Source organism: Streptomyces sp. NPDC019890, from assembly GCF_044903445.1.
GTDB lineage: Bacteria > Actinomycetota > Actinomycetes > Streptomycetales > Streptomycetaceae > Streptomyces.
In genome coordinates this window covers 1-56,719 of sequence record NZ_JBJDQK010000003.1, presented here as the reverse complement: position 1 = coordinate 56,719, position 56,719 = coordinate 1, and the positions used below count along the sequence as shown (strand labels likewise).

Below are 56,719 nucleotides of genomic sequence, written 5' to 3'. Positions count from 1 at the left end.
CGGCTGTCACGGAAGGCGCGCAGGGCGTCGGACGACGGTGGGCGCGGGAGTGCCGGGCGCGGGACGGCGGCCGCCGGTGTCGGCTGAGGACCGCGAACGTGGGGCCGGCGAGGCCCCGGGCCGTGAAGGCGGGCTGCGGAGGGTCGCGCGGGTCGTACTGCTCGATCCGCAGGACCGCATTTTGCTGATGCACGGGTACGAGCCCGAGGACCCGGCCGACCGCTGGTGGTTCACGCCGGGCGGGGGCCTGGAGGGCGACGAGACCCGGGAAGAGGCCGCGCTGCGCGAGCTGGCCGAGGAGACCGGGATCACCGAGGTGGAACTGGGCCCGGTGCTGTGGCGGCGGATCTGCTCGTTTCCGTTCGACGGACGGCGCTGGGACCAGGACGAGTGGTACTTCCTGGCACGTACCGCACAGACGGCCACCGCCCCGAACGGGCTGACGGAGCTGGAGCAGCGCAGTGTCTCGGGGCTGAGGTGGTGGACCTCCGCCGAACTGTCGGCGGCCCGTGAGACGGTGTATCCGACCAGGCTCGCCGAGTTGCTGCGCACGCTGCTCGACGAGGGTCCCCCGCGTACGCCGGTGGTCCTGGCCCCAGAAGTCGTCTAGGGGACATGAGGCTGGCGCACAATAGGGGGACGCACGGCTGAAGGGGAACATGCCATGAGCGCCGAGGACCTCGAGAAGTACGAGACCGAGATGGAGCTGAAGCTCTACCGGGAGTACCGAGATGTCGTCGGGCTGTTCAAATATGTGATCGAGACCGAGCGTCGCTTCTACCTCACCAATGACTACGAGATGCAGGTGCACTCGGTGCAGGGTGAGGTCTTTTTCGAGGTCTCGATGGCGGACGCATGGGTCTGGGACATGTATCGACCGGCCAGGTTCGTCAAGCAGGTGCGGGTACTGACGTTCAAGGACGTGAACATCGAGGAGCTCAACAAGAGCGATCTCGAACTTCCGAGCAGCTGAGCCTCGGGTGACTGAGTTATCCACAATGCATGGGTTGTCCACCAAGATCCACTAGTGGAGAGCTGAAGCGTCACAGTCGGTGCCGGAGGTGGTGCCGATATGAACGCGACGGGGGCACTGGGGCGGTACGGCGAGGATCTGGCGGCGCGGCTGCTGACCGAGGCCGGCATGACGGTGCTGGCGCGGAACTGGCGCTGCGGGCGGGCCGGTGAGATCGACATCGTCGCCCGGGACGGCGACATGGTGGTCGTCTGCGAGGTCAAGACCCGGAGGGCGGGTCCGTTCGAGCATCCGATGGCCGCGATCACGCCGACGAAGGCGGAGCGGCTGAGACGGCTCGCCGAGTGCTGGCTGGAGAAGTCCGGGGGACCGCCGCCGGGCGGGGTGCGCATTGATCTGGTGGGGATTGTGCTGCCCAGACGCGGTGCGCCGCGGCTCGAGCATGCGCGGGGGGTGGCCTGATGGGGTTCGCGCGTACGTGTTCTGTGGCGCTGGTGGGCGTCGAGGGCGTAGTGGTCGAGGTCCAGGCGGACCTCGAGCCGGGCATTGCCGCGTTCGCTCTGGTGGGGCTGCCGGACAAGAGCCTGGTGGAGAGCCGCGACCGGGTCAGGGCGGCGGTCGTCAACTCCGGCGGCGAGTGGCCGCAGAAGAAGCTGACCGTGGGACTCAGCCCGGCGTCGGTGCCCAAAGGGGGAAGTGGATTCGATCTCGCCGTGGCCACGGCGGTGCTCGGCGCGGCGGAGCGCATCGACCCGAAGGACATCGCCGATCTGGTGCTCATCGGGGAGCTAGGGCTCGACGGCCGGGTGCGGCCGGTGCGCGGGGTGCTGCCGGCCGTTCTCGCGGCGGCCGAGGCGGGGTACCGGCAGGTCGTCGTCCCCGAGCAGACCGCGGGGGAGGCGGCGCTGGTCCCGGGGATCTCGGTCCTTGGCGTGCGGAGCCTTCGGCAGCTCATCGCCGTGCTGACCAACGAACCCGTGCCGGCGGAGGAACCGGTCCCCGAGGGCAGCCCGGACCCCATGCTGGCCGGGCTGCTGGTGCCCGGCGCCGGGGTGGGCACGGGGCTGGCAGGGGAGAGTGCGGACGGGCCCGACCTGGCGGATGTCGCCGGACAGACCGCGGCACGTACAGCGCTGGAGGTCGCCGCGGCGGGCGGCCACCACCTTCTGCTGCACGGGCCGCCGGGCGCGGGCAAGACGATGCTGGCGGAGCGGCTGCCCGGGGTGCTGCCGCCGCTGACCAGACGGGAGTCCCTGGAGGTCACCGCCACCGCCGTGCACTCGGTGGCGGGGATCCTGCCCCCGGGCCAGCCCCTGGTGCGCACGCCGCCGTACTGCGCCCCGCACCACTCGGCGACGATGCAGTCGCTCGTCGGCGGAGGGAACGGGCTGCCCAGGCCGGGAGCCGTGTCCCTGGCCCACCGGGGTGTGCTCTTTCTCGACGAGACTCCCGAGTTCTCGGGCAAGGCACTGGACGCCTTGCGGCAGCCGCTGGAGTCGGGGCATGTGGTGGTGGCGCGGAGCGCGGGAGTGGTGCGGCTGCCCGCCCGCTTTCTCATGGTCCTGGCGGCCAACCCCTGCCCCTGTGGGCGGCACACCCTGCACGGGGCCGGGTGCGAGTGCCCGCCGTCGCTGATCCGGCGCTATCAGGCCCGGTTGTCCGGGCCGCTGCTGGACCGGGTCGATCTGCGGGTCGAGGTCGAGCCCGTCACCCGCAGCGACCTGCTGGGCCGGGGCGGCCGGGGCGAGCCGACAGCGGTCGTCGCGGCACGGGTGCGGGAGGCCAGAGAGCGTGCCGCGGCACGGCTGCGGGGCACCCCATGGACCGTCAACAGCGAGGTGCCGGGCCATGAGCTGCGTACGCGCTGGCTGGTCGCCCCCGGGGCGATGGCCGCGGCCGAGCGGGACATGGAGCGCGGACTGCTCACAGCCCGCGGCATCGACCGGGTGCTGCGGGTGGCGTGGACGATCGCGGACCTCGCCGGGCGGGACCGGCCGCAGTCGCACGATGTCGACCTGGCCCTTGAGCTGCGTACGGGCATCTCACGCGGCGCGCCCATGCCGGTCGGCGCGGGAGGGCCCTGATGGAGGGGGAGCGGGCGTGTGTGGGGGAGCCGGAGCGGATGGCGCGGGCCGCATTGACGCGGGTGATCGAGCCGGGTGACGAGCACGGCGGTCGATGGCTGCGCCAGTTCGGGGCGAGGGAGCTGATGGCCCGGTTCACCTCGCCGGAGTACGCGAACCACAAGAACGCGGGGCTCGCGGGGATCACCCCACGGCGGCTCGCGGGCTATCGGATACGGGCGGCGGCGGCCGTACCGCACCGCGACCTGGCCGCGGTCGCAGCCGTCGGCGGCCGCTTCATCTGCCCCGGCGACCAGGAGTGGCCCACCCAGCTCGACGACCTCGGTGACGCCAGACCCATCGGGCTGTGGCTGCGGGGCCGGGCGGACCTGCGTAAATGGGCGCTGCGCTCGGTCGCCGTCGTCGGAGCCAGAGCCTGCACTCCGTACGGGGCACATATGGCGGCCGGCCTCGCTTCCGGGCTCGCGGAACGCGGCTGGGTGGTGGTGTCCGGGGCGGCGTTCGGAGTCGACGGCTCGGCGCACCGCGGCGCGCTGGCCGCGGGCGGCGCCACAGTCGCTGTCCTCGCCTGCGGGGTCGACGTCGTCTATCCGCGCGGCCATGCCGAGTTGATCGGGCGCATCGCGGAACAGGGTCTGGTCATCGGGGAGTTGGCGCCGGGTGACCACCCCACGCCCAGCAGATTCATTCTGCGGAACCGGGTGATCGCCGCGCTGACCAGGGGCACCGTCGTCGTCGAGGCCGAGTACCGCAGTGGTTCGCTGGTCACGGCGCGCAGCGCACAGCAGCTGGGACGCTTCACAATGGGCGTCCCGGGGCCGGTCACCAGCGGGCTCTCGGCCGGGGTGCACGAACTCCTGCGCGGGGAGGGTGTGCTGGTCACCGACGCCGCCGAAGTGGCCGAGCTGGTCGGCAACATCGGCGACCTCGCGCCGGACCGGCGGGGCCCGGTGCTCCCCAGGGATCTGCTGGATCCCGTCAGCTCACGGGTTCTTGAGGCGCTCCCGGCCCGTGGCGCCGCCGACGGCCACCAGGTCGCCCGCGGCGCCGGGACGACGACCGACGAGGCGCTCGGCAGGCTGTACGAACTGCACTCGCTGGGGTTCGTCGAACGGCACGGAGACGGCTGGCAGTTGACGCACAGCCCGAGCCGCGGTTCGAACGCGCGGCGAGGCGGTCCTTGACCTGGAGCATTCGGGTGAAAAGGTGTTGCCGATGACCTTTGCAGCCCTCTCGGCGACGCCTCTGGGGCCGGCGCGCGCGGCGCCGGCCCCGGTTCGAAGGTGTGGGCGAGGGCCGATACCCGCAGAGGTGCGTTCCCTCGTCCTTCGCCCACCGCAACACCACAGTCACGCTACGCTCACCAGGTTCCCGGCCCAGACGCTCGTCCCTCTCCCCCCTCACAGCAGAACGGCTCAAGGCAACGCATGCCCCAGCACACCTCCGGGTCTGACCGCGCGGCAGTGCCCCCCGCTGCCCGTGGCACCGTGCGGCCCCCCGCTCCCTCGTCGCTGGACGAGTTGTGGCGGTCGTACAAGGCCACGGGTGACGAGCGGCTGCGAGAGCAGTTGATCCTTCACTATTCGCCGCTGGTGAAGTACGTCGCCGGCCGGGTGAGCGTGGGTCTTCCGTCCAATGTTGAACAAGCGGACTTCGTCTCCTCCGGGGTCTTCGGACTCATTGACGCCATCGAGAAGTTCGACATCGACCGGTCGATCAAGTTCGAGACGTACGCGATCACCCGGATCCGCGGCGCGATGATCGACGAACTCCGTGCGCTGGACTGGATCCCACGCTCCGTGCGGCAGAAGGCCAGGGCCGTGGAGCGCGCCTATGCCACGCTGGAGGCGCAGTTGCGGCGTACGCCCTCGGAGTGCGAGGTCGCCCAGGAGATGGGGATCGCGGTCGACGAACTGCACGCGGTTTTCAGCCAGTTGTCGCTGGCGAACGTCGTGGCCCTGGAGGAGCTGCTCCATGTCGGCGGCGAGGGCGGCGACCGGCTCAGCCTGATGGACACGCTCGAGGACACCGCCGCCGACAACCCCGTCGAGGTGGCCGAGGACCGGGAGCTGCGCCGGCTGCTCGCGCGCGCCATCAACACCCTGCCGGAGCGCGAGAAGACCGTCGTCACCCTCTACTACTACGAGGGCCTGACCCTCGCCGAGATCGGCAATGTCCTCGGCGTCACGGAGAGCAGGGTCAGCCAGATCCACACAAAGTCGGTGCTCCAGCTGCGGGCGAAGCTGGCAGACGTCGGGCGCTGACGCCGAATCGTGCCTGCCTCAACCACCTCATCCGTACAGTGGAGGCGTGCCAAGGATTCGAGCGGCCTCCGTGGCCGAGCACCGGACGATGCAGCGCGGCGCCCTGCTGGACGCCGCGCGTTCCCTGCTGTCCGAGGGCGGCACGGAGGCGCTGACCTTCCCCGCCCTCGCCGAGCGCACGGGCCTGGCCAGGTCCTCCGTATACGAGTACTTCCGCTCGCGCGCCGCGGTCGTCGAAGAGCTCTGCGCGGTCGACTTCCCCGTCTGGGCGGCGGAGGTCGAGGCCGCGATGCAGGTGGCGGACACGGCCGAGGGCAAGGTCGAGGCGTACGTACGCAAGCAGCTGGAGCTCGTCCGGGACCGGCGCCACCGGGCCGTCGTCGCGATCTCCGCGAGTGAGCTGGACGCCGGGGCGCGGGAGAAGATCCGTGCCGCGCACGGCGGGCTGATCGCGATGATCGTGGAGGCCCTGGGCGACCTGGGACAGGACCACCCCCGGCTGGCGGCGATGCTGCTCCAGGGCGTGGTGGACGCGGCGGTGCGACGCATCGAACTCGGCGCGGCCGAGGATCCGTCGGCGATCGCGGACACGGCCGTGGCCATGGCTCTCCGAGGCGTCCGCGCCTGACCCCGCGGTCCGCCGCGCCCCTTCGGTGCCGCGCCCCGCGCCGCCCCTGCCGTTCCCTTCGATCCGGCGTACGCCGCGGCGGATGCGCGCCTCGCTGCCCCGGTGCGGCCGCGTTCCGAGCGCGACGGAGTTCACGGTGGGCCACTGCCGTCGGGAGCAGGAGCAGTGCCGCGAACAGCACTCCTCCCGCGCTCGCGAGAGCCGGGGCGAGGGCCGGAGCGCGGACCGGCTCCAGCGGCGGGACGCCGAAGACCGGCAGCAGACGGGACGGCGCGCGGTGCAGCAGCCAGGGCGGTAGCAAGGAGAGCGGGTCCAGATACTCCGGCCCGCGCAGCAGGCCCCAGTGCAGGCACCCCGACGCACAGTGCGAAGGACCGGGCTCGACGGTTGCCACCACCTGGCCCGCTCTCACATCCGCGCCCACGGGGAGCAGCGGGCGGACGGGTCCGTATGTCGTGCGCAGCGGCGGGTCACCCGTACCGGTGAGGGTCAGGGTGAGCACTCCGCGGCCCGCGACCTGGCCCGCGAAGGAGACCCTGCCCGGCGCGGGTGCCCGCACCGCCGTGCCCGGCGGCGCGGCAAGATCCACTCCGCGGTGGCCGGGACCGTAGGCCGAATCGGGCGGCTCCCAGCCTCGTACGACGACCGGGCGCGGTGGCCCCACGGGCCAGCTCCGGTCGGCTGAGTCGTCGGCCCGGGCGGGCGCGGTACTCGCCCAGAGCAGGGACAGCAGCAGGGTCGGCAGCAGGGACAGGAGCAGCGGCAGATTCAGGGACAGAACCAAGGACGGCGACACAGAGCGAAGGCGGCGGCACATGTACAGACCGTCCCGCACGACCCCGTTCCCGAGTGGATCATGGTTCCGATCTGTGGAGTACCGACCAGTTGTGGACAGCGCCGTCACCCGACACCGCGCCGGTCCCGTACACTTCTTCTGGCGATCCGGGTCACCGGGTCGACTTCGCACGCCCCGCCACCACATCCTCTTCAGGTCGGTGGCCGCGCTCCTCGGTCCCTTGTGGCACGGCGCGTCGGGGCGTCAGGACATAACCGAGAATCCAAGGAGATACGGCCATGGCCGTCGTCACGATGCGGGAGCTGCTGGAAAGCGGCGTCCACTTCGGTCACCAGACCCGTCGTTGGAACCCGAAGATGAAGCGATTCATCTTCACGGAGCGCAACGGCATCTACATCATCGACCTGCTCCAGTCGCTGTCGTACATCGACCGCGCCTACGAGTTCGTCAAGGAGACCGTCGCCCACGGCGGCTCCATCATGTTCGTCGGCACCAAGAAGCAGGCCCAGGAGGCCATCGCCGAGCAGGCGACGCGCGTTGGTATGCCGTACGTCAACCAGCGTTGGCTGGGCGGCATGCTCACCAACTTCTCCACCGTCTACAAGCGCCTTCAGCGTCTGAAGGAGCTCGAGCAGATCGACTTCGAGGATGTGGCCGCGTCCGGCCTCACCAAGAAGGAGCTCCTGGTCCTCTCCCGCGAGAAGGCCAAGCTGGAGAAGACCCTCGGTGGTATCCGCGAGATGCAGAAGGTGCCGAGCGCCGTCTGGATCGTCGACACCAAGAAGGAGCACATCGCCGTCGGTGAGGCGCGCAAGCTCCACATCCCGGTCGTCGCGATCCTGGACACCAACTGCGACCCCGACGAGGTCGACTACAAGATCCCGGGCAACGACGACGCGATCCGCTCCGTCACCCTGCTCACCCGCGTGATCGCCGACGCCGTCGCCGAGGGCCTCATCGCCCGTTCCGGCGTCGCCACCGGTGACTCCAAGCCGGGCGAGAAGGCCGCCGGCGAGCCGCTCGCCGAGTGGGAGCGCGACCTCCTCGAGGGCGAGAAGAAGGCCGACGACGCCGAGGCTCCGGCCGCCGCCGAGGCCGAGAAGCCGGCCGAGGCCGCTGCTGAGGCTCCGGCCGCCGAGGCCCCGGCTGCTGAGGCTCCGGCTGCCGAGGCCCCGGCCGCGGACGCCGAGCAGGCCTGACCTCACAGGTTCGGTAGTTGACGGCGGGGGACGGTGCCACAAGCGCCGGCCCCCGCCGCTCACCCGTAGATCTTCGACTTTCGACTTTCGAGAGAGATTCAAAGGACATGGCGAACTACACCGCCGCTGACGTCAAGAAGCTCCGCGAGCTCACCGGCGCCGGCATGATGGACTGCAAGAAGGCGCTCGACGAGGCCGAGGGCAGCGTCGACAAGGCCGTCGAGGCTCTGCGCATCAAGGGCCAGAAGGGCGTCGCCAAGCGCGAGGGCCGCTCCGCCGAGAACGGCGCCGTCGTTTCCCTGATCGCCGACGACAACACCTCCGGTGTCATCGTCGAGCTGAAGTGCGAGACGGACTTCGTCGCCAAGGGTGAGAAGTTCCAGGCCGTCGCGGGTGCGCTCGCCGCGCACGTCGCCGCGACCTCTCCGGCCGACATCGACGCGCTGCTCGCCTCCGAGATCGAGGCCGGCAAGACCGTCCAGGCGTACGTCGACGAGGCCAACGCCAACCTCGGCGAGAAGATCGTCCTGGACCGCTTCGCGCAGTTCTCCGGTGCCTATGTCACGGCGTACATGCACCGCACCATGCCTGACCTCCCGCCGCAGATCGGTGTCCTTGTCGAGCTCGACAAGGAGAACGCCGAGATCGCCAAGGGTGTCGCGCAGCACATCGCCGCCTTCGCGCCGAAGTACCTCTCCCGCGAGGACGTCCCGGCCGAGGTCGTCGAGACCGAGCGTCGCGTCGCCGAGGAGACCACGCGCGCCGAGGGCAAGCCCGAGGCCGCCCTCCCGAAGATCGTCGAGGGGCGTGTCAACGGCTTCTTCAAGGAGGCCACTCTCCTTGGCCAGCCGTACGCGCTCGACAACAAGAAGTCCGTCCAGCAGATCCTGGACGAGGCCGGTGTCAGCCTGAAGCGCTTCGCGCGCATCAAGGTCGGCATCTGAGCCGGTACGCGATCGACGCCGGAGCCCGCTAGGGTTCCTTACGCAGTCGCCGGTCGCGCTCGCACCGGACGACCGCAGATCTGACGAGGAGGCCATTGCCGACAGGGACAACAAACACCCCACGGCAATGGCCTTCTTCGTATGTGCACGAGGAGATCCCCATGAACAAGGGCGCGGACGCCAATCAGGCTGCCGACGACAAGAGCGACCACGACGCCAACAACGCCGGCCGCTTCATGCTGAAGCTGTCCGGTGAGGCCTTCGCCGGCGGCGGCGGACTCGGCGTCGACCCCGACGTCGTACACGCCATCGCGCGCGAGATCGCCGCGGTGGTCCGCGACGGCGCTCAGATCGCGGTCGTCATCGGCGGTGGCAACTTCTTCCGCGGGGCCGAGCTCCAGCAGCGCGGGATGGACCGGGCCCGCTCGGACTACATGGGCATGCTCGGTACGGTGATGAACTGCCTCGCCCTCCAGGACTTCCTGGAGAAGGAAGGCATCGACTCCCGCGTCCAGACCGCCATCACGATGGGGCAGGTCGCGGAGCCGTACATCCCGCTGCGTGCGGTACGGCACCTGGAGAAGGGCCGGGTCGTCATCTTCGGCGCCGGTATGGGGATGCCGTACTTCTCCACCGACACCACCGCGGCGCAGCGCGCCCTGGAGATCGACGCCCAGGCCCTGCTGATGGGCAAGAACGGCGTCGACGGGGTCTACGACTCCGACCCGAAGACCAACCCCGACGCGGTGAAGTTCGACGCGCTGGAGTACGGCGAGGTGCTCTCCCGCAACCTCAAGGTCGCCGACGCCACCGCCATCACGCTCTGCCGCGACAACGCTCTTCCGATCCTCGTCTTCGAACTGCTCACCGAGGGCAATATCGCTCGGGCCGTCAAGGGTGAGAAGATCGGCACGCTCGTGAGCGACCAGGGCACCAGGGCCTGACCCGGGGGACGTCCCTCGAGGGATGGACAAAGTCCTGCCGGTCGGACACCGTGCAGGGAAGACGCGACGCAGGTTCCGCCGGCCCAGTCGAACGCCGGGCCTACTCAAGACACGCAGGAGCAAGTGGTGATCGAAGAGACCCTCCTCGAGGCCGAGGAGAAGATGGAGAAGGCCGTCCTGGTCGCCAAGGATGACTTCGCCGCGATCCGCACCGGACGTGCGCACCCGGCGATGTTCAACAAGATCGTGGCGGACTACTACGGTGCGCTGACCCCGATCAACCAGCTGGCCTCGTTCTCGGTGCCCGAGGCGCGGATGGCCGTGGTGACCCCGTTCGACAAGAGCGCGCTGCGCAACATCGAGCAGGCGATCCGAGACTCCGACCTCGGCGTCAACCCGAGCAACGACGGCAATATCATCCGGGTGGTCTTCCCGGAGCTGACCCAGGACCGCCGCAAGGAGTTCATCAAGGTCGCCAAGACCAAGGCCGAGGACTCCAAGATCTCGATCCGCTCCGTGCGCCGCAAGGCCAAGGAGACGATCGACAAGTTCATCAAGGACGGCGAGGTCGGCGAGGACGAGGGCCGCCGCGCCGAGAAGGAGCTCGACGACACCACCGCGAAGTACGTCTCGCAGGTGGACGAGCTGCTCAAGCACAAGGAAGCCGAGCTGCTCGAGGTCTGATGAACGACTCTTCCTGGGGGGCCCCGCCGAGAGCCGGTTACTGGGGGCCGCCCGACCAGGGGCCTGCCCCGGCGGGTCCTGCATACGATGAGCATGACGCACAGCAGACTCGGCCCATGCCCATCGTGCCGGACTTTCCCGACGCAGGTAGAGACGCCGAAGACCGTAACGACCGCGACCAGAGCAGCGATCGCGACCGGGGGGCTGCTCGGCTGAGTGGCCCCCTGTTCCGCGACGAGATTCCGCAGGAGCCCATGCCCACCCCGCCGCCGGCGTCCGAGCCGCCGCAGAAGAAGCGGGCCGGCCGTGATCTGCGCGCGGCCATAGGGGTCGGCGTCGGACTCGGCGTGGTGATCGTGGCGTCCCTCTTCGTCGTCAAGGCCGTGTTCATCGGCGTGATAGCGGTCGCCGTCGTGGTCGGCCTGTGGGAACTCACCTCGCGGCTCGAGGAGCGCAAGCAGATCAAGGCCCCGCTGGTGCCGCTCGCGGTGGGCGGCGCGGCGATGGTGGTGGCCGGGTATGTGCGCGGTGCGGAGGGCGCCTGGGTCGCGATGGCGCTCACGGCGCTCGCGGTGCTGGTCTGGCGGATGACGGAACCCCCTGAGGGCTATCTCAAGGACGTCACGGCGGGCGTCTTCGCCGCGTTCTACGTTCCCTTCCTGGCGACGTTCGTCGCGATGATGCTCACTGCGGACGACGGGCCGCAGCGGGTGCTCACCTTCCTGGTGCTGACGGTGGTCAGCGACACGGGCGCGTACGCCGTCGGCTGGCGCTTCGGGAAGCACAAGCTCGCTCCGCGCATCAGTCCGGGGAAGACCAGGGAGGGTCTGCTCGGCGCCGTGGCGTTCGCGATGGTGGCGGGCGCGCTGTGCATGCAGTTCGTCATCGACGACGGCACCTGGTGGCAGGGCCTGCTGCTCGGCCTCGCGGTCGCGGTCAGCGCCACGCTGGGCGACCTGGGCGAGTCGATGATCAAGCGGGACCTGGGCATCAAGGACATGGGCACGCTGCTGCCGGGGCATGGCGGCATCATGGACCGGCTGGACTCGCTGCTGCCCACGGCTCCGGTCGTATGGCTGCTGATGGTGATCTTCGTAGGCAGTGGCTGACCTGTGCGTTTATGCGTCAGGGGCTGGTTGTCCACAGGGCGGCCGGCCCCTCTTCGTATCTCTGCGACACTGGTAGGACCATGCCCAAGCCCGGAGAACTCACTTTCGTCGCGCCCCGCGGAGCCAAGAAGCCGCCGCGGCACCTCGCCGACCTCACGCCCGCCGAGCGCAAGGACGCCGTCGCCGCGATCGGCGAGAAGCCGTTCCGCGCCAAGCAGCTCTCGCAGCACTACTTCGCGCGGTACGCCCACGACCCGGCCCAGTGGACCGACATCCCCGCGACCGCGCGCGAGAAGCTCGCCACTGAGCTGCTGCCCGATCTGATGTCCGTCGTACGGCACATCTCGTGCGACGACGACACCACCCGCAAGACCCTGTGGCGCCTGCACGACGGCACCCTCGTCGAGTCGGTGCTGATGCGCTACCCGGACCGGGTGACCATGTGCATCTCGTCGCAGGCCGGCTGCGGGATGAACTGTCCCTTCTGTGCCACCGGGCAGGCCGGGCTCGACCGCAATCTGTCGACCGCCGAGATCGTGCACCAGATCGTCGACGGCATGCGCGCCCTGCGCGACGGCGAGGTGCCGGGAGGCCCCGCGCGGCTGTCCAACATCGTCTTCATGGGCATGGGCGAGCCGCTCGCCAACTACAAGCGGGTCGTCGGCTCCATCCGCCGGCTCACCGACCCCGAGCCTGACGGCCTCGGGCTCTCGCAGCGCGGGATCACCGTCTCCACCGTCGGCCTGGTGCCCGCGATGCTGCGCTTCGCCGACGAAGGCTTCAAGTGCCGTCTCGCCGTCTCGCTGCACGCGCCGGACGACGAGCTGCGCGACACCCTGGTCCCGGTCAACACGCGCTGGAAGGTGCGGGAGGTGCTGGACGCCGCCTGGGAGTACGCGGAGAAGTCGGGCCGCCGTATCTCCATCGAGTACGCGCTGATCAGGGACATCAACGATCAGGCATGGCGGGGCGATCTGCTGGGTCGCCTGCTCAAGGGCAAGCGGGTCCATGTGAACCTGATCCCGCTCAACCCGACGCCCGGGTCGAAGTGGACGGCATCCCGTCCCGAGGACGAGAAGGCGTTCGTGGAGGCCATCGCGGCCCACGGTGTGCCCGTGACCGTGCGGGACACCCGTGGCCAGGAGATCGACGGAGCGTGCGGACAGCTGGCCGCCTCCGAGCGCTGACCTTGTAACCTGGCCTCGAAACATCTGCATATTCCGACAGGGGAGCGCCACAGCGCTGAGAGTGCGGTACCAGTCAGACCGCAGACCCTCTGAACCTTGCCCAGGTCATTCTGGGTAGGAAGTTCGGTCGCTACTCAAGCTGTTGCGCCCTGCCCGGATCCTGCCTCAGGACCGGGCAGGGCCGCGTCTCTTCCTGGTCATCTCCAGGAGGAATCTCAGTGAGCACCACCAAGAAGATCACGGTCACGGCGCTTGCCGCGGCCCTGGGCGTCAGTACGCTCGCGGCCTGCGGCGGCGAGCAGGCCAAGGGCTCCGCGTCCGACCGCCCGAAGCAGAAGACCGTGACGCTGGTCAGTCATGACTCGTTCGTCGCCTCCGCGTCCGTGCTGAAGCAGTTCACCAAGGAGACCGGCTACACGGTCAAGGTCCTCAAGAGCGGTGACGCGGGCGCCGCCCTCAACAAGGAGATCCTCACCAAGGGCTCTCCGCAGGGCGATGTCTTCTTCGGCGTCGACAACACCCTGCTCTCGCGCGCCCTCGACAACGGCCTGTTCACGCCGTACGAGGCCAAGGGCCTGGCCCAGGTGCCCGACGAGGTGCAGCTCGACAAGGGCAAGCACCGTGTCACGCCCGTCGACACCGGCGACATCTGCGTCAACTACGACAAGAAGTACTTCGCGGACAAGAAGCTGGCCCCGCCGCAGTCCTTCGACGACCTGATCAAGCCCGAGTACAAGAACCTGCTGGTCACGGAGAATGTCGCGACCTCCTCGCCCGGTCTGGGCTTCCTGCTCGGCTCGGTCGGCAAGTACGGCGAGGACGGCTGGCAGGACTACTGGAAGAAGCTGAAGGCCAACGGCGTCAAGGTCGTCGACGGCTGGGAGCAGGCGTACAACGAGGAGTTCTCCGGCTCGGCGGGCGGCAAGAAGGCCAAGGCGGACCGGCCGCTGGTCGTCTCGTACGCATCCAGCCCGCCCGCCGAGGTGCTCTTCGCCAAGCCGCAGCCGGCCCAGGCGCCCACCGGTGTCTCGACGGGAACCTGCTTCCGCCAGACCGAGTTCGCCGGTCTCCTCAAGGGTGCCAAGAACGAGGAGGGCGGCAAGGCACTGCTGGACTTCCTCATCTCCAAGCAGTTCCAGGAGGACATGCCGCTCAACATGTTCGTCAACCCGGTGGTGAAGGGGGCGAAGGTGCCCGAGCTGTTCACCAAGTTCGGCGCGGTCGTCGACAAGCCGGAGACCGTCGCTCCCGACCAGATCGCCAAGAACCGTGAGCAGTGGGTCCAGTCATGGTCCTCGCTCGTAGTGAAGTAACGAAGTCCGTCCGCGGGAGCGCGCCGGGCGCGCTCCGCGGGAACGCGGCGCGGCTCGGGCTGATGGCCGTGCCCGTCGCGTTCTTCGCGGTCTTCTTCGCCAATCCCGTCAGCGCGATCGTCGGCCGCGGCCTCCAGATCGACGGGGTGTGGCAGTTCGGGCGGATCGGCGAGGTGCTCGGCCGCGCCGACATCCAGCACGTGCTGTGGTTCACCACCTGGCAGGCGCTCGCCTCGACGGCGCTCACCATGGTGATCGCGCTGCCCGGCGCGTATGCCTTCGCCCGCCTCGACTTTCCCTTCAAGCGGCTGCTGCGGGCGGTGGTCACCGTTCCGTTCGTGCTGCCGACCGTCGTCGTCGGGACGGCGTTCCTGGCGCTCCTCGGACGCGGCGGGCTGCTCGACGAGCTGTGGGGTGTCAGGCTCGACACCACGGTGTGGGCGATTCTGCTCGCGCACGTCTTCTTCAACTACGCGGTGGTCGTACGGACCGTGGGCGGTCTGTGGTCGCAGCTCGACCCGCGGCAGGAGGAGGCCGCCCGGGTGCTCGGTGCCGGACGGTTCGCCGCCTGGCGACGGGTGACGCTGCCGGCGCTCGGGCCCGCCGTCGCCGCTGCCGCGCTGATGGTCTTCCTCTTCACCTTCACCTCGTTCGGTGTCGTACAGATCCTCGGCGGGCCGACCTTCGCCACGCTCGAGGTGGAGATCTACCGTCAGACCGCCCAGCTGCTGGATCTGTCCACGGCGGCCGTGCTCTCCCTGCTGCAGTTCGCCGCGGTCGGAGCCATCCTCGCCGTGCACGCGTGGACGGTGCGGCGGCGGGAGACCGCGCTGAAGCTGGTGGATCCGGGGCAGACGGCGCGGCGGCCGCGCGGCGCGGGCCAGTGGGCGCTGCTCGGCGGCGTACTCGCCACGATCCTGCTGCTGGTGCTCGTACCGCTCGGCGTCCTGGTCGAGCGCTCGCTCGACGGGCCCGGCGGCTACGGCCTCGGCTACTTCCGGGCGCTCACCTCCAGCGACGCGAGCGGCGGCACGTTCCTCGTACCGCCCATCGAGGCCGTGGCGAACTCGCTGGAGTACGCACTGGTCGCGAGCGGCATCGCGCTGGCCGTCGGCGGACTCGCCGCAGCCGCGCTCACGCGGAGGGCCGGGCGGCTGGTGCGCGGCTTCGACGCACTGCTGATGCTGCCGCTCGGGGTGTCCGCCGTGACCGTCGGCTTCGGTTTTCTGATCACCCTGGACAAGCCGCCGCTCGATCTGCGGGCCTCGTGGATCCTGGTGCCGCTCGCCCAGGCGCTGGTCGGCATCCCCTTCGTCGTACGCACAATGCTGCCCGTCCTGCGGGCGGTCGACGAGCGGCTGCGCGAGGCGGCGGCAGTGCTCGGCGCTTCGCCGCTACGGGTGTGGCGCGAGGTCGACCTGCCGATGGTGCGACGGGCGCTGCTGGTCGCAGCGGGCTTCGCCTTCGCCGTGTCGCTGGGCGAGTTCGGCGCGACCGTCTTCATCGCCAGGCCCGACAATCCGACGCTGCCGGTCGCCGTGGCCCGTCTGCTCGGCCGTCCCGGTGAGCTCAACTACGGGCAGGCGATGGCCCTTTCGACCATCCTGATGGTCGTCTGTGCGGCCGCGCTGCTGCTGCTCGAACGTATCCGGCCCGACCGTTCAGGGGAGTTCTAGATGCTGATGCTGCGGGACGCGACCGTACGGTTCGGGGCCAGGGCGGCGCTCGACGCGGTGGACCTGGAGGTCGCCGACCACGAGATCGTGTGCGTGCTGGGCCCCAGCGGCAGCGGCAAGTCCACACTGCTGCGCGCCGTCGCCGGACTGCAGCGCCTGGACGGCGGCCGGGTACTGCTCGGCGGCGCCGACCAGGCGGGAGTGAGCGTGCACCGGCGCGGAGTGGGCCTGATGTTCCAGGACCACCAGCTCTTCCCGCAGCGCGACGTGGGCGGCAATGTGGCTTTCGGACTGCGTATGCACGGCATGGGCCGACGCGAACAGGCCGACCGGGTGGCCGAGTTGCTGGAGCTCGTCGGGCTGCCCGGCGCGCAGCGCCGGGCCGTGGCCTCGCTCTCCGGCGGCGAGCAGCAGCGGGTTGCGCTGGCCAGGGCGCTCGCGCCCGAGCCCCGGCTGCTGATGCTGGACGAGCCGCTCGGCCAGCTGGACCGAAGTCTGCGCGAACGCCTCGTCGTCGAACTGCGCGAGCTCTTCGGACGGTTGGGCACCACCGTCCTCGCCGTCACCCACGACCAGGGCGAGGCCTTCGCGCTCGCCGACCGGGTGGTCGTCATGCGCGACGGCCGGATCGCCCGGGCGGGCACACCGCTCGACGTCTGGCAGCGGCCCGGCTCGGCATTCGTGGCGCGCTTCCTCGGCTTCGACAATGTGGTGGCGGCGACGGTGAGCGGCGCCGCGGCGGACACGGTGTGGGGCAAGATCCCGGTGCCGGACGGTGCGCCGCAGGGCGAGTGCCAGGTGCTGGTCAGGCCCGCGGGCGTACGGCTCGGCGACGCCGCGGAAGGGCTGCCCTGCACGGTCGAAGGGCTTACGTTCCGGGGCAACCACGTCGCCGTACGGCTGCGGCCTGCCGATGGGCCGCCGCTGGAGGCGGAGTGCTCCCTGCGTGACGCGCCGCTGGAGGGGGCGCTGGTCGGGGTGACCTTCGCCGCCGACGACGTGGTGGTGCTCGACTGACCCGCTACCGGGAACAGTCAGGGAGCAGTCAGGGAACGGTGACGATGAGCAGCTGGCCGTGCGCGGTCAGGGGCTGGGCGTCGACCAGACTGCGCACCCAGCTGACGACGGCGTACCGCCCCGAGCGCATCGGCATCCGCAACGTCACCTCCCGGCCCGGCGAGAGCGGCGGAGTGCCGAGCGCGCCCGCGAAGTCGAACGGCGGCACGCCCGTCTCGCCCTTGAAGAACGCCACGATGGCCGCCTCGGTGACCGAGTCGTCGTCGATGGGATAGAAGCGAGCCTCGTCGACGTGCTCGCGCATGGCATTCACATAGCGGAGCGGCTGCTCGGAAAGGACCGGGCCGTTCAGCGCGAAGCGCGGGGCACCGGCCGCGGATTCGAGGGCCGTCAGAGTGCCGCAGGGGCGCGGCGGCCTGCTGTCGGACTCGGGCGCCCGGACCGTGAGCGGACGTACGTACTCATCGCCCGGCTGGGGATTTCGGCCGAGCGCACCCGCGAAGTCCAGGTATTCGAGTACGAGATAGCTTCCCGGCCTCAGTCGTAGCGTGAAGTCGGAGTCCGCACCGGGGTGGGGCGCCGCACCGCCCAACTGGTCGACGGTGGCCATCAGTTCCCGGGACGCCCGGATGACGGCCGCCGGTTCCTCGGCGGCGAACACCTGTCGCATCCGGGCACGGAACTCGGCCTCGGTCGCCCCGTCGCGCAGCTTGGCGACGCCGACGGTGCCGGTGCGGGGGCTGGTGGTCCGCACGCGGAAGGTCACGGCCCCCGCCCGGGCGGTCGCCGGGGACACGAACCCGTCCTCGCCGGTGACGATCTGCAGCGGACCGCGTTGCCGTTCCGGTTCGGACACCTCCGGCAGCGCGGCCCCGGTGAGCGCCGCCACGCTCGCTGCCGCCCCGGCGGCCAATACACCCCGTCTGTTCCACATCTGGATCCCCCCACCCGTTTGGTCGGCGTACACGCGCCGGTGTACACAGGGCATCCAGTGAAGCCCCCTTCGGCCGGGGAAGGAAGGCCGCCACGGGGCGGGTCGGCGGGCCTGCTAGCGCGCGGTGGTGAGCTCCGGCTCGGCCTCCGGCAAAAGCTCGTCGCCGTGCGCCTCCGGCGCGCCGAACCAGGCCACCGCGACCGCGCCCGCGACCGCCAGTACGAAGCCGAGGATCGCTGCCCAGGCAAATCCGGCGCGCGAGGAGTCGCCCAGCCAGAGCACGCCGATCATGCCCGGCAGCACGGTCTCACCGACCACGAGCGCGGCCGTCGCGCCGTTGACCGAGCCGATCTGCAGAGCGACCGTGTGCAGATACATGCCGCCGATACCGGCCACCAGGATCGCGTACAGAGCCGGGTCGCTGAGCAGAGCGCCAAGGTCGAAGGGGTCGATGCCGTTGAGTACGCGCACGCCGACACCCAGCGCGCCGAAGCCGAGCCCCGACAGCAGACCGGCCAGAATCGCGGCGCGCGAACCCATGAGGCGTACGACGACGGTGCCGCCGGCCATCAGCAGCACGGCGATGGCCAGCAGCCACCAGTGGGTCGCGATCGGGGTGTGGCCGTTGCCCTCCGGGCCCGCCGCGGTGGCCAGCAGCACGAGCGACGAGCAGACGACGGCGATGGACGCCCACTCGGCGCGGGTGAGGCGGATGCCGAGCATTCTGACGCTCAGTACGGCGGTGATCACCAGGTTGGCGCTGATGACGGTCTGGGACAGGAAGAGGGGGAGCAGTCGCGCGGCCAGCGCCCCCAGGCCGAAGCCGACGAAGTCCAAGATGGTGCCGACGATGAACTCCCAGGTCATCGCGGCCTTCGCGGTGGAGGACAGGCTCGGGCCGCCGTGCTGGGTGACGCCGGCGGCGGCTGCCTGCTGCCGGGCGGACCGGCGGGATCCGACGGCTTGCAGCACCGATCCTGTGCCGTAACAGATCGAGGCCGCGACAGCGGTCAGTAGGCCGATCAGCACCAAGGGCTCCGTTCACGTGGGGGCAGCGACTCTGCCGAACTGCCAGACGTGTGTGGGGCGCCGGAAGTTGCTTCAGTCGGCCGGTCGGTCGAGGCCCGCGAGGCGGCGCAGTGCGGCGGGCGCCTCGTCGACCGACTCGACGAGCGCGATACGCGATTCCATCGGGCGGCCTGCCGCGAGGGACTGGAGCAGCGGCCAGGTGGGGAGCGAGTCCGTCCAGTGGGCGCGGTTGACGAGGACCATGGGGGTCGGTTCGCCGCGGGACTCGTAGTAGTTCGGGGTCGCGTTGTCGAAGATCTCCTGGACCGTGCCGGCGGCGCCGGGCAGGAATATCACGCCCGCGTTGGAGCGGGCGAGGAGGCCGTCCTCGCGGGTGGCGTTCGCGAAGTACTTGGCTATGTGGCCGGCGAAGGCGTTCGGCGGCTCGTGCCCGTAGAACCAGGTGGGGATGCCGACGGAGTCACCGCCGCCGGGCCAGCGGCCTCGTATCTCGAAGGCGGCGTCGGCCCAGTCGGAGATGGAGGGGGCGAACGAGGGGGCCTTGGCGAGGAGTTCGAGCGCCTCCTCCAGCATCTCGTCGGGGTGCGGGGCGGCGTAGGCGCCGAGGTTGGCGGCCTCCATGGCGCCGGGGCCGCCGCCTGTCGCCACGGTGAACCCGTCCCGGGCGAGGACCCGGCCGAGGCGGGCGGCACCGGCATAGGCGTCCGTGCCGCGGGCCATGGCGTGTCCGCCCATCACGCCCACGACGCGGGCGCCGACGAGGAGTTCGTCGAGTGCGTCGGAAATCGCGTCGTCGTGGATCGAGCGGAGCATCGAGGCGAAGATGTCGCCGTCGGCCTTGGTCTGCTGGAACCAGTCGTAGGCGAGGGCGTCTGGGGTGGCGTCGTAGCCGCCGGTGGAGAGGCCTTCGAAGAGCTCGTCGGGCGAGTAGAGGAGCCCGCGGTACGGGTCGAAGGGCAGATCGGGGACGGGCGGAAAGACGAGCGCGCCGTCGGCCCTGACCTTGGCGGCGGCGTCGGGCTGCATGCGGCAGCCGAGGAAGACGGCTCCGGTGGTGTCGGTGCCGAGGAGCGCGAAGGTGCGGTCGGTGAGGTCGACGGACTGGACGCGGTGTCCGGCGAGGGAGTGGCTGGAGACGACCTGATCGAACTCGTCGAGAGTTTCGATCTCGCGGTCGGGGGTGGGGTGCGCCATGCGGCCACGATAGGGGGTGCGGGTGGGGCAGATGGTGCGGGGGTGCGGGGATCTCTTCCGCCACACCGCCCGTCGCCCGAACCGGGGGCAGCGGCCCCCGGCGTATCGCTAGCGGGAGAGAGGGATCGCCGCGACCGCGGCCACCGCCCATGTCAGGGGGGCGAACGCCGCCAGCAGGATTGCCGCTCGCAGGGCCGCCGCGCTGCGGAGGGTGGCCGCGGGGGTGCCAAGGTGGCGGAGGGCGGCCGTCGTTGGGGCGCGGGACTGTCTCGATTCGAGAGCCGAGACCAGCAGCGTCGCCGTTGTGCAGGTCATGACCAGTGCCGCGCCCAGCGTCGTCAGGGGGCCCAGGAGGTCTGGGGGCGTCCCGTCGTACACGGAAGTTGCCGCGATCGCGCCCGAGGCCACGGCGCACACCACGCCCAGCGGGCGGCCGATGCGGGTGGCTTCCTCCATCAGGATCCGACCCGCCAACAGGCGGGTCGGGCCCGGCCGGAGGGACTGGAGGAGGCGGCCGCAGAGGCGGGTGATGCCCGGGCCTGCGAGGGCCAGGCCCAGGGCGGTCAGGGTCCAGCCCGCCAGCACGCCCGCCGGGTTGCCGTCGAACTCACCGGGAAGAGGGAGCGGCGAGCCCGGGCCACCGCGGCTCGCGTACGTCTCGGCCGCCAGGCCCGCGGCCATCAGGGCCACCCCCCACGGCAGCCCGGTCGGCGCCGGCGCCGGCGCGTCCGGGGGCGGAGTGAGGCGGCGTGGGCGCAGGGCCAGCGCGGCGGCCACCGAGGCCAGCAGCGGCACCGGCGTGAGCAGGGTCAGCGCCGCCGCCAGGGGCAGCGGCTCGCCCGCGGCGAGCAGTTCGGCCGCCGCCCCGTCGAACGGCAGCCCCGTCAGATCACCCCGCAGATACAGGAAGACCAGCAGCGCGACCATGCTGCCGAGCGTGCCGGAGACGGCGGTCGAGACCGCGGACAGCGCGGCGAGCCTGGCCGGCCCCAGGCCGACCGCCGAGAGCCCGGACCGTGGCCGGGTACTCGGATCCGTACGCGCCACCGCCACCGCGAACTGCACCGTCGCGGCGAGCGGGATCAGGCACCAGAGCAGCCGGAGTCCGGACGTGCCGGACTCGTCGGGATGGGACAGCGCATACGTCAGCGTGCACAGCAGCAGGAAGCCGACACCCGCCGACGCCGCCGCCACCATCAGCCGGCGCAGCAGAACCAGCGGGTGTGAGCCCAGGGCTAGACGGAGAGCGAGCACTCGGCCCGCCCTTCCGTGCCCGCGTTCGCGAGCGAGTTGACGCGCCTGCCGTCCACAAGCGTGATCGAACGGTCCGCCAGCGCCGCCACCTCCCGGTCGTACGTGGCGAGCACAACGGTGATCCGGTGGGATCGGGCCGCGGCCGTCAGCGTACGCAGCACCTGCACCCGGTCCGCGCGGTGCAGCGTCGCCGTCGGCTCGTCGGCGAACAGCACCGACGGCGTGGCGACGAGCGCCCGCGCCGTGGCGACCCGCTGCCGTTGTGCCTGGAGCAGCGCATGGGGCCGCATACGGGCGCACGCGCCGATGTCGAGCCGCTCCAGCCACTCCATCGCCGCGCTCTTCGCAGTGCGGCGCGAGGTCCCGCCCAGCAGCAGCGGCAGGGCCGCGTTCTCCCATGCCGTCAGCTCGGGTACCAGCGTCGGCTCGGGGTCGATCCAGCCGAAACGGTCACGTCGCAGCCGCTCGCGGGCGAGCGGCTTGAGCGTGTGCACGGGGGAGCTGTTGAACCAGACCTCGCCCTGCTGCGCGACGAGTTGACCGGAAAGGCACCGCAGCAGCGTGGTCTTGCCGCTGCCGCGTGCGCCTTGCACTGCAAGGATCTCGCCCTCCCGCACACCGAGCGACACACCGACCAGCGCGGGCGAGCCGCTGTGGGAGTGATGCAGGGAACGTGCCCAGAGCACATCGTTGTCCGGCGGGGCCACCATGGCGTACACCTCGGTTCTGATCAGATTTCCACTCCCCCCTTCGGGGGAACGAAGTCAGTGCCGATCGGTCACTCGGCACGCTAGGTATTCAGCACCGGGGTCGGAGGAAGCACACGGCCCGGGTCCGTCCCATCTCACTCGAATGGGCGTACCCGGGCCGTTCACGGCTGCTGGGACTGGGGCTCTGCGGAGGCCTAGAGCTTGGTCCAGGCCTCCGTCAGCACCGTCCGCAGGATCTGCTCGATCTCGTCGAACGTCGACTGGTCGGCGATCAGCGGCGGCGCCAGCTGCACGACCGGGTCACCGCGGTCGTCGGCCCGGCAGTACAGGCCGTTCTCGTACAGCGCCTTGGAGAGGAAGCCGTAGAGCACGCGCTCGGTCTCCTCGTCCGTGAAGGACTCCTTGGTGACCTTGTCCTTGACCAGCTCGATGCCGTAGAAGAAGCCGTTTCCGCGGACGTCGCCGACGATCGGCAGGTCGTGCAGCTTCTGCAGCGTGGAGAGGAAGTTGCCCTCGTTGTCCAGGACGTGCTGGTTGAGGCCCTCCTTCTCGAAGATGTCGAGGTTGGCCAGGCCCACCGCCGCGGAGACCGGGTGGCCGCCGAAGGTGTAGCCGTGCAGGAAGGTGTTGTCGCCCTTGTAGAACGGCTCGGCGAGGCGGTCGGAGACGATGCACGCGCCGATCGGGGAGTAGCCCGAGGTCATGCCCTTGGCGCAGGTGATCATGTCCGGTACGTAGCCGAACTTGTCGCAGGCGAACGTCGTTCCGAGCCGGCCGAAGGCGCAGATGACCTCGTCCGAGACGAGCAGCACGTCGTACTGGTCGCAGATCTCCCGGACCCGCTGGAAGTACCCGGGCGGCGGCGGGAAGCAGCCGCCGGCGTTCTGCACCGGCTCGAGGAAGACCGCGGCGACGGTCTCGGGACCCTCGAAGAGGATCTGCTGCTCGATCTGGTCGGCGGCCCAGCGGCCGAAGGCCTCGGGGTCGTCGCCGTGGATCGGCGCGCGGTAGATGTTGGTGTTGGGCACCTTGTGCGCGCCGGGGACCAGCGGCTCGAACGGCGCCTTGAGGGCGGGCAGACCAGTGATCGACAGGGCGCCCTGCGGGGTGCCGTGGTAGGCGACCGCGCGGGAGATGACCTTGTACTTGGTGTGCTTGCCCTGCAGCTTGAAGTACTGCTTCGCCAGCTTCCAGGCGGTCTCGACCGCCTCGCCGCCGCCGGTGGTGAAGAAGACCTTGTTGAGGTCGCCCGGGGCGAGGTGGGCGAGCCGCTCGGCAAGCTCCACGGCCTTCGGGTGCGCGTAGGACCACACGGGGAAGAAGGCGAGCTCCTGCGCCTGCTTGAACGCGGCCTCGGCGAGCTCGACGCGACCGTGGCCGGCGTTGACCACGAAGAGGCCGGCGAGACCGTCGAGGTACCGCTTGCCCTTGTCGTCGTAGATATAGGTGCCCTCACCGCGGACGATGGTGGGGACGGGGGCGTTCTCGTACGACGACATGCGGGTGAAGTGCATCCACAGGTGGTCGTAGGCGGTCTGGGAGAGGTCCTGGCTCACGGCTATCGGGTTCCCCACATATAGGTCTGCTTCTTGAGCTTGAGGTAGACGAAGCTCTCGGTGGACCGGACGCCGGGGAGCGCACGGATCCGCTTGTTGATCACTTCGAGAAGGTGGTCGTCGTCCTCGCAGACGATCTCCACCATCAGGTCGAAGGAGCCCGCGGTCATCACCACGTACTCGCACTCGGCCATGGCGGTGAGCGCATCGGCGACCGGGTCGAGGTCACCCTCGACCCTGATGCCGACCATCGCCTGGCGTCGAAGACCCACGGTGAGCGGGTCCGTGACGGCGACGATCTGCATCACGCCCTGATCCAGCAGCTTCTGGACGCGCTGTCGTACGGCCGCTTCAGAGAGGCCTACGGCCTTGCCTATGGCGGCGTACGGACGGCGCCCGTCCTCCTGGAGCTGTTCGATGATCGCTAGGGAGACGGCGTCGATCGTCGGGGACGATCCGTTCGCGTTCCTGGAGTCTGCGCTACGACTGGACACGTGCTCACTTTGCACGGGACTCCTCTGTCTGGCAACCCCCGAGCAATGAAATTCGTTGTTCTGCGCTGCTAATCTCACTGAATCCGAAGTTGGCGAGGGTCGGGGCTGTCGAAAGCGTCACCCTAGAGATTAGGCTGGGTATCTCACCCATTGGACATCTGACAGGAGGGGTGGCAACAGTGACCACCGAGCTGCGTCGTCTGCGCAACTACATCAACGGGGAGTTCCGGGACGCCGCCGACGGCCAGACCCTCGACGTCGTCAACCCTGCCACGGGTGACGTCTACGCCACATCGCCGCTCTCCGGCCAGGCCGACGTCGACGCCGCCATGGACGCTGCCGCAGCCGCCTTCCCCGGCTGGCGCGACACCACCCCGGCCGAGCGCCAGCGGGTGCTGCTGAAGATCGCGGACGCCCTGGAGGAGCGGGCCGGGGACCTGATCGCGGCCGAGTCGGAGAACACCGGCAAGCCGCTGGAGCTCACCCGCACCGAAGAGATCCCGCCGATGGTGGACCAGATCCGCTTCTTCGCCGGTGCGGCGCGGATGCTCGAGGGCCGTTCGGCCGGCGAGTACATGGAGGGCATGACGTCGATCGTGCGTCGCGAGCCGGTCGGAGTCTGTGCGCAGGTCGCGCCGTGGAACTACCCGATGATGATGGCGGTGTGGAAGTTCGCGCCGGCGCTGGCGGCGGGCAACACCGTTGTACTGAAGCCGTCCGACACGACCCCCGCGTCGACCGTCCTGATGGCCGAGATCATCGGCGCGATCGTGCCCAAGGGTGTCTTCAACGTCATCTGCGGCGACCGTGAGACCGGCCGCGCGATGGTCGAGCACCCGACGCCGGCGATGGCGTCCATCACCGGTTCCGTGCGGGCGGGCATGCAGGTCGCGGCCTCCGCGGCCAAGGACGTCAAGCGCGTCCACCTGGAGCTGGGCGGCAAGGCGCCGGTCGTCGTCTTCGAGGACACGGACATCGAGAAGGCCGTCGAGGACATCGCGGTCGCGGGCTACTTCAACGCCGGCCAGGACTGTACGGCCGCGACCCGCGTCCTTGTCCACGAGTCGATCCACGACCAGTTCGTGGCGGCACTGGCGAAGGCGGCCACGGACACCAGGACGGGTGCGCCGGACGACGCCGATGTGCTGTACGGCCCGCTGAACAACGCCAATCAGCTGGCGCAGGTGACCGGGTTCATCGAGCGGCTCCCGGCCCACGCCAAGGTCGAGGCGGGCGGCCACCGGGTCGGCGAGAAGGGGTTCTTCTACGCGCCGACCGTCGTCTCCGGCCTCAAGCAGGACGACGAGATCATCCAGCACGAGGTCTTCGGCCCGGTCATCACGGTCCAGTCGTTCACGAACGAGGCGCAGGCGCTCGAGTGGGCGAACGGGGTGGAGTACGCGCTGGCGTCGTCGGTGTGGACCAAGGACCACGGGCGTGCCATGCGGATGTCCAAGTCGCTGGACTTCGGCTGTGTGTGGATCAACACGCACATCCCGCTGGTGGCCGAGATGCCGCACGGCGGGTTCAAGAAGTCGGGTTACGGGAAGGACCTGTCGGCGTACGGGTTCGACGACTACACGCGGATCAAGCACGTGATGACGTCGCTGGACGCGTAATCCTTTGCGGGGTGGGGGAGTTTCCCCCACCCCGCCCCTTCCTGAATCCGGGGCTGTGCCCCCGGACCCCGCGCCCCCGGACCCCGCTCCGGGCTCATCGCAGTGGTGTCCGGTGCAATGCGAGCAGCAGGCGCCAGATCTGGGACGCCATCAGTTCCGCAGGCGCGTCGATCTTTCCGTGCAGCCAGTCCGCCAGGACGCCCGCGAAGGTCGCAGCCACCGCCGAGGCGATCAGGGGTGCGGCGGGCGCACCCGCCAACTCGCGTTCCTTGCGGCTGCGGTCACGCAGTTCGCGGTGGAGCAGCTCGCCCAGCGGGCCGCTGCCGCCCTCCCGCAGCAGGGTCCGGTAGAGCGCGGCATGCGGGGCGAGTTCGGTGAAGAAGGCCGTCAGAGCGGGCGGCGGAACGGCCGGGTCCGGGGTGCCGCGCCAGGCATGCAGCGCGTCCACCGCGTTCCGTACGACCTCCGCGCAGGCGTCGACCGCGAGTGCCCCCAGGTCCGGGTAGTGCAGATAGAACGTGGCCCGGCCGAGCCCCGCCCTGCGTACCAGTGCTGCAACGCTCACCTCTTCGAGGGGGCGCTCCGCGCACTCGGCGAGCAGAGCCTCGCGCAGCCGCGCCCGGGTGCGTTCCGCGCGCGGGTCGCTCATCCCGCCACCAGTACGGCCGCCAGCGCGAGCGCCCCCGGCAGCGCCTGCGCCACCAGGATGCGCCGGTTCGCGGTGAAGCCGCCGTAGAGGCCCGCGATGACCACGCAGCTGGTGAAGAAGACCTGCACCCGGTACCCCGTCGGGTCCGCGGCGATCAGGCCCCAGACCAGGCCGGCCGCGAGAAAGCCGTTGTACAGCCCCTGGTTGGCGGCGAGCGGGGCGGTCGCGCGGGCCATCTCGGCGTCGAAGCCGGAGAGGCCGCGTCCCGGCTTGCGCTCCCACAGGAACATCTCCAGAACCAGGATGTAAGCGTGCAGCGCGGCCACCACGCCGACCAGGACATTCGCCGTTGTGTGCATCATCAATCCCCAAGTTTATGGACAGCTGTCCAGTAAGTATAGACACATGTCCATGATCGACAGAGTGTCGCCCGCGGTGCGCAGGGATCGACGCAGCGTCCATTGCCGCCCGTGCCCGCCTCCCGGCATCCTTCGGACGTGCCAGCGATACGGATGAACCCCATGTCACGGCGGTCCCTGCTGCTCGGCCTCGCCGCCGGCGCCGCGCTCACCGGATGTGGGGTGCCCGCGGCGTACGTACAGCCCGAGGACCGCGCCCGGCACGACGACTCCGAGCGCGACAGAAGCCTCGACTTCGCCAACTGGCCGCTCTACATCGACACCGACGACGACAACGCCTCCCAGCGGCCCACCCTCAACGCCTTCACCGAGCGCACCGGGATCTCCGTCCGCTACACCGAGGAGATCAACGACAACGACGAGTTCTTCGGGAAGATCAGTCCCGCCCTGATGAACCATCAGGAGACCGGTCGCGATCTGGTCGTCGTCAGCGACTGGATGGCGGCCCGTTTCGTACGACTGGGCTGGGTGCAGGAGATGGACAGGGCGAAACAGCCCAATGTCGCCACGTACCTCGACCCGCAACTGCGCACCCCCGCCTTCGACAAGGGGCGGCTGCACAGCGTCCCCTGGCAGTCCGGGATCACCGGCATCGCGTACAACCGCAAGCAGCTCGGCCGCGAGATCAGGCACACCCGCGAGCTGTGGGCGGACGATCTGCGCGGCCGGGTCACGCTGCTGTCCGGGCTCGACGAGTCCTTTGCGCTGCTGATGCAGGGCAATGGCGTCGACGTCACCCGCTGGACCGCCGACGACTTCCACACCATGTGCGACCAGGTCGAGCGGCTGGTGAAGGCCAAACACATCAGACGCTTCACCGGCAACGACTACATCAAGGATCTGTCCACCGGCGATGTGCTTGCGTGTCAGGCGTACTCCGGCGATGTCATCCAGCTCCAGGCCGACAACCCGGACATCGAGTTCGTCGTGCCCGAGGAGGGCGGGGAGCTGTGGGCGGAGAGCCTGATGATCCCCAACCTCGCCCGCCACAAGCACAACGCCGAGGCGCTCGTCGACCACTACTACCAGCCGGAGGTCGCGGCCGAGCTGGCGAGCTGGGTCAACTACGTCTGCCCGGTGCCGGCCGCGCGTGACGTCCTGGCCTCGTCGAAGGACGAGGAGACGGCCGCGCTCGCCGAGGATCCGCTGATCTTCCCCGACGACGAGATGCGGGGGCGCCTCGCGATCGCGCGCGACATCACCTCGAAGGAGCGCACGCCCTTCGCGAAGCGGTGGAATGCGATCGTCGGGCTGTAGCGGACCCGCGATCACGAGCGATGATCACGTGAGCTCCGTGGTGACGTACGGTCTGTTCGCCGCCGGCTGCTGCACGACGCGATCCCCTGGGGGTCAGGGCTTGCGGCCCACCGCGCCGAACTGCGCCACCTGGGGGAACTCGCCCTCGGTCGCCGGATCGTGTCGCCAGCGGGCGCATGACACGATGCCCGGCTCCAGGACCTCAAGACCGTCCAGGAACGAGGCGAACTCCGCGCGGCCGCGGGCCGTGATCGGCGGCGTGGCGTTCTCGTTCCAGAACCGCATCGCCGCGGCGTTGCCCTCGCCGCCCAGCTCCAGCGTCGGATGGGTGAGCACCAGATAGCTGCCGGAGGGTACGGCGTCCAGCAGCTGCCGCACGATCGACCGGGCCTCGTCGGTGTCCAGTACGAAGTTCAGGATGCCCAGCATCATCACGGCCACCGGCTGCTTCAGATCCAGCAGCGGCTCGACGGCGGCGAGGATCCGGTCCGGGTAGTGGGCGTCCGCGTCGATGTACTCGGTTGCGCCCTCCGGGGAACCGGTGAGCAGGGCGCGCGCGTGCGCCAGCACGATCGGGTCGTTGTCGACATAGACGATCCGCGCGTCGGGGGCTATCCGCTGAGCCACCTCGTGGGTGTTCTCGACCGTGGGCAGGCCGGTGCCGATGTCCAGGTACTGCCGTACGCCGGCCTCGGCGGTCAGATGGCGCACCGCGCGGCCCAGGAACGCCCGGTCCGCGCGCGCCACTTCGCCGATGCTCGGGTAGAGGCCGGTGACGTGGTCGCCCACCGCGCGGTCGACCGCATAGTTGTCCTTGCCGCCCAGCCAGTGGTTCCAGACTCTGGCGTTGTGGGCTACGTCGGTGCGGATCCTGTCGGTCACATCTGCTCCTCGGCCAGTGGCATGCAGCCCATCATGCCGGACTGATCAAGACGCCTTGCCGCGAGGGGAATTCAGACAGGGGCGGAGCGCAGAACGGCGGCGTGCAGCACGTCGACGCGGTTGGTGGTGATCGCGTCCACGCCGTACCCGATCAGCCGGCGCATGGAGCGCCGGGTGTCCACCGTCCAGGCCGAGACGAGCATCCCGTCCTTGTGGACACGGTCCGTCAGGTCCGCGCCGAGCAGTCCGAACCGATAGTTGAGCCAGCGCGGCCGCACCGCTTCGAGCAGCGCGGGGCGCGGCGGGGCCGACGTCGTCCAGGTCATCGCGATCTCGGCCGAGGGATCGGCAGCGCGCACCGCGAGCATGGTGGTCGGGCCCGCGCAGTAGTACACGCGCTCGCCCGCGCCGTACTCGCGGACGGTGCCGACGACCGTCCGTACTGATTCCGCCGTGGCACCCGGCAGATCGATCATCAGTCGGTGCGCCCCGACCGCGAGCAGCGCATCGCGCAGTGTCGGCACCCCGCCGCCGGTCAGCTCCGCCACCTGGGCGTGAGTGAGCCGGGCCAGCGGCCGGCCGTGGCCCCACAGCCGTTTCAGCGAGTCGTCGTGCAACAGCACGGGCACGCCGTCACGGGTGAGGCGTACATCGATCTCGACCGCATCCGCGCCCCGCTCGATCGCCGAGCGGAGCGAGGGAAGGGTGTTCTCGCGGACGCGGTACGGATCGCCGCGATGGGCCACGACACTGATGGTGCGCATGTGCCCCATTGTCGGTGCCGGGTCAGCGCTCGAGCCACGCCGTCGTGTACGTGTCGATCTCGGCTGCGAGACGCGCCTTGCCCGCCGGGTCGAGGAACGACGCCTCCACCGCGTTCTTGGCGAGATTGGCGAGACCGCGCTCGTCCAGCTGAAGCAGCCGGGCGGCGACCGCGTACTCGTTGTTCAGGTCGCTGCCGAACATCGGCGGGTCGTCGCTGTTGATCGTCACCAGTACACCGGCCGCGACCATCTCCTTGATCGGGTGCTCGTCGAGGTCGGTGACCGCGCGGGTGGCAATGTTCGAGGTCGGGCAGACCTCCAGCGGGATCCGGTGCTCCGCGAGATGGGCGAGCAGCTTCGGGTCCTCGGTCGCGCTCGTGCCGTGGCCGATGCGCTCGGCGCGCAGCTCGTTCAGCGCGTCCCAGATCGTCTGCGGTCCGGTCGTCTCACCGGCGTGCGGCACGGAGTGCAGGCCCGCCGCGATCGCGCGGTCGAAGTACGGCTTGAACTGCGGCCGCGGCACACCGACCTCGGGGCCGCCCAGACCGAAGGAGACCAGGCCCTCGGGGTGCAGATCCACCGCGAGCCGCGCGGTCTCCTCGGCGGCCTCGAGACCGGCCTCGCCGGGGATGTCGAAGCACCAGCGCAGTACGACGCCGAGCTCGGCCTCGGCCGCCCTGCGGGCGTCCTCGATCGCCGCCATGAAGGACTTCTCCTCGATGCCGCGGCGGGTGGAGGAGAAGGGCGTGATGGTCAGCTCGGCGTAGCGGATGTTCTGCCGGGCCATGTCCCGCGCGACCTCGAAGGTGAGCAGCCGTACGTCCTCAGGGGTGCGGATCAGGTCCACGACCGAGAGGTAGACCTCGATGAAGTGCGCGAAGTCGGTGAAGGTGAAGTAGTCGGCGAGCGCCTCGGGGTCGGTGGGGACCTTGGAGTCGGGGTGGCGGGCGGCCAGTTCGGCGACGATGCGCGGGGACGCCGAGCCGACGTGGTGCACATGCAGCTCGGCCTTGGGAAGCCCCGCGATGAAGGGGTGCAGATCGGTCATCGGGGTCCTCCGTGTGGGACGGCCGGGTGGGCGTGTACGAGGGTTGTTCGGGCCAGGGATCATCGTAGGGGGGGTCCGGTCGAGGACCGGACGCAGGCCGTAGCATGGCCGCGGACCTCAATGGGGGAGAACGTATGTCAGACAACCAGGCCTGGCCGGCGGGCGGGCCCGAGCCCCGCGACCGCGATCCGTGGGCTCCGCCGGAGAGCAGCGCTGCGCAGCCCAAGGTGCCGTTGGAGAAGCCCGGCGCCGCAGCGGGGCCGACGGCCTCGCCCGTGCACAACCAGCCGACGGTCACCTCGATGCCCGGCGCGGAACCCGTCGTCGGCATGGGTGCGGTGCCGCCGCCCCCGATAGCCCCGGGCGGACCGGCCCAGGCCACCCCCGGCCCGTACGGCTACCCCGCCCCGAGCACCCCGCAGCCCGGCGTCGGCGATCCGTACGGCTACCCCGCCCCGAGCACCCCGCAGCCCGGCGTCGGCGATCCGTACGGCGGCTACCCCGGATACCCGGGCTACCAGAACTACGGCCAGACCGGCTGGCAGGCTGCCCCCGCCAATGGCATGGGCATCACCGCGATGGTGCTCGGCATCCTCTCCGTCTGTCTCTTCTGCCTGTACGGAATCGTCGCGGTCGTCCTGGGCGTGCTCGCCCTGATCTTCGGCATCCTCGGCAGGAAGCGTGCTCAGCGGGGCGAAGCGACCAACGGCGGTATGGCGCTGGCCGGGATCATCCTCGGCTCCGTCGGCATCGTGATCGGCGCGATCGTCATCGGGCTGCTGGCCTGGGGCATCACCACGGCGATCAACGACGACAGGAAGCACGACGGCGTCAACGACGACTACTCGAACTCCCTGGTGCTGGGCGACGCCCTCCCGGCCCCCGCCGCCACCCGCTGAGAGCGGCCACCCCGCCCCCCGGCCGGCGCCAGCCGGCCGGGGTCGCCCCACTTGGCAGTGTCAGCCGCCGGCCGGCTGTCAGTCCCGCTCCGCCCCGGCCGAGCGCAGTTCCTCCCTCGCCTCCATCAGGGCAAAGCCCAGCAGATTGAGCCCGCGCCAGCGCGTCGGGTCCTGTGCCCGTTCGTCGTCCGCGGCCAGTCCGATGCCCCAGACCCGGTCCACCGGGCTTGCCTCGACGAGCACCCGGTCCCCGGTGGACAGCAGAAAGTCGCGCAGCTCGACATGTTGTCCGAATTTGTGCACGCTGCCCGAGCGCACGATGGCGAACCGCTCGCGCTCCCATATTGCGTCGTTGAAGCCGCGCACCAGCCGCCCCGCCCGCTTAGCCGCCGCCGGGCTCTTCGCCTCGAGCGCCTGCCGCTCGGCGTCCGCGTCGCCGAAGAGCCGCGCCTTGTGCGCCATCATCCAGTGCTCAGCCGTTGCGTACCGGACGCCGTCGACCACGAAGGGTGACGGCCACCACTGGCTGAGGCAGCTTGCGCCGACGGATCCGTCCCGGCGCGGTGCGTGGCCCCAAAAGTGCAGATACTTGATTCGCCTGTTCCTGCTGACCTGCTCGATCAGCTCTTTCATCCCCATGCACGCGAGTCTGGCATCCACCACTGACACTCCGTACGGCTAAGAGCTGCCTGACCCGACACATGGTCGACCGATTCCGTCGCGTAATCAAAAGGCAACAACGGAATCACTTGTTGGACGGGTGGTGCTCTGTCAGGATCGGCACTCAACCCGAGCCGGAGCAACGGAGAGCGTGATGGGCAACCGCTTCCAGGCACAGGACCGCTTCGCGGACGGCGCGCAGTACATCGGCGGCCGGTTGCGGTCCGGCACCTCAGGACGCACGCAGGACATCGTGAACCCCGGCAACGGCGAGCCGGTCCACACCTATGAACTGGCCTCGGCCGCAGACGTCGACGACGCCGTGGCCGCCGCCCGCGAGGCCTTCCCCGGCTGGGCGGGCGCCACCCCGGGTGAGCGCTCCGACGCCCTGCACCGCTTTGCGTCCGTCCTCGCCGAGCAGGCCGGGGACCTCGCGTACGCCGAATCCCTGCAGTGCGGCAAGCCGATCAAGCTCAGCACCGAGTTCGACGTGCCGGGCACGGTCGACAACACCGCCTTCTTCGCCGGCGCCGCCCGCCATCTCCAGGGGCAGTCGGCCGGTGAGTACAGCGGCGATCACACCTCGTACGTACGCCGGGAGCCGATCGGCGTCGTCGGCTCCATCGCCCCCTGGAACTACCCGCTCCAGATGGCGGCCTGGAAAGTCCTTCCGGCCATCGCCGCAGGCAACACCATCGTGCTGAAACCTGCCGAGATCACCCCGCTCACCTCGCTGATGTTCGCCGAGGCGGCGACGCAGGCCGGGATTCCGGACGGCGTCGTCAATGTCGTCAACGGCGCGGGCAGGGACGCGGGCGAGCACCTGGTCGGCCACCCCGACGTGGCCATGACCTCCTTCACCGGTTCCACCCCGGTCGGCAAGCGCGTCGCCGAGATCGCCACCGCCACCGTCAAGCGCCTCCACCTCGAGCTCGGCGGCAAGGCTCCCTTCGTGGTCTTCGACGACGCCGACCTGGAGGCCGCCGTCCACGGCGCGGTCGCGGGCTCGCTCATCAACTCCGGCCAGGACTGCACGGCCGCCACCCGCGCCTATGTCCAGCGGCCGCTGTACGACGCCTTCGTCAGCGGTGTCGCCGATCTCATGACGACCGTCCGCCTCGGCGACCCGCTCGACCCGGCCACCGACCTCGGCCCGCTGGTCTCGCACCTCCAGCGCGACCGCGTCGCGGGCTTCGTCGACCGGGCACGCGCCTACGCCACCGTCGTCACCGGCGGCGAGGCACCCCAGGGAGAGCTGAAGAGCGGCGCTTACTACCGGCCCACCCTCGTCGCCGGCGCCGCCCAGGACAGCGAGATCGTCCAGTCCGAGATCTTCGGCCCGGTCCTCGTGGTCCTCCCCTTCGACTCCGACGACGAAGGCATCGCACTCGCCAACGACACCCCCTACGGTCTCGCCGCCTCCGCCTGGAGCCGTGATGTGTTCCGCGCGAACCGCGCAACCCGCGAGATCAGGGCCGGTTGCGTCTGGATCAACGACCACATCCCGATCATCAGCGAGATGCCGCACGGCGGATACCAGGCGTCCGGCTTCGGAAAGGACATGTCGATGTACTCCTTCGAGGAGTACACGCAGGTCAAGCACGTGATGTACGACAACACGGCGGTTGTCAGGAAGGACTGGCACCGCACGATCTTCGGGGACCGTTAGCCAGCCCAGCCCAGCCCAGCCCAGCCCAGCCCAGCGCCGCTCGACCCGCGGCACCATCCCGAAAGGGCACAGCGCATGGATCAGCACGAGCCGGACGTCCTGTCCGCAGCCCAACTGGCGGCGATGCGACGCAGCATCACCAGCGGCCGGGGCGCCCTCACCCGCCGTTCGATGCTGCGCGCCGGCGGTATAGGCGCGCTCACCGTCAGCGGCCTCGCTTCCCTGAGCGCCTGTGGCATCCCGCCCGCGAAGCGCGAGGGAGAGGCAGCGGTCTCGGACGACCACTCCACTGCGGAGAAGCGGATCAGCTTCTCCAACTGGACCGAGTACATGGACGTCAGCGAGGACGAGAAGCACCGTCCCACGCTGGAGCAGTTCACCAAGCGGACCGGGATCAAGGTCAAGTACACCGAGGACATCAACGACAACGTCGAGTTCTTCGGAAAGATCCAGCCGCAGCTCGCCGCCGGCCAGGACACCGGCCGCGACCTGATATGCGTCACCGACTGGCTGGCCGCGCGGATGATCCGGCTCGGCTGGGTGCAGAAGCTCGACTCCTCGCTGCTGCCGCACGCGTACGCCAATCTCTCCGCCCAGTTCCGCAGCCCCGACTGGGACCCGGGTCGCGCCTACTCCTACCCGTGGACGGGCATTTCGACCGTCATCGCCTACAACGTCAAGGCGACCGGGGGCAAGAAGGTCGACTCCGTCACGCAGCTCCTCGACGACCCCACGCTCAAGGGCCGGGTCGGGTTCCTCACCGAGATGCGTGACTCGGTCGGCATGACCCTGCTCGACATGGGCAAGGAGCCGGCCAAGGTGAACGCCGCCGACTACGACGCGGCAATCGGCCGACTCCAGAAGGGCGTCGACAAGAAGCAGATCCGGCGCTTCACGGGCAACGACTACACCTCGGACCTGGACAAGGGCGATATCGCCGCCTGTCTCGCCTGGGCCGGTGACCTCATTCAGCTCCAGGCCGACAACCCCGACATCAAGTTCTCGATCCCGGCGGCCGGTTATATGACCTCCTCCGACAATCTGCTGGTCCCGGCCAACGCCAGGCACCAGAAGAATGCCACCCGGCTGATCGACTACTACTACGAGCTCCCCGTCGCCGCCCAGCTCGCCGCGTACATCAACTATGTGTGCCCGGTCGAGGGCGTCGCCGCCGAACTCACCAAGATCGACAAGTCGCTTGCCGAGAACACGCTGATCCTCCCGGACAAGGCCATGGCCGCCAAGTCCCACGCCTTCCGCTCGCTCAGCAGCGCGGAGGAGAAGGCGTACGAAGAGAAGTTCGCCAAGCTCATCGGCGCCTGATCTGCCCCCCTGCTCCCCTCGACACCACTGGGACCGCGACCCATGACTGAAAAGACAGAGGGCGGCGACGTCCGCCTCTCCGGGATCAGCAAGACCTTCGGCAGCTTCACGGCCGTCCACCCGCTCGACCTGACCATCCCGCAGGGCTCGTTCTTCGCCCTGCTCGGCGCTTCCGGCTGCGGAAAGACCACCACCCTGCGGATGATCGCCGGTCTTGAGGACCCGAGCACCGGAACGGTGTTCCTCGGCGACAAGGACGTCACCGGCCTGCCGCCGTACAAACGCCCCGTCAACACCGTCTTCCAGAGCTATGCGCTCTTCCCACACCTCGACATCTACGAGAACGTCGCCTTCGGACTGCGCAGGCGCGGCATCAAGTCGGTGAAGAAGCAGGTCGGCGACATGCTCGACCTCGTCGAGCTCGGCGACTTCGCCAAGCGCAAGCCGCACCAGCTCTCCGGCGGCCAGCAGCAGCGCGTCGCCGTGGCCCGCGCGCTCATCAACCACCCCCAGGTGTTGCTCCTCGACGAGCCCCTCGGCGCCCTCGACCTCAAGCTGCGCCGCCAGATGCAGCTGGAGCTCAAGCGCATCCAGACCGAGGTCGGCATCACCTTTGTGCATGTCACCCACGACCAGGAGGAGGCCATGACCATGGCCGACACGGTCGCGGTCATGAGCGGCGGACGAGTCGAGCAGCTCGGCGCGCCCGCCGAGCTCTACGAGAACCCGCAGACCACCTTTGTCGCCAACTTCCTGGGCACTTCCAACCTCATCGAGGCCGAGGTCGCGTCCAACAGTGGCGGCGAGGTCGTCGTCACGGCCGCCGACGCCAAGCTGCGGCTGCCCGCCGAGCGCTGCGCCACCCAGCCCCGCACCGGCGGGAAGCTGCTGGTCGGCGTGCGCCCGGAGAAGATATCGCTGGCGCACGCGGACGACGCGGGCACCATCAACAACGGCCGCAACCGCATCACCGGCAAGATCGCCGACTCCAGCTTCATCGGCGTCTCCACGCAGTTCGTCATCGACAGCCCGGTCTGTCCGGAGCTGGAGGTGTACGTACAGAACATCGAGCGGGACCCGCGCCTGGTGCCCGGCGCCGAGGTCGTCCTGCACTGGAACCCGGACCACACCTTCGGTCTCGACGCCGCCCAGGACATCGACGCCGGTGTGGAGACGGTGGAGGAGACGCCATGACCGTCACCGAGGCACCGCCCGCCTCGCCCGCCGTCGAGCCGGTCGTCCACAAACAGTCCGTACGCCGCAAGCTCGTCCCGTACTGGCTGCTGCTGCCCGGCATGCTCTGGCTGATCGTCTTCTTCGCGCTGCCGCTGGTCTATCAGGCCTCGACATCCGTGCAGACGGGCTCCCTCGAAGGGGGCTTCAAGGTCACCTGGCACTTCCAGACCTACTGGGACGCGCTGACCGAGTACTACCCGCAGTTCCTGCGCTCGCTGCTGTACGCCGGCACAGCCACGATCCTGTGTCTGCTGTTCGGCTATCCGCTCGCGTATCTGATCGCGTTCAAGGCGGGCCGCTGGCGCAATCTGCTGCTGGTCCTGGTCATCGCGCCGTTCTTCACCAGCTTTCTGATCCGTACGCTCGCGTGGAAGACGATCCTCGCGGACGACGGCCCGGTGGTGGATGTCCTGGGCGGCATCGGCTTCCTCGATGTCACCAACTGGCTCGGGATGACCGAGGGAAGCCGACTGCTCGCCACCCCGCTCGCGGTGGTCTGCGGACTCACGTACAACTTCCTGCCGTTCATGATCCTGCCGCTGTACACCTCGCTGGAGCGGATCGACCCGCGCCTCCACGAGGCGGCGGGGGACCTGTACGCGAAGCCGTCGACGACCTTCCGCAGGGTGACCTTCCCGCTGTCCATGCCCGGCGTCGTCTCCGGCACCCTGCTGACCTTCATTCCGGCCAGTGGTGACTACGTGAATGCCGAACTGCTCGGCTCCACCGACACCAAGATGGTCGGCAACGTCATCCAGTCGCAGTTCCTGAGGGTGCTCGACTACCCGACCGCGGCCGCGCTGTCGTTCATTCTCATGGCGGTCGTGCTGATCATGGTCACCGTCTACATCCGCCGGGCCGGAACGGAGGACCTGGTCTGATGCGCTGGATACGGAACAACCTTGTGGTCATTGCGGGGCTGATCACGCTCGCGTACTTGATCCTGCCGAACATCGTCGTGATGGTGTTCTCGTTCAACAAGCCCGCCGGGCGGTTCAACTACTCCTGGCAGGAGTTCTCCACCGACGCCTGGAAGGACCCGTGCGGAGTCGCCGACATGTGCGGCTCGCTCTCCCTGTCCCTCCAGATCGCACTGTGGGCCACCATCGGCGCGACCGTCCTCGGCTCGATGATCGCCTTCGCGCTGGTCCGCTACCGCTTCCGGGCGCGTGGCGCGGTCAACTCGCTGATCTTCCTGCCGATGGCGATGCCCGAGGTCGTCATGGCCGCATCCCTGCTCACCCTGTTCCTCAACCTGGGTGCGCAGCTGGGCTTCTGGACCATCCTGATCGCGCACACCATGTTCTGTCTGAGCTTTGTGGTGGTGGCGGTCAAGGCGCGTGTGCTGTCGATGGATCCCCGGCTCGAAGAGGCCGCACGTGACCTCTACGCCAGTCCGGTGCAGACCTTCCTGCGGGTCACGCTGCCGATCGCCGCTCCCGGCATCGCCGCCGGTGCGATGCTCGCGTTCGCGCTCTCCTTCGACGACTTCATCATCACCAACTTCAACTCGGGCAACACCGTCACCTTCCCCATGTTCGTGTGGGGTTCGGCCCAGCGCGGCACGCCCGTCCAGATCAATGTCATCGGCACGGCCATGTTCTTCATCGCCGTACTGATCGTGGTGTTCGCCCAGTTCGTGAGCAACCGGCGGAAACACAGCGCACTGCCCAAGTAGGCCCACGAGGCCACCGAAGGAGTGGAAACCATGGCCCCAGCTGCCATGACCTTTGCCTCATCACTCTCCGACGCCCAGCCCGTCTCCTATTGGCTGGACGACCCCGGCAAGCCCGGCGCGCTGCCCGCGCTGACCGGGGACGAACACTGCGACCTCCTCGTCGTCGGCGGCGGCTACAGCGGACTGTGGACCGCGCTGCTGGCCAAGGAGCGCGACCCCGGCCGGGACGTCGTACTGATCGAAGGGCGCGAGGTGGGCTGGGCCGCCTCGGGCCGCAACGGCGGCTTCTGCGCCGCCTCCCTCACCCACGGCCTGGGCAATGGCCTCGCCCGCTGGCCCGACGAGCTGGCCACGCTGGAGGAACTCGGCAACCGCAATCTCGACGCGATCGAGGAGACGGTCGACAAGTACTCCATCGACTGCGACTTCGAGCGCACCGGCGAGATCGACGTCGCCACCGAGCCCCACCAGCTCGAAGAGCTCCACCAGATGTACGAGGAGGTGCGCGGGCTCGGCTTCACCGGCTTCGAACTCCTCGACCAGGACGCGGTACGCGCCGAGGTGAACTCCCCGACCTTCCTCGGCGGGCTGTGGGACCGGCGCGGCGTCGCCATGCTGCACCCCGCCAAGCTCGCCTGGGGCCTCAAGCAGGCCTGCTCGGACCTCGGCGTACGCATCTACGAGAACACGACCGGCCTGGAACTGGCCTCGTCCGGCAACAGGACCGTGGTCCGCACCCCGTACGGCCGTGTCTTCGCCGACCGCGTCGCGCTCGGCACAAATGTCTTCCCGTCCCTGGTCAAGCGGGTGCGCGCGTACACCGTCCCCGTCTACGACTATGCGCTGATGACCGAACCGCTCAGCACCGAACAGCTGGCCGCGATCGGCTGGAAGAGACGGCAGGGGCTCGGCGACAGCGCCAACCAGTTCCACTACTTCCGGATCACCGCCGACCACCGGATTCTCTGGGGCGGCTACGACGCGATCTATCCGTACGGCGGCAAGGTCACCGCCGAGATGGACCACCGGCCCGAGACCTATCTCAAGCTCGCCGGCCATTTCTTCGAGTGCTTCCCGCAGTTGGAGGGGCTGCGCTTCAGCCATGCCTGGGGCGGCGCCATCGACACCTGCTCGCGCTTCTCCGCCTTCTTCGGTACGGCGCACGGCGGCAAGGTCGCCTACGCCGCCGGGTACACGGGTCTGGGCGTGGGCGCGACCCGCTTCGGAGCGGACGTCATGCTCGACCTCCTCTCCGGCGCGCAGACCGAGCGCACCCAGCTGCAGATGGTGCGCAGCAAGCCGCTGCCCTTCCCGCCCGAGCCGGTGGCCTGGGCCGGTATCGGCCTCACCAAATGGGCGCTGGCCAGGGCGGATGCCAATGGCGGCAGGCGCAATGCCTGGCTGCGGACGATGGACAAACTCGGCCTCGGCTTCGACAGCTAGGGCCTGACCGCGTCGAATTCGTCGAATTGGTGGTCAGAACCCGCGTAATCCTCCGCGCCGAGCCCGCTCTCCCCGTGTGAACGCAACGTCCGCGCACACGGAACGGGGGCCGGAACAATGGCTGGCTCGGGGGACAGGACCGCGGTGGAGTGGCTGGCGTCGGTGGCGCCGGACCCGGACGCCTGCCGGTGGGAGTGGGAGCGCAACCCCCTCGGGGTCGCCCTGCTGCCCGCCGGCCGGCGCTGGGACGTGCTGATCCTGCCCGGCGAACTGGGCTGTCCGGCGCTCGACGTGCTGACGCGGCTGGTCGAGCGGCCGGGACCGGTGCTCTTCGCCGACCTGGGCGACGCACGTATCGGTTTCTTCGTGCCGCCGGGTACCGCAGAACGCTGGATCGGTACGGGCGTACGCAATGCCGGCACCGGCTCCTGGATCGCCGTCCCGCACCCGTCGTGGCCCACCCGAGGCGTGCGCTGGCTGATAGCTCCCGACGGCTCCGGCACGCTCACCGATCCGGCGCTCCTTGAGCTGGCGATGCACGAGGCTGCCGCCGAAATCGCCCGCGCCGACCGGCATTGAGAGGGCCGAGCACTGCCGGAAGGCTTGACAACAGCATTGGTCTGGACCAAATTGTGCGGGCCCCCACTCAATCCCCCCATGCCCGGAGGCAGTTGTGGACCGCACCAGACTCTTGGCCGCCCTTTCGGCGGCCGCCCTCGCCATCAGCGGACTCGTCGCCACGGCGGGCTTCGCCACAGCCGCCGACACCGAACTCGCCCGCAACGGCGGCTTCGAGGCGGGCCTCGACGGCTGGAGCTGTACGGCAGGCAGCGGTGCCGTCGTCAATTCACCTGTCCACGGCGGAAGTTCCGCGCTGAAGGCCACTCCGGCGGGCAGCGACAACGCCACGTGCAGCCAGACGGTCACGGTCAAGCCCAACTCCGACTACACACTCAGCGGCTGGGTCCAGGGCAGCTACGTCTACCTCGGCGCATCCGGCACCGGCACCACCGACGTCTCCACCTGGACGGCGTCGGCGCCGAGCTGGCAGAAGCTCTCCACGACCTTCCGCACGGGCGCGTCGACCACATCCGTGACGATCTACACGCACGGCTGGTACGGCACCCCCGCCTATGCCGCCGATGACCTCTCGCTGCTCGGCCCCGGCGGCGACCCGGTCCAGATCCCGGCCGCCCCCACCGGGCTGACCGCGGGAACCCCCGGCTCCACCTCCGTCCCGCTGAGCTGGTCGTCAGTCTCCGGCGCCACCGGCTACAACGTCTACCGGGCCGGCACCAAGGTCCTCTCCGCGACCGGGACTTCGGCCACCGTGACGGGTCTCGCGCCCTCGACGTCGTACAGCTTCCAGGTCACCGCGACGAACAGCGCCGGCGAGTCCCCGAAGTCTGCCGCCGTCACCGCGACGACCACCAGCGGCGGCAACCCGGGCACGGGCCTGCCCGCCCACGCCCTCGTCGGCTATCTGCACGCCAGCTTCGCCAACGGCTCCGGCTACACGCGCATGGCGGACGTGCCCGACTCCTGGGACGTCATCAACCTCGCCTTCGGCGAACCGACCTCGGTCACCTCGGGCGACATCCGCTTCAGGCTCTGCCCGGCGAGCGAGTGCCCGAACGTCGAGTCGGCCGCCGACTTCAAGGCCGCCATCAAGGCCAAGCAGGCGGCGGGCAAGAAGGTCCTGATCTCCATCGGCGGCGCCAACGGCCAGGTGCAGCTTTCCACCACGGCCGCCCGTGACACCTTCGTCTCGTCGGTCTCGAAGATCATCGACGAGTACGGACTCGACGGCCTGGACATCGACTTCGAGGGTCACTCCCTGTCCCTGAACACCGGCGACACGGACTTCCGCTCCCCGACCTCGCCGGTGATCGTCAATCTGATCTCGGCGATCAAGACCCTCAAGGCGAAGTACGGCTCCGGCTTTGTGCTCACCATGGCTCCGGAGACGTTCTTCGTGCAGCTCGGCTACCAGTACTACGGCTCGGGCCCCTGGGGCGGCCAGGACCCGCGCGCCGGGGCCTACCTCCCGGTCATCCACGCCCTGCGCGACGACCTCACCCTGCTGCACGTCCAGGACTACAACTCCGGCTCGATCATGGGCCTGGACAACCAGTACCACTCCATGGGCGGTGCGGACTTCCACATCGCCATGACGGACATGCTGCTGACCGGCTTCCCGGTCGCGGGCGATCAGTCGAAGTTCTTCCCGGCGCTGCGGCCCGAGCAGGTGGCCATCGGCCTGCCGGCATCGACCCAGGCGGGCAACGGCCACACCACACCCGCCGAGGTGAACAAGGCGCTGGACTGCCTGACGAAGAAGGCCGGCTGTGGCTCGTACCAGACCCATGGCATCTGGCCCACTCTGCGCGGACTGATGACATGGTCGATCAACTGGGACCGCTTCAATCAGTGGGAGTTCTCGAAGAACTTCGACGCGTACACCTGGAGTTGACCAGGAGCAGCAACCCACCCAGGCACCAGCTGCCGATGACGTCCAGCGGCCAGTGATAGCCGCGCAGGACCAGTCCGATGCCCGTCGCCACGCTGAGCACCACGGCGACGGGCATCGCCCATCGGCGCCCGACATACGGGGCCAGGAGCAGCGCGGCGCCGCAGTAGGCCACCATCGCGGTCGCGGTATGGCCGGAGGGGTAGAAGCCGCCCACCTCGGTGAGCGGTCCCTGACGGTCGATCAAGGACTTCAGGGGCGAGACGAGCGCGGGGACCGCGGCCATCGTGAGGACGGCACCGAGTACCTCGAGACGCCGGGTGCGAGCGTCGCGCCGGAGGGTGTACCAGACCGCCGCGGCCAGCACCGGCAGCGCGAACTCCCTGCTGCCCAGGTCGGCCAGCAGATCGGTCAGCGACCTGGGCCCGTGCCCGACGATCCTGAGCTCGATGCGTTCGTCCAGGGACCGCAGCGGCCCGTCGGCGGCCACCTGCCAGGTGACCAGCGAGAAGACGAGGGCGCACAGCGCGCCGAGCGCCGCACGAGGAAAAGCCGGCCTCCTCGGAACAGGGGGGGTGGTTCCGAGAGGGCCGGCCGGACCGGTTTGCCGCGCGCCCCGGGGGGTTTGGGGCGGGCGGCCATCCGATCGGTGAGGAGTTCCGGAGCCAGAAGCTCCAGTGGTGTGCGCGAGGGCACGACCAGGACGGGGCTGGGGACGCTCCGGCCTGGGGTCGCTCGCAGTCCCCTGCGAGCGGGGTGTTTCTCTCATCTGCAGAAACCGTACGGCAGCGAGAGGGGGCACCGACAGCCGGATCTCCATCCCGCCATCGGCCCCCCACAGAGTCTTCACAGGCCCTGACCGTTCGCCCCGGTCAGACGCCTGCGAACGCCTGCTCGATGATGTCCAGACCCTCGTTGAGCAGGTCCTCTCCGATCACCAGCGGCGGCAGGAAGCGCAGCACATTGCCGTACGTGCCACAGGTCAGAACCAGCAGTCCCTCGGCGTGGCAGGCCTTGGCGAGCGCGGCGGTGGCGGCCGGGTTCGGCTCCTTGGTGTCCCGGTCCTTGACCAGCTCGATGGCGATCATCGCGCCGCGGCCGCGGACGTCGCCGATGATGTCGAACTTCTCGGCCATCGCGGTGAGGCGGCCCTTCATGACCTCCTCGATGCGCTTGGCCCTGCCGTTGAGGTCGAGCTCCTTCATGGTCTCGATCGCGCCGAGCGCACCGGCGCAGGCGACCGGGTTGCCGCCGTACGTACCGCCGAGGCCGCCCGCGTGCGGGGCGTCCATGATCTCGGCGCGGCCGGTCACGGCGGCGAGCGGCAGACCGCCCGCGATGCCCTTGGCAGTGGTGATCAGGTCGGGGACGATGCCCTCGTCCTCACAGGCGAACCACTGGCCGGTGCGGCAGAAGCCGGACTGGATCTCGTCCGCGACGAACACGATGCCGTTGTCCTTGGCGAACTGCGCGACGGCCGGCAGGAAGCCCTTGGCGGGCTCGATGAAGCCGCCCTCGCCGAGGACCGGCTCGATGATGATCGCGGCGACGTTGTCGGCGCCGACCTGCTTGGAGATCTGGTCGATGGCCTGAGCGGCGGCCTCGGGACCGCAGTTCTCCGGGCCGGTCGGCCAGCGGTAGCCGTAGGCGACCGGGACGCGGTAGACCTCGGGGGCGAACGGGCCGAAGCCGTGCTTGTACGGCATGTTCTTCGCGGTCAGCGCCATCGTGAGGTTGGTGCGGCCGTGGTAGCCGTGGTCGAAGACGACGACCGCCTGGCGCTTGGTGTAGGCGCGGGCGATCTTGACGGCGTTCTCGACCGCCTCGGCGCCGGAGTTGAACAGCGCCGACTTCTTCGCGTGGTCACCCGGGGTGAGTTCGGCGAGGGCCTCGGCGACCTCCACGTACCCCTCGTACGGCGTGACCATGAAACAGGTGTGGGTGAAGTCGGCGAGCTGCGCGGCGGCACGGCGTACGACGGCCTCGGCGGAGGCGCCGACCGAGGTCACGGCGATGCCGGAGCCGAAGTCGATGAGGCGGTTGCCGTCCACGTCCTCGATCACACCGCCGCCGGCGCGGGCGGTGAAGACGGGCAGCACGGACCCCACACCGCCGGCGACCGCGGCGGTACGGCGGGCCTGCAGCTCGATCGACTTGGGACCGGGGATGGCGGTGACGACGCGGCGCTCCTGCGGGATTGCGGTCATGAGGGGCTCCTGTGGGTGTTCCGGACGCTTTTCTTCGCAGGCTAGGCCGGGGAGAGGGGGACAGGCATGCGCCGTTCGGGAGTGTTGGGGGGTGTGTCGTTGTCCGCGCCGGACATAGTCGGGCCGGGGCGGAGGGTCCTCGCGCTGCCTGCCGGAGCGACGACCGCGAGGTGCTGCGGCTTCCCGGGGGAACGTGCCCCCGGACGCCCACCATGACGTGAATCAGTGAACTACCCCGGCCAGGGCACTAGATTGACGGGTGCACAGAGCGGGCCTGGCTGGTCAGGGGGCAGCGGTTTCATGGATTCCGAAGGCACATTCGACGCACGCGGCACACGGTCCAACCCGGTGCCACGGCCGGCGAGGCCACCCGCCGTGCCCGGGATCCCGGCCATCCCCGGCCACGCCCCCACCACGCGGCCCGCCGTCGTCGACTGGCTGCGCACCCCGCGCCCGGCCGCCGAGCCCGGCATCTGGCGCCTCGGCCACCGCGCCCGGGCCGACGAGGAGCCCGAGCTCGTCCCCGCCCGCCGGCTCTTCACCGGCGCCCTCATCGCCCTGCTCAGCGGCTGGCTGGTGTGGTCGCTCCTGTGGAACGGCTACCTCGGCCGCTATTGGCTGTGGCCCTTCCTCGTCCTCACCCCGGACTCCTGGAACGGCACCATGGCCCAGGTCGTCGCCTCGTACGCCTACTACGCGATCGTCGGCGGCGGCCTGCTCGTGTTCTTCGCCCGGATCGGCCATGTGCCGGAGATCTGGCATCGCTATGTGCGCCGCGCCGACCAGCACGTTCGCATCCCGACGCCGCCCCCCGAGGCCGATCCCGCAGACTGGCCCGAGCTGCGCTCCGCCGGCCTGGTGGAAGCGGCGCAGGCCTTGGCCGAAGCCACCCGTTCCGGCGCGCTCGGCGATGTCGACTACGCCAGGATCCGGCGCGCCTGGCAGGGGGTCCACGCCCGGCCGGAGCGGCTCGCCGCGTTCACCGACACCGTGCGCAAGCACGGCGCGGCAGCCTGCGCCCACCCCTCCGGCGTACGGGACCTGCCGGTCCGCAGCGCCACCCACGATCTCGCCACCGCCCAGGTCAAGATCGGCACCGCCGTCGACGACCGGCGCAACCCCTACGCCCGCCGCACCACCGGCGTCGCCCTCGAGCCCGCTCTCCTCGGCACCTCGCTGCTCGCCGTCGGGCCCTCCGGCTCCGGCAAGAGCGTGCGCCTGGTACGGCCCGTCGTCGAGTCGATGTGTCTGCTCGCGCTCGCCAACCGCGCGGCCGTCGTCGCCGTCACGGCGTACGGCACCGGGCTCGCCCCCGACGACGCCTTCGACCTCGTCATCGCCGTCGGCCGCCCCGAGTCCACCCACGACCTCGACCTCTACGGCGGCGCCGACGACCCCGACGAGGCCGCCCGGGTGCTCGCCGAGGCGCTCGTCGGGGATCTCGCCGGCACCCTGCCCGGCGGCGACAGCAGGCGCGCCGCCACCGCGCTGGCCCAGCTGATCGGGCCGTACCAGTGCGTCCACGGGCACTTCCCGGCCGTACCGGAGCTGCGTGAACTGCTCGGCGGCGCGCCCGCCGCGATCGGCGCGCTGCGCACCGCCCTGGAGGCCGCGACCGACCCCGGTGCCGCCGCCCAGCTGCGTGAACTGGACGCCCGCGAGCGGCAGTCGGCCCGCGCCGACGACATCGGCGTCCTGCTCGCCGAGCGGATCGCCTTCCTGGACCGGCCCGCGTTCGCGGACTTCTTCCGTACGGACGGCACCGGCCGGCAGTTCTCGCTGCGCGCCATCGAGCACCCGCTGCGCGTCCGTATCGACCTGCCCGAGCGCGGCCACGCCGAGGCCTCGCGGATCATCGCGCGCCTGGTGCTCGCCCAGTTCACCGAGGCCGCACTGAACCGCTCGGACCGCTCGCTCTTCGGCGCACTCGTCCTCGACGACGCGACGTACACCGTGACCGCCGACTCGGTGCGCGCCGTGCAGAGGCTGCGCTCCGCCAACGCCGGGGTGGTGTTCGCGCTGCGCACCCTGGAGGACGTGCCGGAGCCGCTGCGCGGTCCGCTGCTGGGTGCGGTCGGCTGCCGGATGGCGTTCGCCGGGCTCGCCCCCTGGGACGGCGGCCGGTTCGCCGAGACCTGGGGCACCGAGTGGGTGCAGACCCGGGACGTCACCAACCGGCAGATCATCTCCGACGAGCCCCTCACCAAGGCGCTGCACATGATGCGCCGCCTGGTGACCGGCAAGGCGGCCACCGCCGAGGCGATCACGGTGCGCGAGGTCGAGCGGGCCCGCTGGTCGGCCTCCGACCTGGCGCACGCCGTGCCCGCCGGGCACGCGGTGCTCTCCCTGACGTCCGTACGGGGCGAGCACGCGCCGCCCCTTCTGGTGGACCTCAGAACCTGAGCAGAGCCCCCGTACTGCTACGGACTGGCAGAATCGATGTACGCCGTTCATACGGGACGGCGAAATCACTCCCACCTCTGCTCGAAGGGCCCCGGTCCCCATGCCGCCCACGCTCGCCTCGCTCGTCCAGCACTCGGCGCTCAAACTCACCGTGCGCGCCGGGGAGGACCGGCTGGAGACACCGGTGCGCTGGGCGCATGTCAGCGAGCTCGCCGACCCCGTGCCGTACATGGAGGGCGGCGAGCTGCTCCTTGTCACGGCGATGACCCTGGACGCCGACGACCGCGAGGCGATGCGCCGCTATGTGCGGAGGCTGGTGGCCGCGGGCGTCGTCGGGCTGGGCTTCGCGGTCGGCGTCTACTACGACGACATCCCCGACGCGCTCGTCGAGGCGGCCAAGGAGGAGGGCCTGCCCCTGCTCGCCGTGCCGCGCCGCACCCCCTTCCTCGCCATCAGCAAGGCCGTCTCGGCGGCGAACGCGGCCGACCAGTACCGCGCGGTGACGGCCGGTTTCGAGGCACAGCGGGAGCTGACGCGGGCCGCACTCGCCGAGGGGCCCGCCGCGGTCGTCAGCAAGCTCGCCGCCCATATCGACGGCTGGGCCGCGCTGTACGACGCGTCCGGCGCCGTCGTCGCAGCAGCACCCGAATGGGCCGCGCGCCGGGCTGCCCGGCTCACCGCCGACGTGGAGCGGCTGCGGGAGCGGTCCGCGCCCGCGAGCGCGGTGGTCGGCGACACGGACGACGACCGTGTCGAACTGCAGTCGCTGGGCAGCGGACGCCGGGTGCGCGGGGCGCTGGCTGTGGGCACCGGAGCGCCGCTGGGCACCGCCGAGCGCTATGCCGTGCACTCCGCCGTCGCCCTGCTCACCCTCTCCACCGAGCGCTCCCGCTCACTCCAGGAGGCCGAACAGCGGCTCGGCGCCGCAGTGCTGCGGATGCTGCTGTCCGGCCAGCCCGACCATGCGCGGGCGGTCGCCGGAGATCTGTACGGCGGGCTGCTCGACGCTCCCTTCCGACTGCTGATCGCCGAGTCGGCGGCCGAGCCGGACTCCACCGCGGAGCACCCGCTGCAGGCCTTCGCCGAATCTCTGGAGTCGGCCGCGGCCCGGGCCGGGGAGCCGATGATCGCCGTGCCGGACATCGACGATCGCCTTGTGGTGCTGGCCGCGGACGGCGGCGCGGTCGTCGCGGCCTGCACGGCGGAGTACGCGGACAAGGAGGCCGACGACACCGAAGCGGTCGTGGGGCTCTCCGCGCCGACCGGGCCGATTGCCGCAGCGGGCGCGTACAAACAGGCCGAACAGGCCCTCTCGGTCGCCCGGCGGCGCGGCCGCGCCCTCGTCGAGCACGAGGAACTGGCCGCGGGATCGGTCCTCCCGCTGCTCGCGGACGACGCGGTGCGCGCCTTCGCGGACGGCATGCTGCGGGCGCTGTACGAACACGACGCGACCGGCCGCGGCGATCTGGTCGCCTCGCTGCGCGCCTGGCTCTCGCGCCACGGCCAGTGGGACGCCGCGGCCGCCGATCTGGGCGTGCACCGCCATACGCTGCGCTACCGGATGCGCCGGGTCGAGGAGATCCTGGGCCGCTCGCTCGACGACCCGGATGTGCGGATGGAGCTGTGGCTGGCGCTGAAGGCTACGGGAGGCGGCACGGCGGAATGAGGCACTCGCGGAAGAATTTTCCGTTCCTGTGCCCGAAGTCGGGCAAAATCGTTGGAGTTTGAGCGCTCGAATGCCTAGGGTCCTGCCTCGTGGTCACCAACTCCGGCACTCCTGAGGCCGGCACCCCCGAGGCAGGCACCCCGGCAAGCGGCAGCGCCGCAACCGATTCCCCGCCGACCGACACCCCGCCGACCGACACCGCCGGACCGGCCGCGCCCGGCCCCCGGATATCCGGCGCGGTCTGGGGCGCGCTCGCCATCGTCTACGTCGTCTGGGGCTCCACCTACCTCGGCATCCGCATCGTCGTCGAGACCATGCCGCCGTTCCTCTCCGCCGGGGCCCGCTTCGTCGTCGCGGGCCTGATCCTCGCCGGCCTCGTGGCCTGGCGGCAGGGACCGTCGGCGCTCAAGGTCACCCCCGCCCAGCTCGCCTCGGCCGCCCTGGTCGGCCTGCTCCTCCTCCTCGGCGGCAACGGCCTGGTCGTACTCGCCGAGACCTCCGTGCCCTCCGGGCTCGCCGCCCTGCTGATCGCCGTCGTGCCCACCTGGGTGGTGCTTCTGCGCCGGAGCTTCGGTGAACGCCCCGGCCTCGGCGCGTACTGCGGCGTCCTGCTCGGGCTCGCGGGCCTCGCCGTGCTGACCCTGCCCGGTCTCAGCGGCGACGTACGCCTGTGGGGCGTCCTCGCCGTGATCGGCGCGACTCTCATGTGGTCGGTCGGCTCCTTCTCCTCGTCGCGCATCCCGATGCCCGCGAATCCGTTCGCGGCGAGCGCGTACGAGATGGTCGCCGGCGGCATCGGCTGTCTGCTGGTGGGCCTTGGGAGGGGCGAGCAGCACGGCTTCGCCCTCGGTGAGGTCTCGGCCCGCTCCTGGACCGCGCTCGGCTATCTCGTCGTCTTCGGCTCGCTCGTCGCGTTCACGGCGTACGCCTGGCTGCTGCACTCCGCGCCGCTGTCCCTGGTCGCCACCTATGCGTATGTGAACCCGGTCGTCGCGGTCCTGCTCGGCGCGCTGATCCTGGACGAGCAGCTGAGCTGGCCGATCGCCGTCGGAGGCGCGGTGGTGGTGACGGGGGTCTGCCTGATCGTGTCGACGGAACGCCGCCGCTAGCCACTCAGCTTGGGAGCGCACGCCAAAGCGTAGGAGAGCGTCCGCCGACCACTCCACACCGGATAAACGCGCAGACGCCGTCCCGGTCCTACCGTGGGGCAGAGACAACCCCATCTACTTCGGAAGGGCCGGGACATGACTTCCACCCACGCCTTCTGGCTCGCCGGCCGTCAGGCCACCGGCGAGACCGCCTTCGACGTCACCTCCCCCTGGGACGGACGTCTTGTCGGTCAGGTCTCCGTCCCGACCGATGCCCAGGTCGAGGAGGCCGTCGCCGCCGCGCACGCGGTGCGTGACGAGTTCGCGGCCACCCCGGCACACGTACGCGCCGCGGCCCTCGACCATGTGTCGAAGCGGCTCGCCGAGCGCACCGAGGAGATCGCCCAGCTGATCTCCGCCGAGAACGGCAAGCCCGTCAAGTGGGCCCGCGGCGAGGTCGGCCGTGCCGTCTCCGTCTTCCGCTTCGCGGCCGAAGAGGCCCGCCGGTTCAACGGCGGCGAGGCCCAGCGCCTGGACACGGACGCCGGCGGTCAGGGCCGCCTCGCGCTCACCCGCCGCTTCCCCAAGGGCGCCGTGCTCGGTATCGCGCCGTTCAACTTCCCGCTGAATCTCTGCGCCCACAAGATCGCCCCGGCGATCGCCGTCGGCGCGCCGATCATCCTCAAGCCCGCCCCGGCGACACCGCTGTCCGGGCTGATCCTCGGTGAGCTGCTTGCCGAGACCGACCTGCCGGCCGGCTCGTGGTCCGTGCTCCCGGTGCCGAACGACAAGATGCCCGCCCTCGTCCAGGACGAGCGGCTGCCGGTCATCTCCTTCACCGGCTCCGACAAGGTCGGCTACGCGATCATGGACTCGGTGCCGCGCAAGCACTGCACCCTGGAGCTGGGCGGCAACGGCGCGGCCGTCGTCCTTGCCGACTTCGCCTCCGAGGCGGACCTGGACTGGGCGGCGACCCGTATCGCCACCTTCTCCAACTACCAGGGCGGCCAGTCCTGCATCTCCGTGCAGCGTGTGATCGCCGATGCCACGGTGTACGACCGGCTGCTGCCGAAGGTCGTCGCGGCCGTCGAGGCCCAGGTCACCGGCGACCCGTCCGACTCCGCCACCGACGTCGGCCCGCTGGTCAGCGAGGACGCCGCCAAGCGTGTGGAGTCCTGGGTCGACGAGGCGGTGCAGGCGGGCGCGAAGCTGCTCGCCGGCGGCAAGCGCGAGGGTGCGTCCTACGCGCCGACCGTCCTCGCGGACGTCCCCGCGGACACGACGATCGCCTGTGAGGAGGTCTTCGGGCCGGTCCTCACGGTCACCAGGGTCGACGGCGAGGCCGAGGCCTTCGCCGCGGTCAACGACTCCAAGTACGGCCTGCAGGCGGGCGTGTTCACGCACGACGTGCAGACCGCCTTCCGCGCCCACCGCGCCCTCGAGGTCGGCGGCGTGATCATCGGCGACGTCCCGTCGTACCGCGCGGACCAGATGCCGTACGGCGGAGCCAAGCAGTCCGGCGTGGGCCGCGAGGGCGTGCGCTACGCGATGGACGACTACACGTACGAGCGGGTGCTGGTCCTGACGGGCCTTGCTCTCTGAGCTCTCCGAGTACGTGACGGACCGACGGCCGGAGCCCACTGTGCGGGGGCTCCGGCCGTTGCCGTACCTCCGGCGCAGTTCCCTCGACTGCGGTACGCAGACTGGTGGAGAGGGCGGGAATCGGGTACTACGGACGAGTAGCACCGGTCGGTAAGGCGACGTGCGCCACCGGCCGACGCCCCGGAATCCCCGACTCGCGGCGAGGTGAGCCTCATGTCCGCACCACTCGACACGACACAGACCCCGAAGGTCAGTGAGCGCGAAGCACGACAGGTCGCCGAGGCCGCGCGAGAACAGGACTGGCGCAAGCCCAGCTTCGCCAAGGAGCTGTTCCTGGGCCGCTTCCGGCTGGACCTGATCCATCCGCATCCGATGCCCGCGGACGAGGACACGCGGCGGGGCGAGGCGTTCCTCGCGAAGCTGCGCGACTTCTGCGAGACGAAGATCGACGGAGCGCTGATAGAGCGCGAGGCGCGGATCCCCGACGAGGTGATCAACGGTCTCAGGGAGATCGGCGCGCTCGGCATGAAGATCGACACGAAGTACGGGGGCCTCGGTCTCACCCAGGTGTACTACAACAAGGCGCTGGCCCTGGTCGGCTCGGCGAACCCGGCGATCGGCGCGCTGCTCTCGGCCCATCAGTCGATCGGCGTACCGCAGCCGCTGAAGATCTTCGGCACCCAGGAGCAGAAGGACGCGTTCCTGCCGCGGCTGGCCCGGACGGACATCTCGGCCTTCCTGCTCACCGAGCCGGACGTGGGCTCCGACCCGGCCCGGCTCGCCACCACCGCCGTGCCCGAGGGCGACTCGTACGTCCTCGACGGCGTCAAGCTCTGGACGACGAACGGTGTTGTCGCCGACCTGCTGGTCGTGATGGCCCGCGTACCGAAGTCGGAAGGCCACCGGGGCGGCATCACGGCGTTCGTCGTCGAGGCGGCCAGCGAGGGCATCACCGTCGAGAACCGCAACGCCTTCATGGGCCTGCGCGGCCTGGAGAACGGTGTCACCCGCTTCCACCAGGTGCGCGTCCCCGCCGCGAACCGCATCGGCCCCGAGGGCGCCGGCCTCAAGATCGCGCTGACCACCCTCAACACCGGCCGCCTCTCGCTGCCCGCGATGTGCGTCGGCGCCGGCAAGTGGTGCCTGAAGATCGCCCGCGAGTGGTCGGCCGTCCGGGAGCAGTGGGGCAAGCCGGTCGCGAAGCACGAGGCCGTCGGCGCCAAGATCTCCTTCATCGCCGCGACCACCTTCGCCCTCGAAGCGGTCGTCGACCTCTCCTCGCAGATGGCCGACGAGGACCGCAACGACATCCGCATCGAAGCGGCGCTCGCCAAGCTCTACGGCTCGGAGATGTCCTGGCTGATGGCCGACGAGCTGGTCCAGATCCGCGGCGGCCGCGGCTTCGAGACGGCGGACTCGCTGGCGGCGCGCGGCGAACGGGCCGTGCCGGCCGAGCAGATGCTGCGCGATCTGCGCATCAACCGCATCTTCGAGGGCTCGACCGAGATCATGCACCTGCTGATCGCCCGCGAGGCCGTCGATGCGCACCTCAAGGTGGCGGGCGATCTGATCGACCCGGACAAGTCCCTGGGCGACAAGGCGAAGGCCGGCGCACAGGCCACCGCCTTCTACGCCCGCTGGCTGCCCAAGCTGGTCGCGGGCCCCGGCCAACTCCCGCGTACGTATCGCGAGTTCCACCCGGCAGGCCATGCCGACCTCTCCGGCCATCTGCGCTACGTCGAACGCTCGGCCCGCAAACTGGCGCGCTCCACCTTCTACGCGATGTCCCGCTGGCAGGGCCGGATGGAGACCAAGCAGGGCTTCCTGGGCCGGATCGTCGACATCGGGGCGGAACTCTTCGCAATGAGCGCTGCCTGCGTCCGCGCGGAACTCCTCCGCAGCACCGAGGGCCACGGCCGCGAGGCCTACCAACTGGCCGATGTGTTCTGCCGCCAGTCCCGTATCCGCGTCGAAGAGCTCTTCAACCGCCTGTGGTCCAACACCGACGACCTCGACCGCAAGGTGGTGGACGGCGTGCTGTCCGGCACGTACACCTGGCTCGAACAGGGCATCATCGACCCGAGTGGCGAAGGCCCCTGGATCGCCGACGCAACCCCGGGCGCGTCCGACCGCGCCAACGTCCACCGCCCGATCCGCTAGCACCTTCTCGAGGGCGCCGGCCTCCCTGCCCCACGCGACCCATGAACGCCCAGGGGGAGAGGTTCCGCGCGGGGCGGAAGACCGGCGCGAGGGACGCACTGTCCGGCCGGACAGGCGGAGCGGCCACAATGGGGGGATGAGCGACAGCCCATCCCCCCTCGCCGACCCGCACCTCGTCTTCGACGCGACCGAAGGCCGCCGGGACGTCGTCGTCCTCGGCTCCACCGGGTCCATCGGCACGCAGGCCATCGACCTGGTCCTGCGCAACCCCGAGCGCTTCCGCGTCACCGCACTCTCCGCCGCCGGCGGACGGGTCGGACTCCTCGCCGAGCAGGCGCGGCAGTTGCGCGTCGACATGGTCGCCGTGGCCCGCGAGGACGTCGTGCCCGCGCTGCGCGAGGCGCTGGCGGAGCAGTACGGCACCGAGCCCCTGCCCGAGATCCTGGCAGGGCCCGACGCCGCCACCCAGCTCGCCGCCTCCCCCTGCCACACCGTGCTCAACGGCATCACCGGCTCCATCGGCCTCGCCCCCACCCTCGCCGCGCTCGAAGCCGGCCGCACCCTCGCCCTGGCCAACAAGGAGTCGCTCATCGTCGGCGGGCCGCTGGTCAAGGCTCTTGCCAAGCCCGGCCAGATCATCCCCGTCGACTCCGAGCACGCGGCCCTCTTCCAGGCGCTGGCCGCCGGTACGAGGGCTGACGTACGCAAGCTCGTCGTCACCGCCTCCGGCGGTCCCTTCCGCGGGCGTACGAAGGCCGAGCTCGCCGATGTCACCCCCGAGGCCGCCCTGGCGCATCCCACCTGGGCGATGGGCCCGGTGATCACGGTGAACAGCGCCACACTCGTCAACAAGGGCCTTGAGGTCATCGAGGCGCATCTCCTCTACGACATCCCCTTCGAGCGCATCGAGGTCGTCGTACACCCTCAGTCGTATGTCCACTCCATGGTGGAGTTCACCGACGGCTCGACCCTCGCGCAGGCCACCCCGCCCGATATGCGCGGCCCGATCGCCCTCGGCATCGGCTGGCCCCAGCGGGTGCCGGACGCAGCGCCCGCCTTCGACTGGACCACGGCATCGACGTGGGAGTTCTTCCCGCTCGACACCGAGGCCTTCCCCTCGGTGGGACTCGCCCGGCACGTGGGCGAGCTGGGCGGTACGGCCCCGGCGGTGTTCAATGCCGCGAACGAGGAGTGCGTGGACGCATTTCTCGCGGGACGGCTGCCGTTCAACGGAATCATGGATACGGTCACCGAAGTCGTCGCCGAGCACGGTGCGCCCGCCAAGGGAACCTCGCTGACGGTGGCGGACGTCCTGGAAGCGGAGACCTGGGCCCGGGCGCGGGCTCAGGAACTGGCAGTGAAGGCAACAGCGGAGGCTCGCGCATGACGATTCTGTTGACGGTCCTCGGCATTCTGCTGTTTGCGGTAGGGCTGCTGATCTCGATCGCCTGGCACGAGCTCGGCCATCTGTCCACGGCCAAGCTCTTCGGCATCCGCGTGCCCCAGTACATGGTCGGCTTCGGCCCGACCATCTGGTCCCGCAACAAGGGCGAGACGGAGTACGGCATCAAGGCCATCCCCATGGGTGGCTACATCCGCATGATCGGGATGTTCCCGCCGGGGGAGGACGGGCGGATCGAGGCACGCTCGACATCGCCGTGGCGCGGGATGATAGAGGACGCCCGCACGGCCGCGTTCGAGGAGCTCAAGCCGGGCGACGAGAACCGTCTCTTCTACACGCGCAAGCCCTGGAAGCGCGTGATCGTGATGTTCGCCGGACCGTTCATGAATCTGGTCCTGGCCGTCGCGATCTTCCTCGGTGTGGCGATGACCTTCGGCTTCTCGGCCCAGACCACCGAGGTGGCGGGCGTTCAGAAGTGCGTCATCTCGCAGAGCGAGAACCGTGACACCTGTGCCAAGGGCGACCCCGTCTCGCCCGCACAAGCCGCGGGCCTGCGGAAGGGCGACAAGATCGTCGCCTTCAACGGGCAGCCCGTCGCCGACTGGACCACCCTGTCGAACCACATCCGCGAGACGATCGGCCCGGCCACCATCACGGTCGAACGCGACGGCAAGCAGCAGGTCCTGCAGGCCACCCTCGCCAAGAACATGGTCGCCAAGAAGAACGCCGACGGCGAGGTCATCCCCGACAAGTACGTCCCGGCCGGCTATCTCGGCTTTGCCGCGAAGACCGAGATCCTGCCGCTCTCCTTCACCGACTCCGTCGACCGCATGGGCGACATGATCGAGAACGGCGTCGAGTCGATCGTCGCGCTGCCGTCCAAGATCCCCGACCTGTGGAACGCGGCCTTCAGCGACGGCGAGCGCAAGAACGACTCCCCGGTGGGCGTCGTCGGCGCCGCCCGGATCAGCGGCGAGGTGATGAACCTCGACGCGCCCGCGCAGAACCTCATTGCCATGTTCATGATGCTGCTCGCGGGCTTCAACCTCTCGCTGTTCCTGTTCAACATGCTGCCGCTGCTGCCGCTGGACGGCGGGCACATCGCGGGCGCGCTGTGGGAGTCCCTGCGCCGCACCGTTGCCAAGGTGTTCCGGCGCCCCGACCCGGGCCCCTTCGACGTCGCCAAGCTGATGCCGGTCGCCTACGTCGTGGCGGGGATCTTCATCTGCTTCACCCTGCTCGTGCTGGTCGCCGACATCGTCAATCCGGTCAAAATCAGCTGAGGGCATCCCTTTTGTGGCGGTCGGATACTCTTTGTATCCGGCCGCTCACCTTTGGGTGGACTTTCCGGCGCGATGTGCTGGGCCGAACCTCTGTGCCGTAATCTCGGTGGCTGGAGCCCGCCGATCTCGGGACCACGATCCACACCTTGGGGTTGCACAGCAGATGACTGCAATTTCTCTCGGAATGCCGTCCGTTCCGACCCGGCTCGCCGACCGGAGGGTCAGCCGCAAGATCCAGGTAGGTTCCGTGGCCGTCGGCGGGGACGCCCCCGTGTCGGTGCAGTCGATGACGACGACGCGTACCTCGGACATCGGGGCGACGCTGCAGCAGATCGCCGAGCTCACCGCTTCGGGCTGCCAGATCGTACGGGTGGCTTGTCCGACCCAGGACGACGCGGACGCGCTGGCCACGATCGCGCGGAAGTCGCAGATCCCCGTGATCGCGGACATCCACTTCCAGCCGAAGTACGTGTTCGCGGCGATCGACGCGGGCTGTGCGGCGGTGCGCGTGAACCCGGGCAACATCAAGCAGTTCGACGACAAGGTGAAGGAGATCGCCCGCGCCGCGGGCGAGACGGGCACCCCGATCCGGATCGGGGTTAACGCCGGTTCGCTGGACGCCCGGCTGCTGCAGAAGTACGGCAAGGCGACGCCGGAGGCGTTGGTCGAGTCCGCGCTGTGGGAGGCGTCCCTGTTCGAGGAGCACGGCTTCCGTGACATCAAGATCTCGGTCAAGCACAACGACCCGGTCGTGATGGTCAACGCCTACCGCCAGCTTGCCGCCCAGTGCGACTACCCCCTCCACCTCGGCGTCACCGAGGCGGGACCCGCCTTCCAGGGCACGATCAAGTCGGCGGTCGCCTTCGGCGCGCTGCTCAGCGAGGGCATCGGCGACACCATCCG

The 56,719-nt window shown here is 70.0% G+C and carries 52 protein-coding genes, 1 pseudogene and 1 riboswitch (1 of these 54 cut by a window edge); of the genes and pseudogenes, 37 read left to right on the top strand and 16 right to left on the bottom strand.

Annotation, left to right across the window (positions count from 1 at the left end; genetic code table 11):
• From lepB to ACI2LP_RS08615, 9 genes are all read left to right on the top strand, one after another.
• Window positions 1-87 carry the final stretch of a signal peptidase I gene (gene lepB, locus ACI2LP_RS08655; RefSeq protein WP_404723811.1) on the top strand. It extends 693 nt beyond the left edge of the window, so the window shows 87 of its 780 coding nt (coding positions 694-780); its start codon lies beyond the left edge, outside the window; the stop codon is at window positions 85-87.
• Window positions 77-610 (top strand): NUDIX hydrolase, encoded by a 534-nt coding sequence (locus ACI2LP_RS08650; RefSeq protein WP_404723810.1) that lies wholly within the window; start codon window positions 77-79, stop codon window positions 608-610. Before lepB ends, ACI2LP_RS08650 begins: the two co-directional genes overlap by 11 nt.
• A 54-nt stretch (window positions 611-664) precedes the next feature.
• Window positions 665-973: a DUF2469 domain-containing protein gene (locus ACI2LP_RS08645; protein ID WP_055510545.1), complete on the top strand. Its 309-nt coding sequence runs from the start codon at window positions 665-667 to the stop codon at window positions 971-973.
• Between the two features lie 99 nt (window positions 974-1,072).
• Window positions 1,073-1,435 (top strand): YraN family protein, encoded by a 363-nt coding sequence (locus ACI2LP_RS08640; protein WP_404723809.1) that lies wholly within the window; start codon window positions 1,073-1,075, stop codon window positions 1,433-1,435.
• Window positions 1,435-3,057 (top strand): YifB family Mg chelatase-like AAA ATPase, encoded by a 1,623-nt coding sequence (locus ACI2LP_RS08635; RefSeq protein ID WP_404723808.1) that lies wholly within the window; start codon window positions 1,435-1,437, stop codon window positions 3,055-3,057. The genes ACI2LP_RS08640 and ACI2LP_RS08635 overlap by 1 nt, the downstream gene beginning before the upstream one ends.
• Complete coding sequence (gene dprA, locus ACI2LP_RS08630; RefSeq protein ID WP_404723807.1) at window positions 3,057-4,241, top strand: DNA-processing protein DprA; 1,185 nt, start codon at window positions 3,057-3,059, stop codon at window positions 4,239-4,241. The genes ACI2LP_RS08635 and dprA overlap by 1 nt, the downstream gene beginning before the upstream one ends.
• Window positions 4,242-4,484: 243 nt before the next feature.
• Window positions 4,485-5,321, top strand: a complete 837-nt coding sequence (gene whiG / locus ACI2LP_RS08625) for an RNA polymerase sigma factor WhiG (protein WP_360875295.1) — start codon at window positions 4,485-4,487, stop codon at window positions 5,319-5,321.
• A gap of 70 nt (window positions 5,322-5,391) precedes the next feature.
• On the top strand, window positions 5,392-5,949 hold the full coding sequence (locus tag ACI2LP_RS08620) for a TetR/AcrR family transcriptional regulator (protein ID WP_404724427.1): 558 nt from the start codon (window positions 5,392-5,394) through the stop codon (window positions 5,947-5,949).
• Between the two features lie 82 nt (window positions 5,950-6,031).
• Window positions 6,032-6,247: a hypothetical protein gene (locus tag ACI2LP_RS08615; protein ID WP_404723806.1), complete on the top strand. Its 216-nt coding sequence runs from the start codon at window positions 6,032-6,034 to the stop codon at window positions 6,245-6,247.
• Here the strand turns inward: ACI2LP_RS08615 and ACI2LP_RS08610 are convergent.
• Window positions 6,188-6,766: pseudogene (locus ACI2LP_RS08610) on the bottom strand (M23 family metallopeptidase); the annotation flags it as partial. The gene ACI2LP_RS08615 and the pseudogene ACI2LP_RS08610 sit on opposite strands and share 60 nt — an antisense overlap.
• A gap of 257 nt (window positions 6,767-7,023) precedes the next feature.
• Between ACI2LP_RS08610 and rpsB the strand changes: the two are divergent.
• The 9 genes from rpsB to ACI2LP_RS08565 all read left to right on the top strand — a co-directional run bounded on the left by rpsB (window position 7,024) and on the right by ACI2LP_RS08565 (window position 16,818).
• Window positions 7,024-7,944 carry a 30S ribosomal protein S2 gene (gene rpsB / locus ACI2LP_RS08605; protein WP_404723805.1) on the top strand — a complete coding sequence of 307 codons (921 nt, stop codon included), beginning with the start codon at window positions 7,024-7,026 and terminating at the stop codon, window positions 7,942-7,944.
• A 107-nt stretch (window positions 7,945-8,051) separates the two neighbouring features.
• The gene (gene tsf / locus ACI2LP_RS08600; RefSeq protein WP_404723804.1) at window positions 8,052-8,888 is read left to right on the top strand and encodes a translation elongation factor Ts; all 837 of its coding nucleotides are present in this window, start codon (window positions 8,052-8,054) and stop codon (window positions 8,886-8,888) included.
• Between the two features lie 161 nt (window positions 8,889-9,049).
• On the top strand, window positions 9,050-9,832 hold the full coding sequence (gene pyrH, locus ACI2LP_RS08595; RefSeq protein ID WP_404723803.1) for a UMP kinase: 783 nt from the start codon (window positions 9,050-9,052) through the stop codon (window positions 9,830-9,832).
• A 126-nt stretch (window positions 9,833-9,958) separates the two neighbouring features.
• A complete protein-coding gene (frr, locus tag ACI2LP_RS08590; protein WP_360875303.1) occupies window positions 9,959-10,516 on the top strand; it encodes a ribosome recycling factor in 558 nt (185 codons plus the stop codon).
• Window positions 10,516-11,625 (top strand): phosphatidate cytidylyltransferase, encoded by a 1,110-nt coding sequence (locus ACI2LP_RS08585; protein ID WP_404723802.1) that lies wholly within the window; start codon window positions 10,516-10,518, stop codon window positions 11,623-11,625. Before frr ends, ACI2LP_RS08585 begins: the two co-directional genes overlap by 1 nt.
• Window positions 11,626-11,705: 80 nt before the next feature.
• Window positions 11,706-12,812: a 23S rRNA (adenine(2503)-C(2))-methyltransferase RlmN gene (gene rlmN, locus ACI2LP_RS08580; RefSeq protein ID WP_404723801.1), complete on the top strand. Its 1,107-nt coding sequence runs from the start codon at window positions 11,706-11,708 to the stop codon at window positions 12,810-12,812.
• 28 nt (window positions 12,813-12,840) lie between these two features.
• Window positions 12,841-12,951, top strand: a riboswitch (TPP riboswitch).
• A gap of 79 nt (window positions 12,952-13,030) precedes the next feature.
• Window positions 13,031-14,125 (top strand): thiamine ABC transporter substrate binding subunit, encoded by a 1,095-nt coding sequence (locus tag ACI2LP_RS08575; RefSeq protein ID WP_404723800.1) that lies wholly within the window; start codon window positions 13,031-13,033, stop codon window positions 14,123-14,125.
• Window positions 14,126-14,187: 62 nt separating this feature from the next.
• Entirely contained in the window at window positions 14,188-15,801 is a 1,614-nt protein-coding gene (locus tag ACI2LP_RS08570; protein WP_404724426.1) for an ABC transporter permease, read from the top strand.
• Window positions 15,802-16,818, top strand: a complete 1,017-nt coding sequence (locus ACI2LP_RS08565) for an ABC transporter ATP-binding protein (RefSeq protein WP_404723799.1) — start codon at window positions 15,802-15,804, stop codon at window positions 16,816-16,818.
• A gap of 28 nt (window positions 16,819-16,846) precedes the next feature.
• Here ACI2LP_RS08565 and ACI2LP_RS08560 read toward each other — a convergent pair whose 3' ends face one another.
• From ACI2LP_RS08560 to ACI2LP_RS08530, 7 genes are all read right to left on the bottom strand, one after another.
• A complete protein-coding gene (locus ACI2LP_RS08560; RefSeq protein WP_404723798.1) occupies window positions 16,847-17,752 on the bottom strand; it encodes a hypothetical protein in 906 nt (301 codons plus the stop codon).
• 114 nt (window positions 17,753-17,866) lie between these two features.
• Window positions 17,867-18,781, bottom strand: a complete 915-nt coding sequence (locus tag ACI2LP_RS08555) for a hypothetical protein (RefSeq protein WP_404723797.1) — start codon at window positions 18,779-18,781, stop codon at window positions 17,867-17,869.
• Window positions 18,782-18,853: 72 nt separating this feature from the next.
• Window positions 18,854-19,975 carry an LOG family protein gene (locus tag ACI2LP_RS08550; RefSeq protein ID WP_404723796.1) on the bottom strand — a complete coding sequence of 374 codons (1,122 nt, stop codon included), beginning with the start codon at window positions 19,973-19,975 and terminating at the stop codon, window positions 18,854-18,856.
• Between the two features lie 108 nt (window positions 19,976-20,083).
• A complete protein-coding gene (locus tag ACI2LP_RS08545; RefSeq protein WP_404723795.1) occupies window positions 20,084-21,229 on the bottom strand; it encodes a hypothetical protein in 1,146 nt (381 codons plus the stop codon).
• Complete coding sequence (locus ACI2LP_RS08540) at window positions 21,211-21,939, bottom strand: ABC transporter ATP-binding protein (protein ID WP_404723794.1); 729 nt, start codon at window positions 21,937-21,939, stop codon at window positions 21,211-21,213. Before ACI2LP_RS08540 ends, ACI2LP_RS08545 begins: the two co-directional genes overlap by 19 nt.
• 194 nt (window positions 21,940-22,133) lie before the next feature.
• Entirely contained in the window at window positions 22,134-23,513 is a 1,380-nt protein-coding gene (locus tag ACI2LP_RS08535) for an aspartate aminotransferase family protein (protein WP_404723793.1), read from the bottom strand.
• The gene (locus tag ACI2LP_RS08530; protein WP_404723792.1) at window positions 23,498-23,989 is read right to left on the bottom strand and encodes an Lrp/AsnC family transcriptional regulator; all 492 of its coding nucleotides are present in this window, start codon (window positions 23,987-23,989) and stop codon (window positions 23,498-23,500) included. Before ACI2LP_RS08530 ends, ACI2LP_RS08535 begins: the two co-directional genes overlap by 16 nt.
• A gap of 179 nt (window positions 23,990-24,168) precedes the next feature.
• Between ACI2LP_RS08530 and ACI2LP_RS08525 the strand changes: the two genes are divergently transcribed.
• Entirely contained in the window at window positions 24,169-25,608 is a 1,440-nt protein-coding gene (locus ACI2LP_RS08525; protein ID WP_404723791.1) for a gamma-aminobutyraldehyde dehydrogenase, read from the top strand.
• 94 nt (window positions 25,609-25,702) lie between these two features.
• Here the strand turns inward: ACI2LP_RS08525 and ACI2LP_RS08520 are convergent, their stop codons facing one another.
• Window positions 25,703-26,257, bottom strand: a complete 555-nt coding sequence (locus ACI2LP_RS08520; protein WP_404723790.1) for a TetR/AcrR family transcriptional regulator — start codon at window positions 26,255-26,257, stop codon at window positions 25,703-25,705.
• On the bottom strand, window positions 26,254-26,616 hold the full coding sequence (locus tag ACI2LP_RS08515; RefSeq protein WP_404724425.1) for a DUF1304 domain-containing protein: 363 nt from the start codon (window positions 26,614-26,616) through the stop codon (window positions 26,254-26,256). The genes ACI2LP_RS08520 and ACI2LP_RS08515 overlap by 4 nt, the downstream gene beginning before the upstream one ends.
• 162 nt (window positions 26,617-26,778) lie before the next feature.
• On the opposite strand from ACI2LP_RS08515, the gene ACI2LP_RS08510 reads away from it, so the two are divergent.
• Window positions 26,779-27,933, top strand: coding sequence for a spermidine/putrescine ABC transporter substrate-binding protein (locus ACI2LP_RS08510; protein WP_404723789.1), 1,155 nt, complete (start codon window positions 26,779-26,781; stop codon window positions 27,931-27,933).
• A 93-nt stretch (window positions 27,934-28,026) separates the two neighbouring features.
• On the opposite strand, the gene ACI2LP_RS08505 is transcribed toward ACI2LP_RS08510, so the two are convergent.
• From ACI2LP_RS08505 to ACI2LP_RS08495, 3 genes are all read right to left on the bottom strand, one after another.
• Window positions 28,027-28,815 (bottom strand): SAM-dependent methyltransferase, encoded by a 789-nt coding sequence (locus ACI2LP_RS08505; RefSeq protein ID WP_404723788.1) that lies wholly within the window; start codon window positions 28,813-28,815, stop codon window positions 28,027-28,029.
• A gap of 71 nt (window positions 28,816-28,886) precedes the next feature.
• Window positions 28,887-29,579, bottom strand: a complete 693-nt coding sequence (locus ACI2LP_RS08500; protein ID WP_404723787.1) for a glycerophosphodiester phosphodiesterase — start codon at window positions 29,577-29,579, stop codon at window positions 28,887-28,889.
• A 22-nt stretch (window positions 29,580-29,601) separates the two neighbouring features.
• Window positions 29,602-30,627 carry an adenosine deaminase gene (locus ACI2LP_RS08495; RefSeq protein ID WP_404723786.1) on the bottom strand — a complete coding sequence of 342 codons (1,026 nt, stop codon included), beginning with the start codon at window positions 30,625-30,627 and terminating at the stop codon, window positions 29,602-29,604.
• Between the two features lie 134 nt (window positions 30,628-30,761).
• On the opposite strand from ACI2LP_RS08495, the gene ACI2LP_RS08490 reads away from it, so the two are divergent.
• Window positions 30,762-31,526, top strand: coding sequence for a DUF4190 domain-containing protein (locus ACI2LP_RS08490; protein ID WP_404723785.1), 765 nt, complete (start codon window positions 30,762-30,764; stop codon window positions 31,524-31,526).
• Window positions 31,527-31,604: 78 nt separating this feature from the next.
• Here ACI2LP_RS08490 and ACI2LP_RS08485 read toward each other — a convergent pair whose 3' ends face one another.
• The gene (locus ACI2LP_RS08485; protein ID WP_404723784.1) at window positions 31,605-32,165 is read right to left on the bottom strand and encodes an NADAR family protein; all 561 of its coding nucleotides are present in this window, start codon (window positions 32,163-32,165) and stop codon (window positions 31,605-31,607) included.
• A gap of 175 nt (window positions 32,166-32,340) precedes the next feature.
• On the opposite strand from ACI2LP_RS08485, the gene ACI2LP_RS08480 reads away from it, so the two are divergent.
• The 8 genes from ACI2LP_RS08480 (at window position 32,341) to ACI2LP_RS08445 (ending at window position 42,008) form a co-directional block, all read left to right on the top strand.
• Window positions 32,341-33,855, top strand: coding sequence for a gamma-aminobutyraldehyde dehydrogenase (locus ACI2LP_RS08480; protein WP_404723783.1), 1,515 nt, complete (start codon window positions 32,341-32,343; stop codon window positions 33,853-33,855).
• A gap of 75 nt (window positions 33,856-33,930) precedes the next feature.
• Window positions 33,931-35,178: a spermidine/putrescine ABC transporter substrate-binding protein gene (locus ACI2LP_RS08475; RefSeq protein WP_404723782.1), complete on the top strand. Its 1,248-nt coding sequence runs from the start codon at window positions 33,931-33,933 to the stop codon at window positions 35,176-35,178.
• Between the two features lie 42 nt (window positions 35,179-35,220).
• Window positions 35,221-36,372 (top strand): ABC transporter ATP-binding protein, encoded by a 1,152-nt coding sequence (locus ACI2LP_RS08470; RefSeq protein ID WP_404723781.1) that lies wholly within the window; start codon window positions 35,221-35,223, stop codon window positions 36,370-36,372.
• On the top strand, window positions 36,369-37,295 hold the full coding sequence (locus tag ACI2LP_RS08465) for an ABC transporter permease (protein WP_404723780.1): 927 nt from the start codon (window positions 36,369-36,371) through the stop codon (window positions 37,293-37,295). The genes ACI2LP_RS08470 and ACI2LP_RS08465 overlap by 4 nt, the downstream gene beginning before the upstream one ends.
• On the top strand, window positions 37,295-38,092 hold the full coding sequence (locus ACI2LP_RS08460; protein ID WP_404723779.1) for an ABC transporter permease: 798 nt from the start codon (window positions 37,295-37,297) through the stop codon (window positions 38,090-38,092). Before ACI2LP_RS08465 ends, ACI2LP_RS08460 begins: the two co-directional genes overlap by 1 nt.
• 30 nt (window positions 38,093-38,122) lie before the next feature.
• Window positions 38,123-39,535: an NAD(P)/FAD-dependent oxidoreductase gene (locus ACI2LP_RS08455; protein ID WP_404723778.1), complete on the top strand. Its 1,413-nt coding sequence runs from the start codon at window positions 38,123-38,125 to the stop codon at window positions 39,533-39,535.
• 117 nt (window positions 39,536-39,652) lie between these two features.
• Window positions 39,653-40,114: a hypothetical protein gene (locus ACI2LP_RS08450; protein ID WP_404723777.1), complete on the top strand. Its 462-nt coding sequence runs from the start codon at window positions 39,653-39,655 to the stop codon at window positions 40,112-40,114.
• A 94-nt stretch (window positions 40,115-40,208) separates the two neighbouring features.
• Window positions 40,209-42,008, top strand: coding sequence for a chitinase (locus ACI2LP_RS08445; protein ID WP_404723776.1), 1,800 nt, complete (start codon window positions 40,209-40,211; stop codon window positions 42,006-42,008).
• Here ACI2LP_RS08445 and ACI2LP_RS08440 read toward each other — a convergent pair.
• Complete coding sequence (locus tag ACI2LP_RS08440) at window positions 41,959-42,774, bottom strand: phosphatase PAP2 family protein (RefSeq protein ID WP_404723775.1); 816 nt, start codon at window positions 42,772-42,774, stop codon at window positions 41,959-41,961. The two genes, ACI2LP_RS08445 and ACI2LP_RS08440, sit on opposite strands and share 50 nt — an antisense overlap.
• Window positions 42,775-42,877: 103 nt before the next feature.
• A complete protein-coding gene (gene gabT, locus ACI2LP_RS08435) occupies window positions 42,878-44,212 on the bottom strand; it encodes a 4-aminobutyrate--2-oxoglutarate transaminase (protein ID WP_404723774.1) in 1,335 nt (444 codons plus the stop codon).
• Between the two features lie 300 nt (window positions 44,213-44,512).
• Here gabT and ACI2LP_RS08430 point away from each other — a divergent pair, with 300 nt between their 5' ends.
• The 8 genes from ACI2LP_RS08430 to ispG form a co-directional block, all read left to right on the top strand.
• Window positions 44,513-46,615 carry an ATP-binding protein gene (locus tag ACI2LP_RS08430; protein WP_404723773.1) on the top strand — a complete coding sequence of 701 codons (2,103 nt, stop codon included), beginning with the start codon at window positions 44,513-44,515 and terminating at the stop codon, window positions 46,613-46,615.
• 100 nt (window positions 46,616-46,715) lie between these two features.
• Window positions 46,716-48,281 carry a PucR family transcriptional regulator gene (locus tag ACI2LP_RS08425; RefSeq protein ID WP_404723772.1) on the top strand — a complete coding sequence of 522 codons (1,566 nt, stop codon included), beginning with the start codon at window positions 46,716-46,718 and terminating at the stop codon, window positions 48,279-48,281.
• A gap of 227 nt (window positions 48,282-48,508) precedes the next feature.
• Entirely contained in the window at window positions 48,509-49,390 is an 882-nt protein-coding gene (locus ACI2LP_RS08420) for an EamA family transporter (protein WP_404724424.1), read from the top strand.
• Between the two features lie 135 nt (window positions 49,391-49,525).
• Window positions 49,526-50,971, top strand: coding sequence for an aldehyde dehydrogenase family protein (locus ACI2LP_RS08415; protein WP_404723771.1), 1,446 nt, complete (start codon window positions 49,526-49,528; stop codon window positions 50,969-50,971).
• Between the two features lie 213 nt (window positions 50,972-51,184).
• Complete coding sequence (locus tag ACI2LP_RS08410; RefSeq protein WP_404723770.1) at window positions 51,185-53,131, top strand: acyl-CoA dehydrogenase family protein; 1,947 nt, start codon at window positions 51,185-51,187, stop codon at window positions 53,129-53,131.
• A gap of 136 nt (window positions 53,132-53,267) precedes the next feature.
• Window positions 53,268-54,518, top strand: a complete 1,251-nt coding sequence (gene dxr, locus ACI2LP_RS08405) for a 1-deoxy-D-xylulose-5-phosphate reductoisomerase (RefSeq protein WP_404723769.1) — start codon at window positions 53,268-53,270, stop codon at window positions 54,516-54,518.
• Window positions 54,515-55,816 (top strand): M50 family metallopeptidase, encoded by a 1,302-nt coding sequence (locus tag ACI2LP_RS08400; protein WP_404723768.1) that lies wholly within the window; start codon window positions 54,515-54,517, stop codon window positions 55,814-55,816. Before dxr ends, ACI2LP_RS08400 begins: the two co-directional genes overlap by 4 nt.
• 163 nt (window positions 55,817-55,979) lie before the next feature.
• On the top strand, window positions 55,980-56,719 hold a 740-nt coding region (ispG, locus tag ACI2LP_RS08395; protein WP_404723767.1), incomplete at its 3' end, for a flavodoxin-dependent (E)-4-hydroxy-3-methylbut-2-enyl-diphosphate synthase.

Excerpts from the sequence above, each read along its gene's own strand:
- ACI2LP_RS08470 (WP_404723781.1), top strand. The coding sequence starts at position 35,221 with ATGACTGAAAAGACAGAGGGCGGCGACGTCCGCCTCTCCGGGATCAGC.
- ACI2LP_RS08430 (WP_404723773.1), top strand. The coding sequence starts at position 44,513 with ATGGATTCCGAAGGCACATTCGACGCACGCGGCACACGGTCCAACCCG.
- ACI2LP_RS08500 (WP_404723787.1), bottom strand. The coding sequence starts at position 29,579 with ATGCGCACCATCAGTGTCGTGGCCCATCGCGGCGATCCGTACCGCGTC.
- ACI2LP_RS08640 (WP_404723809.1), top strand. The coding sequence starts at position 1,073 with ATGAACGCGACGGGGGCACTGGGGCGGTACGGCGAGGATCTGGCGGCG.
- gabT (WP_404723774.1), bottom strand. The coding sequence starts at position 44,212 with ATGACCGCAATCCCGCAGGAGCGCCGCGTCGTCACCGCCATCCCCGGT.
- ACI2LP_RS08415 (WP_404723771.1), top strand. The coding sequence starts at position 49,526 with ATGACTTCCACCCACGCCTTCTGGCTCGCCGGCCGTCAGGCCACCGGC.
- tsf (WP_404723804.1), top strand. The coding sequence starts at position 8,052 with ATGGCGAACTACACCGCCGCTGACGTCAAGAAGCTCCGCGAGCTCACC.
- ACI2LP_RS08480 (WP_404723783.1), top strand. The coding sequence starts at position 32,341 with ATGGGCAACCGCTTCCAGGCACAGGACCGCTTCGCGGACGGCGCGCAG.
- ACI2LP_RS08515 (WP_404724425.1), bottom strand. The coding sequence starts at position 26,616 with ATGCACACAACGGCGAATGTCCTGGTCGGCGTGGTGGCCGCGCTGCAC.
- ACI2LP_RS08645 (WP_055510545.1), top strand. The coding sequence starts at position 665 with ATGAGCGCCGAGGACCTCGAGAAGTACGAGACCGAGATGGAGCTGAAG.
- ACI2LP_RS08550 (WP_404723796.1), bottom strand. The coding sequence starts at position 19,975 with ATGGCGCACCCCACCCCCGACCGCGAGATCGAAACTCTCGACGAGTTC.
- ACI2LP_RS08585 (WP_404723802.1), top strand. The coding sequence starts at position 10,516 with ATGAACGACTCTTCCTGGGGGGCCCCGCCGAGAGCCGGTTACTGGGGG.
- ACI2LP_RS08410 (WP_404723770.1), top strand. The coding sequence starts at position 51,185 with ATGTCCGCACCACTCGACACGACACAGACCCCGAAGGTCAGTGAGCGC.
- ACI2LP_RS08465 (WP_404723780.1), top strand. The coding sequence starts at position 36,369 with ATGACCGTCACCGAGGCACCGCCCGCCTCGCCCGCCGTCGAGCCGGTC.
- ACI2LP_RS08455 (WP_404723778.1), top strand. The coding sequence starts at position 38,123 with ATGGCCCCAGCTGCCATGACCTTTGCCTCATCACTCTCCGACGCCCAG.
- ACI2LP_RS08425 (WP_404723772.1), top strand. The coding sequence starts at position 46,716 with ATGCCGCCCACGCTCGCCTCGCTCGTCCAGCACTCGGCGCTCAAACTC.
- ACI2LP_RS08475 (WP_404723782.1), top strand. The coding sequence starts at position 33,931 with ATGGATCAGCACGAGCCGGACGTCCTGTCCGCAGCCCAACTGGCGGCG.
- rlmN (WP_404723801.1), top strand. The coding sequence starts at position 11,706 with ATGCCCAAGCCCGGAGAACTCACTTTCGTCGCGCCCCGCGGAGCCAAG.
- whiG (WP_360875295.1), top strand. The coding sequence starts at position 4,485 with ATGCCCCAGCACACCTCCGGGTCTGACCGCGCGGCAGTGCCCCCCGCT.
- ACI2LP_RS08495 (WP_404723786.1), bottom strand. The coding sequence starts at position 30,627 with ATGACCGATCTGCACCCCTTCATCGCGGGGCTTCCCAAGGCCGAGCTG.
- pyrH (WP_404723803.1), top strand. The coding sequence starts at position 9,050 with ATGAACAAGGGCGCGGACGCCAATCAGGCTGCCGACGACAAGAGCGAC.
- ACI2LP_RS08510 (WP_404723789.1), top strand. The coding sequence starts at position 26,779 with ATGTCACGGCGGTCCCTGCTGCTCGGCCTCGCCGCCGGCGCCGCGCTC.
- ACI2LP_RS08440 (WP_404723775.1), bottom strand. The coding sequence starts at position 42,774 with ATGAGAGAAACACCCCGCTCGCAGGGGACTGCGAGCGACCCCAGGCCG.
- ACI2LP_RS08520 (WP_404723790.1), bottom strand. The coding sequence starts at position 26,257 with ATGAGCGACCCGCGCGCGGAACGCACCCGGGCGCGGCTGCGCGAGGCT.
- ACI2LP_RS08460 (WP_404723779.1), top strand. The coding sequence starts at position 37,295 with ATGCGCTGGATACGGAACAACCTTGTGGTCATTGCGGGGCTGATCACG.
- ACI2LP_RS08490 (WP_404723785.1), top strand. The coding sequence starts at position 30,762 with ATGTCAGACAACCAGGCCTGGCCGGCGGGCGGGCCCGAGCCCCGCGAC.
- ACI2LP_RS08485 (WP_404723784.1), bottom strand. The coding sequence starts at position 32,165 with ATGGGGATGAAAGAGCTGATCGAGCAGGTCAGCAGGAACAGGCGAATC.
- ACI2LP_RS08560 (WP_404723798.1), bottom strand. The coding sequence starts at position 17,752 with ATGTGGAACAGACGGGGTGTATTGGCCGCCGGGGCGGCAGCGAGCGTG.
- rpsB (WP_404723805.1), top strand. The coding sequence starts at position 7,024 with ATGGCCGTCGTCACGATGCGGGAGCTGCTGGAAAGCGGCGTCCACTTC.
- ACI2LP_RS08615 (WP_404723806.1), top strand. The coding sequence starts at position 6,032 with ATGCGCGCCTCGCTGCCCCGGTGCGGCCGCGTTCCGAGCGCGACGGAG.
- dxr (WP_404723769.1), top strand. The coding sequence starts at position 53,268 with ATGAGCGACAGCCCATCCCCCCTCGCCGACCCGCACCTCGTCTTCGAC.
- ACI2LP_RS08400 (WP_404723768.1), top strand. The coding sequence starts at position 54,515 with ATGACGATTCTGTTGACGGTCCTCGGCATTCTGCTGTTTGCGGTAGGG.
- ACI2LP_RS08635 (WP_404723808.1), top strand. The coding sequence starts at position 1,435 with ATGGGGTTCGCGCGTACGTGTTCTGTGGCGCTGGTGGGCGTCGAGGGC.
- dprA (WP_404723807.1), top strand. The coding sequence starts at position 3,057 with ATGGAGGGGGAGCGGGCGTGTGTGGGGGAGCCGGAGCGGATGGCGCGG.
- ACI2LP_RS08570 (WP_404724426.1), top strand. The coding sequence starts at position 14,188 with ATGGCCGTGCCCGTCGCGTTCTTCGCGGTCTTCTTCGCCAATCCCGTC.
- ACI2LP_RS08540 (WP_404723794.1), bottom strand. The coding sequence starts at position 21,939 with ATGGTGGCCCCGCCGGACAACGATGTGCTCTGGGCACGTTCCCTGCAT.
- ACI2LP_RS08450 (WP_404723777.1), top strand. The coding sequence starts at position 39,653 with ATGGCTGGCTCGGGGGACAGGACCGCGGTGGAGTGGCTGGCGTCGGTG.
- ACI2LP_RS08565 (WP_404723799.1), top strand. The coding sequence starts at position 15,802 with ATGCTGATGCTGCGGGACGCGACCGTACGGTTCGGGGCCAGGGCGGCG.